Annotated in this window: 51 protein-coding genes and 2 riboswitches (2 of these 53 cut by a window edge); of the genes, 25 read left to right on the top strand and 26 right to left on the bottom strand. The window is 60.2% G+C overall.

What is annotated here, in order from left to right:
- The 6 genes from cdaA to DLM86_RS29155 form a co-directional block, all read left to right on the top strand.
- Window positions 1-657: the 3' portion of a diadenylate cyclase CdaA gene (gene cdaA / locus DLM86_RS29180; RefSeq protein ID WP_110843589.1), read on the top strand. It extends 165 nt beyond the left edge of the window; 657 of the gene's 822 nt are visible here — the last part of the coding sequence; its start codon lies off the left edge, out of view; its stop codon occupies window positions 655-657.
- Complete coding sequence (locus tag DLM86_RS29175; RefSeq protein WP_110843588.1) at window positions 650-1984, top strand: CdaR family protein; 1335 nt, start codon at window positions 650-652, stop codon at window positions 1982-1984. The genes cdaA and DLM86_RS29175 overlap by 8 nt, the downstream gene beginning before the upstream one ends.
- A 57-nt stretch (window positions 1985-2041) precedes the next feature.
- Complete coding sequence (glmM, locus tag DLM86_RS29170) at window positions 2042-3382, top strand: phosphoglucosamine mutase (RefSeq protein WP_110843587.1); 1341 nt, start codon at window positions 2042-2044, stop codon at window positions 3380-3382.
- A 648-nt stretch (window positions 3383-4030) separates the two neighbouring features.
- Window positions 4031-5860, top strand: coding sequence for a glutamine--fructose-6-phosphate transaminase (isomerizing) (gene glmS / locus DLM86_RS29165; RefSeq protein WP_110843586.1), 1830 nt, complete (start codon window positions 4031-4033; stop codon window positions 5858-5860).
- A 406-nt stretch (window positions 5861-6266) separates the two neighbouring features.
- On the top strand, window positions 6267-7223 hold the full coding sequence (locus DLM86_RS29160; protein WP_110843585.1) for an RNA polymerase sigma factor: 957 nt from the start codon (window positions 6267-6269) through the stop codon (window positions 7221-7223).
- 27 nt (window positions 7224-7250) lie between these two features.
- Window positions 7251-7601, top strand: a complete 351-nt coding sequence (locus DLM86_RS29155; RefSeq protein ID WP_110843584.1) for a VOC family protein — start codon at window positions 7251-7253, stop codon at window positions 7599-7601.
- 259 nt (window positions 7602-7860) lie between these two features.
- Here DLM86_RS29155 and DLM86_RS29150 read toward each other — a convergent pair whose 3' ends face one another.
- A complete protein-coding gene (locus DLM86_RS29150) occupies window positions 7861-8265 on the bottom strand; it encodes a VOC family protein (RefSeq protein WP_110843583.1) in 405 nt (134 codons plus the stop codon).
- A gap of 333 nt (window positions 8266-8598) precedes the next feature.
- Between DLM86_RS29150 and DLM86_RS29145 the strand changes: the two genes are divergently transcribed.
- Window positions 8599-9471: an aminoglycoside 6-adenylyltransferase gene (locus DLM86_RS29145; protein ID WP_110843582.1), complete on the top strand. Its 873-nt coding sequence runs from the start codon at window positions 8599-8601 to the stop codon at window positions 9469-9471.
- Window positions 9472-9544: 73 nt separating this feature from the next.
- Here the strand turns inward: DLM86_RS29145 and DLM86_RS29140 are convergent, their stop codons facing one another.
- The 10 genes from DLM86_RS29140 to DLM86_RS31855 form a co-directional block, all read right to left on the bottom strand.
- On the bottom strand, window positions 9545-10261 hold the full coding sequence (locus DLM86_RS29140) for a class D sortase (protein WP_110843581.1): 717 nt from the start codon (window positions 10259-10261) through the stop codon (window positions 9545-9547).
- An 85-nt stretch (window positions 10262-10346) separates the two neighbouring features.
- Window positions 10347-13838 carry a collagen binding domain-containing protein gene (locus DLM86_RS29135; RefSeq protein WP_110843580.1) on the bottom strand — a complete coding sequence of 1164 codons (3492 nt, stop codon included), beginning with the start codon at window positions 13836-13838 and terminating at the stop codon, window positions 10347-10349.
- Between the two features lie 337 nt (window positions 13839-14175).
- Window positions 14176-14979: a transglutaminase domain-containing protein gene (locus DLM86_RS29130; RefSeq protein WP_110843579.1), complete on the bottom strand. Its 804-nt coding sequence runs from the start codon at window positions 14977-14979 to the stop codon at window positions 14176-14178.
- A gap of 14 nt (window positions 14980-14993) precedes the next feature.
- A riboswitch (cyclic di-GMP riboswitch) is annotated at window positions 14994-15081 on the bottom strand.
- 81 nt (window positions 15082-15162) lie between these two features.
- Window positions 15163-15247, bottom strand: a riboswitch (cyclic di-GMP riboswitch).
- Window positions 15248-15412: 165 nt separating this feature from the next.
- On the bottom strand, window positions 15413-16453 hold the full coding sequence (locus tag DLM86_RS29125) for a copper amine oxidase N-terminal domain-containing protein (RefSeq protein WP_110843578.1): 1041 nt from the start codon (window positions 16451-16453) through the stop codon (window positions 15413-15415).
- A 185-nt stretch (window positions 16454-16638) separates the two neighbouring features.
- A complete protein-coding gene (locus DLM86_RS29120; protein ID WP_110843577.1) occupies window positions 16639-17841 on the bottom strand; it encodes an MFS transporter in 1203 nt (400 codons plus the stop codon).
- Between the two features lie 79 nt (window positions 17842-17920).
- Window positions 17921-18205 carry an ArsR/SmtB family transcription factor gene (locus tag DLM86_RS29115; RefSeq protein WP_110843576.1) on the bottom strand — a complete coding sequence of 95 codons (285 nt, stop codon included), beginning with the start codon at window positions 18203-18205 and terminating at the stop codon, window positions 17921-17923.
- Window positions 18206-18409: 204 nt separating this feature from the next.
- Complete coding sequence (locus DLM86_RS29110) at window positions 18410-19318, bottom strand: helix-turn-helix domain-containing protein (RefSeq protein ID WP_110843575.1); 909 nt, start codon at window positions 19316-19318, stop codon at window positions 18410-18412.
- A complete protein-coding gene (locus tag DLM86_RS29105; protein WP_110843574.1) occupies window positions 19315-20163 on the bottom strand; it encodes a Gfo/Idh/MocA family oxidoreductase in 849 nt (282 codons plus the stop codon). Before DLM86_RS29105 ends, DLM86_RS29110 begins: the two co-directional genes overlap by 4 nt.
- A gap of 29 nt (window positions 20164-20192) precedes the next feature.
- Entirely contained in the window at window positions 20193-21254 is a 1062-nt protein-coding gene (locus DLM86_RS29100) for a Gfo/Idh/MocA family protein (RefSeq protein ID WP_110843573.1), read from the bottom strand.
- Window positions 21255-21440: 186 nt separating this feature from the next.
- Window positions 21441-21665 (bottom strand): hypothetical protein, encoded by a 225-nt coding sequence (locus DLM86_RS31855; protein ID WP_146250326.1) that lies wholly within the window; start codon window positions 21663-21665, stop codon window positions 21441-21443.
- A gap of 250 nt (window positions 21666-21915) precedes the next feature.
- Here DLM86_RS31855 and DLM86_RS29090 point away from each other — a divergent pair, with 250 nt between their 5' ends.
- Entirely contained in the window at window positions 21916-23169 is a 1254-nt protein-coding gene (locus DLM86_RS29090) for a Gfo/Idh/MocA family protein (RefSeq protein ID WP_110843571.1), read from the top strand.
- A 58-nt stretch (window positions 23170-23227) separates the two neighbouring features.
- Here DLM86_RS29090 and DLM86_RS29085 read toward each other — a convergent pair whose 3' ends face one another.
- Both DLM86_RS29085 and DLM86_RS29080 read right to left on the bottom strand, forming a co-directional pair.
- Window positions 23228-23920 (bottom strand): metal-dependent hydrolase, encoded by a 693-nt coding sequence (locus tag DLM86_RS29085; protein ID WP_110843570.1) that lies wholly within the window; start codon window positions 23918-23920, stop codon window positions 23228-23230.
- Window positions 23921-24105: 185 nt separating this feature from the next.
- Window positions 24106-24603, bottom strand: coding sequence for a GNAT family N-acetyltransferase (locus tag DLM86_RS29080; RefSeq protein WP_110843604.1), 498 nt, complete (start codon window positions 24601-24603; stop codon window positions 24106-24108).
- A 279-nt stretch (window positions 24604-24882) separates the two neighbouring features.
- Here DLM86_RS29080 and DLM86_RS29075 point away from each other — a divergent pair, with 279 nt between their 5' ends.
- From DLM86_RS29075 to DLM86_RS29065, 3 genes are all read left to right on the top strand, one after another.
- A complete protein-coding gene (locus DLM86_RS29075; protein WP_110843569.1) occupies window positions 24883-25815 on the top strand; it encodes a DMT family transporter in 933 nt (310 codons plus the stop codon).
- A gap of 117 nt (window positions 25816-25932) precedes the next feature.
- Window positions 25933-26604 carry a hypothetical protein gene (locus DLM86_RS29070; RefSeq protein ID WP_110843568.1) on the top strand — a complete coding sequence of 224 codons (672 nt, stop codon included), beginning with the start codon at window positions 25933-25935 and terminating at the stop codon, window positions 26602-26604.
- Window positions 26605-26756: 152 nt separating this feature from the next.
- Entirely contained in the window at window positions 26757-27554 is a 798-nt protein-coding gene (locus tag DLM86_RS29065; protein ID WP_170143738.1) for a peptidylprolyl isomerase, read from the top strand.
- A 91-nt stretch (window positions 27555-27645) separates the two neighbouring features.
- Here DLM86_RS29065 and DLM86_RS29060 read toward each other — a convergent pair whose 3' ends face one another.
- The gene (locus DLM86_RS29060) at window positions 27646-28545 is read right to left on the bottom strand and encodes a helix-turn-helix domain-containing protein (protein ID WP_110843567.1); all 900 of its coding nucleotides are present in this window, start codon (window positions 28543-28545) and stop codon (window positions 27646-27648) included.
- A 325-nt stretch (window positions 28546-28870) separates the two neighbouring features.
- On the opposite strand from DLM86_RS29060, the gene DLM86_RS29055 reads away from it, so the two are divergent.
- The 8 genes from DLM86_RS29055 to DLM86_RS29015 all read left to right on the top strand — a co-directional run bounded on the left by DLM86_RS29055 (window position 28871) and on the right by DLM86_RS29015 (window position 37484).
- A complete protein-coding gene (locus tag DLM86_RS29055; protein WP_158289715.1) occupies window positions 28871-30199 on the top strand; it encodes an ABC transporter substrate-binding protein in 1329 nt (442 codons plus the stop codon).
- Between the two features lie 12 nt (window positions 30200-30211).
- Window positions 30212-32536, top strand: a complete 2325-nt coding sequence (locus DLM86_RS29050; RefSeq protein WP_110843565.1) for a glycosyl hydrolase family 28-related protein — start codon at window positions 30212-30214, stop codon at window positions 32534-32536.
- 146 nt (window positions 32537-32682) lie between these two features.
- On the top strand, window positions 32683-33252 hold the full coding sequence (locus tag DLM86_RS29045) for a sigma-70 family RNA polymerase sigma factor (protein WP_110843564.1): 570 nt from the start codon (window positions 32683-32685) through the stop codon (window positions 33250-33252).
- Window positions 33209-34375, top strand: coding sequence for a hypothetical protein (locus DLM86_RS29040; RefSeq protein WP_110843563.1), 1167 nt, complete (start codon window positions 33209-33211; stop codon window positions 34373-34375). Before DLM86_RS29045 ends, DLM86_RS29040 begins: the two co-directional genes overlap by 44 nt.
- Window positions 34372-35343: an ABC transporter ATP-binding protein gene (locus DLM86_RS29035; protein WP_110843562.1), complete on the top strand. Its 972-nt coding sequence runs from the start codon at window positions 34372-34374 to the stop codon at window positions 35341-35343. The genes DLM86_RS29040 and DLM86_RS29035 overlap by 4 nt, the downstream gene beginning before the upstream one ends.
- Window positions 35340-36185, top strand: a complete 846-nt coding sequence (locus DLM86_RS29030; RefSeq protein WP_110843561.1) for an ABC transporter permease subunit — start codon at window positions 35340-35342, stop codon at window positions 36183-36185. The genes DLM86_RS29035 and DLM86_RS29030 overlap by 4 nt, the downstream gene beginning before the upstream one ends.
- A gap of 102 nt (window positions 36186-36287) precedes the next feature.
- Window positions 36288-36608, top strand: coding sequence for a cupin domain-containing protein (locus DLM86_RS29025; RefSeq protein WP_110843560.1), 321 nt, complete (start codon window positions 36288-36290; stop codon window positions 36606-36608).
- Window positions 36609-37064: 456 nt separating this feature from the next.
- Window positions 37065-37484 (top strand): DUF4395 domain-containing protein, encoded by a 420-nt coding sequence (locus DLM86_RS29015; protein WP_110843558.1) that lies wholly within the window; start codon window positions 37065-37067, stop codon window positions 37482-37484.
- Window positions 37485-37575: 91 nt separating this feature from the next.
- Here the strand turns inward: DLM86_RS29015 and DLM86_RS29010 are convergent, their stop codons facing one another.
- From DLM86_RS29010 to DLM86_RS28995, 4 genes are all read right to left on the bottom strand, one after another.
- Window positions 37576-37914: a YrdB family protein gene (locus DLM86_RS29010; protein ID WP_110843557.1), complete on the bottom strand. Its 339-nt coding sequence runs from the start codon at window positions 37912-37914 to the stop codon at window positions 37576-37578.
- Window positions 37911-38513, bottom strand: coding sequence for a TetR/AcrR family transcriptional regulator (locus DLM86_RS29005; protein ID WP_110843556.1), 603 nt, complete (start codon window positions 38511-38513; stop codon window positions 37911-37913). The genes DLM86_RS29010 and DLM86_RS29005 overlap by 4 nt, the downstream gene beginning before the upstream one ends.
- Window position 38514: 1 nt before the next feature.
- Entirely contained in the window at window positions 38515-39249 is a 735-nt protein-coding gene (locus tag DLM86_RS29000) for an MBL fold metallo-hydrolase (protein WP_110843555.1), read from the bottom strand.
- Between the two features lie 149 nt (window positions 39250-39398).
- Window positions 39399-39968 (bottom strand): biotin transporter BioY, encoded by a 570-nt coding sequence (locus tag DLM86_RS28995; protein WP_110843554.1) that lies wholly within the window; start codon window positions 39966-39968, stop codon window positions 39399-39401.
- A gap of 110 nt (window positions 39969-40078) precedes the next feature.
- On the opposite strand from DLM86_RS28995, the gene DLM86_RS28990 reads away from it, so the two are divergent.
- Window positions 40079-40924 carry an ATP-binding cassette domain-containing protein gene (locus DLM86_RS28990; protein WP_158289714.1) on the top strand — a complete coding sequence of 282 codons (846 nt, stop codon included), beginning with the start codon at window positions 40079-40081 and terminating at the stop codon, window positions 40922-40924.
- Window positions 40915-42669 carry an ATP-binding cassette domain-containing protein gene (locus DLM86_RS28985; protein WP_158289713.1) on the top strand — a complete coding sequence of 585 codons (1755 nt, stop codon included), beginning with the start codon at window positions 40915-40917 and terminating at the stop codon, window positions 42667-42669. Before DLM86_RS28990 ends, DLM86_RS28985 begins: the two co-directional genes overlap by 10 nt.
- A 16-nt stretch (window positions 42670-42685) precedes the next feature.
- Here DLM86_RS28985 and DLM86_RS28980 read toward each other — a convergent pair whose 3' ends face one another.
- The 6 genes from DLM86_RS28980 to DLM86_RS28955 form a co-directional block, all read right to left on the bottom strand.
- Window positions 42686-44116, bottom strand: a complete 1431-nt coding sequence (locus DLM86_RS28980) for a hypothetical protein (RefSeq protein ID WP_110843551.1) — start codon at window positions 44114-44116, stop codon at window positions 42686-42688.
- Window positions 44113-44688 carry a sigma-70 family RNA polymerase sigma factor gene (locus DLM86_RS28975; protein WP_158289712.1) on the bottom strand — a complete coding sequence of 192 codons (576 nt, stop codon included), beginning with the start codon at window positions 44686-44688 and terminating at the stop codon, window positions 44113-44115. Before DLM86_RS28975 ends, DLM86_RS28980 begins: the two co-directional genes overlap by 4 nt.
- Window positions 44689-44868: 180 nt before the next feature.
- Window positions 44869-46152, bottom strand: a complete 1284-nt coding sequence (locus DLM86_RS28970) for an MFS transporter (RefSeq protein WP_110843549.1) — start codon at window positions 46150-46152, stop codon at window positions 44869-44871.
- A gap of 129 nt (window positions 46153-46281) precedes the next feature.
- Window positions 46282-46701 (bottom strand): RrF2 family transcriptional regulator, encoded by a 420-nt coding sequence (locus DLM86_RS28965; RefSeq protein ID WP_110843602.1) that lies wholly within the window; start codon window positions 46699-46701, stop codon window positions 46282-46284.
- A gap of 129 nt (window positions 46702-46830) precedes the next feature.
- Complete coding sequence (locus DLM86_RS28960) at window positions 46831-47763, bottom strand: CapA family protein (protein WP_281272210.1); 933 nt, start codon at window positions 47761-47763, stop codon at window positions 46831-46833.
- A 145-nt stretch (window positions 47764-47908) separates the two neighbouring features.
- Entirely contained in the window at window positions 47909-49645 is a 1737-nt protein-coding gene (locus tag DLM86_RS28955; protein WP_110843547.1) for an ABC transporter ATP-binding protein, read from the bottom strand.
- Between the two features lie 157 nt (window positions 49646-49802).
- Between DLM86_RS28955 and DLM86_RS28950 the strand changes: the two genes are divergently transcribed.
- The 4 genes from DLM86_RS28950 (at window position 49803) to DLM86_RS28935 (ending at window position 55306) form a co-directional block, all read left to right on the top strand.
- Window positions 49803-51245, top strand: a complete 1443-nt coding sequence (locus tag DLM86_RS28950) for an ABC transporter permease subunit (protein WP_245954991.1) — start codon at window positions 49803-49805, stop codon at window positions 51243-51245.
- Window positions 51246-51257: 12 nt separating this feature from the next.
- The gene (locus DLM86_RS28945; RefSeq protein ID WP_110843545.1) at window positions 51258-52766 is read left to right on the top strand and encodes an ABC transporter permease; all 1509 of its coding nucleotides are present in this window, start codon (window positions 51258-51260) and stop codon (window positions 52764-52766) included.
- A gap of 130 nt (window positions 52767-52896) precedes the next feature.
- On the top strand, window positions 52897-54723 hold the full coding sequence (locus DLM86_RS28940) for an ABC transporter substrate-binding protein (protein WP_245954989.1): 1827 nt from the start codon (window positions 52897-52899) through the stop codon (window positions 54721-54723).
- Window positions 54724-54850: 127 nt separating this feature from the next.
- Complete coding sequence (locus tag DLM86_RS28935) at window positions 54851-55306, top strand: hypothetical protein (RefSeq protein WP_110843543.1); 456 nt, start codon at window positions 54851-54853, stop codon at window positions 55304-55306.
- Window positions 55307-55368: 62 nt separating this feature from the next.
- On the opposite strand, the gene DLM86_RS28930 is transcribed toward DLM86_RS28935, so the two are convergent.
- Both DLM86_RS28930 and DLM86_RS28925 read right to left on the bottom strand, forming a co-directional pair.
- Window positions 55369-56397, bottom strand: a complete 1029-nt coding sequence (locus DLM86_RS28930) for a methyltransferase domain-containing protein (protein WP_158289711.1) — start codon at window positions 56395-56397, stop codon at window positions 55369-55371.
- Window positions 56398-56774: 377 nt separating this feature from the next.
- Window positions 56775-57671 carry the 3' portion of an NAD(P)/FAD-dependent oxidoreductase gene (locus DLM86_RS28925; protein ID WP_110843541.1) on the bottom strand. It continues 9 nt past the right edge of the window, so only the last 897 of its 906 coding nucleotides appear in the window; its start codon lies off the right edge, out of view — the gene reads right to left on this strand; the stop codon is at window positions 56775-56777.

Raw genomic sequence — 57671 nt, 5'->3', positions numbered from 1 at the left:
CTCAACACGCTGCAATGGATGATGAACCAAATGTTCACGTTCGGCGTGTTGGCGGTCATCATCATCTTTCAGCCGGAGCTGCGGCGCGCCCTCGAGCAGCTCGGACGGGGTAAGCTGTTCAGCCGGTCGTCGAACGACGAGGAGCAGGACGTGACGCACCGCATTTCGCATATATTGAAGGCGGTCAATCATTTGTCCAAGCGGAAGATCGGCGCACTCATCGTATTCGAACGGGAAACGGGGCTGAACGATTATCTCGAGTCGGGCATTCCGCTCCAATCGCAAATCACATCGGAGCTGCTGATCAACATCTTCATTCCGAACACGCCGCTGCACGACGGGGCCGTCATTATCCGCGGCAACCAGATCATGGCCGCCGGCTGTTATTTGCCGCTGTCGGAAAACCCGTTCATCAGCAAGGAGCTAGGCACGCGCCACCGGGCGGCGATCGGCATGAGCGAGGTGTGCGACGCGATCTGCGTCGTCGTATCGGAAGAAACCGGACAAGTCTCGCTGGCGCTGAACGGCCAAATCGTCCGCGACATCAAGGACGAATCGCTCGTCTCGAAGCTGTTCGAGGAACTGCGCCCGAAGGCGAAGGCCAAGGAGAAGACTCCTTTCTGGAAGCGGAAAGGAAGGGAGAAGCAGCATGGATAAATGGCTTCGCAATACGAATGTCGTCAAAGTGATCGCGCTCCTTCTCGGGATTTTGCTGTGGGCGGTCGTCCGGCTGGACGAAAACGCCACGACCGGCAACGGCTTCTCGACGACGCAGGAACGTACGATTTATAATGTAAAGGTAACGCCCCTATACGACGATACGAAATTCCATATCCAGTCGATGGACCCGACGGAGGTCATGATCCGGCTGGAGGGCAAGGAGTCGGCGCTGAAGAAGCTGAGCACCGACCAGTATCAAATCGTGGTCGATTTGACCGACGCCAAGGTCGGGGAGAATACGCTGTCGCTTATCGCGAAAAACTCGCCGTCCGGGGTCAAAGTATCGATCTTCCCGCCGTACGCGAAGGTCGTGCTGGAGGAGAAGCAGACGAAGGAAGTGCCCGTCACCGTCAATCTGATCGGCAACCCGGCGAACGGGTTCAAAGCCGGGCAGCCGGTGGCGAAGCCGAACCGCGTCCTGCTCACGGTACCGAGCGGCTTGATGGACGAAGCGATTACGGTTCGGGCCGACGTCAACATCGAGAACGCGCAGTCGGCCGTGACGAAGCAGGCGAAGCTGGTCGCTTTGGACAAGAACGGCAAGGAGCTGGCCGTGACGATCAGCCCTCCCGTCGTCGACGTCGAGGTGCCGATTACGCAGCCGTTCAAAAAAATGCCGCTGCAGCTTAAAGTGATCGGCGAACCCGCCTCCGGCTTCGGCGTGGCGGCGTTCCAGCCGTCCTTCGACCAAATTACCGTCTACGGGCCGCAGGAGCTGCTCAACACGCTCGACTTCTACGAAGGGCCGCAGATCGATTTGACCGGAGTTAAGGCGGATCAGACGTTTACGCTCGATATTCCGTTGAAAAACCGGATTACGCTCGTCGATCCGGCCAAGGTCGAGGTCAAGGTGCAGATCGTGCCGTCCGAGCGCAAGACGCTCGAGCAGGTGCCGATCACCATTATCGGACAAAACAACGAATACGATACGAAAATCAAAACGCCGGCAGGCGGTACGGTGAACGTAACCGTCGAGGGGGCGCCGGCGACGCTCGCGAAGCTGAGGCCGCAGGACGTGCAGGCGATCGTCGACGTCAGCAATCAGCCGCCGGGCGAGCATGCGATCCAAGTGAACTTGAATTTGCCCCAATTCGTCAAAAAAGTCGATGCGAATCCGCAGGCGGTCGTCGACATTACGGCGAAGGCCGGCCAGCAGGCCGCCGGCGCCGGACAAGTGCAGACGCCGGTTCAGTCGACGACGCAAACGCCGGTTCAACCGCAGACCCCGGCACAAACGCAAACGCAAACGGAAAAGCAGCCGTAACAGCCGCGTCCCATGGGACGCGAAACGAGGAGCTGTCATAAGGAGAGGAACGAACGAATGGGAAAATATTTCGGAACGGACGGGGTACGCGGTGTCGCCAACTCGGAACTGACCCCGGAGCTCGCTTATAAAATCGGCCGCTGCGGCGGCTATGTCTTGACCCAGCACGCAGAGAAGCCGGTCGTCCTGATCGGACGCGATACGCGCGTATCCGGCCCGATGCTCGAGGCGGCGCTTGTCGCCGGCCTGCTGTCGATCGGAGCGGACGTCGTCCGGCTCGGCGTCATCTCGACGCCGGGAGTCGCTTACTTGACCCGGACGATGGGGGCGGATGCGGGCGTTATGATCTCGGCGTCGCACAATCCGGTCGAGGATAACGGCATCAAGTTTTTCGGCAGCGACGGCTTCAAGCTGTTCGACGAGACCGAGCTCGAAATCGAGCGGCTGCTCGATGCGGCGGCCGACGAGCTGCCGCGCCCGGTGGGCGGCGATTTGGGGACGGCGCATGACGATCCGGAAGCGAAGTACCGGTATACGGATTATTTGAAGACGACGGTACGGCGCCGGTTCGACGGTTTGAAAATCGTGCTGGACTGCGCGCACGGGGCCGCTTACGAGCTCGCTCCGAAAGTTTTCCGTGAGCTGGGCGCGGACGTGCATACGATCGGGGCCGAACCGAACGGGCGCAATATTAACGACCATTGCGGCTCGACGCATCCGGAGAAGCTGAAGGAGGAAGTCGTCCGGCTCGGCGCCCATCTCGGCCTGTCGTTCGACGGCGACGCGGACCGGCTGATCGCGATCGACGAGCTGGGCGAGGAAGTCGACGGGGACTACATCTTGAGCATTTGCGGCGACGCGATGAAGCGCGCCGGGACGCTCAAGCACGATACGATCGTGACGACGGTGATGGCGAACCTCGGCTTTTTCAAAGGGGCGGAGAAGCTCGGCATCCGCGCGGTGCAGACGGCGGTCGGCGACCGGTACGTCATGGAGGAGATGCGCAAGGGCGGCTACAATCTCGGCGGCGAGCAGTCCGGACACATGATCTTCCTCGACTACAACACGACCGGCGACGGCATTCTGAGCGGCTTGCAGCTCGTACAGACGGTGGTGGAGTCGGGCAAGAAGCTGAGCGAGCTGAAAGGCCTTATGCAGAAATATCCGCAGGTGCTCGTCAACGTACGCGTCGCGGATAAGAGCAAGCTGAAGGGCAACGCCGCCATCGAGGAAGCGATCCAAAGCGTAGAGAAGCGGTTTGCAGGCAACGGCCGCGTCCTGGTGCGTCCGTCCGGTACGGAGTCGCTCGTGCGGGTTATGGCAGAAGGGCCGGACAAAGCGTCCGTCGAAGCATATGTGGCGGAAATCGCCGATGTCGTGACGAGGGAATTGGTCTAATTCATTTTTAATATTCGGTACGAATTGTTACGAAATATTAACATTTGATACGTATTGTATCTGAAAACAATCCTCCGGATGAGTATCCGGGGGATTTTTGACGATTGGCGCCCAATTTTCACGAATTTTGCAGGTTGCACCGGTTTGCGAAATTGAATATGATGGTATCATCACTTTGGAATGGAAAGGTGGGCAGGAGTTGTACGGTTTGACAAGCGCCTGCGCTTGCTGCGGCCGCCGGATCGGATAACGGGCGGGCCGGATTTGCATAAGCGAGCGGACGAGGTAGAGGTGTTCGGAACATTCGGCGGGGACCTCTCGGCATGTCGCATCGGGCCGAAAGCGGGAAGGCAAAACGTTCGGGCAACCGGGCGGACAAGATTTCCGCGTGATGCGAAGCAATGGAATGAACGATCGGATCGCGCGCCTTCCGCGTACGGAGACGGGAAGGTTCGGTTAAATGCGGTCCCTGATCGGCTTACGGAACTTATAGATGATTTTGGATTCGCGATTGACCTGCTGCGCTCTTTGAAAACAGGATCGTTGTGTAAAAAATCGTACAGATGTACGTTTCTTTGTCATGCGCAGCCGCTGAAGTTTCGTAAAGAGCGCACAGGTCCACACTACTCATTCGGAGGTATGGAGCCTATGTGCGGCATTGTAGGATATGTAGGAAAGCGGAATTCGCAGCGGATTTTGATCGAAGGGCTGAAAAAGCTGGAGTACCGGGGGTATGATTCGGCGGGCTTGGCGGTATATACGGGCAGCGGACTGGCGGTCAAGAAGTCGCAGGGACGGCTCGCCATCCTGGAGTCGAAGCTCGAGCAGGAGCCGCTCGAAGGGACGATCGGCATCGGGCATACCCGGTGGGCGACGCACGGGAAGCCGTCGGACGTCAACTCCCATCCGCATACGGACAATTCGATGAAGTTTTCGGTCGTGCATAACGGCATTATCGAGAACTACATGACGTTGAAGGAAGAACTGACGGCCAAGGGTCATCATTTCGTCTCGGAGACGGATACGGAAGTGATCTCCCATCTGATCGCCGATCTGTACGAGGGCGATATCGTCACGGCGGTGCAGAAGGCGGTCAAAAAAATGACGGGAGCGTTCGCGCTCGGCGTCCTGACCGAGTACGAGCCGGAGAAGCTCGTCGCCGTACGGCTGGCCAGCCCGCTCATCATCGGGGTGGGCGACGGCGAGAACTTTATCGGCTCGGACATCCCGGCCATCTTGGAATATACGCGGAACGTGTACATTTTGAACGACGGGGAAATGGCCGTTTTGACCCGCGACGGTGTCGATTTGCGGACGATCGAGGGCAACTTTATTTCCCGGGAAACGTTTTATGTCGATTGGGATCTGATGACGGCGGAAAAAGCCGGATTCGATCATTTTATGTTGAAGGAAATTCACGAGCAGCCGAAGGCGTACCGCGATACGATGGGCAGCCGGATCGACGCGTCCGGCGAGCGGGTCGTACTGAACGAAGTGAAGCTGACGCCGGAGCAGATTTGGGACATTCATAACATCCATATCGTCGCTTGCGGTACGGCTTATCATGCGGGACTCGTCGGCAAGTCGGTCATCGAGCAGCTGGCGCGCATTCCGGTCGAAGCCGACGTCGCTTCGGAGTACCGGTACCGCTCTCCGATCATTACGAAGCATACGCTCGTCATCGTCGTGAGCCAATCCGGCGAAACGGCCGATACGCTGGCCGCGCTCCGCGAGGCAAAGCGGTGCGGCGCCCGCGTCATCGCCATCACCAACGTCGTCGGCAGCTCCGTCGCCCGCGAGGCGGACGACGTCATCGTCACGTGGGCGGGCCCGGAAATCGCCGTCGCCTCGACGAAGGCGTATACGTCGCAGCTGATCGCGTTCTACCTGCTCGGTCTCCATCTGGCGCAGACGCTCGGCACCCAGGACGCGGCGGTCATCCGTGAGACGATCGAGGGGCTGAAGAAGCTGCCGGAGCAGGTCGAGGAGATTTTGAACCACGCGGACGATATCAAGCAGTACGCGGAACAGATCGCTTCGCACAAAGACTTGTTCTTCATCGGACGCGGGCTCGATTACGCGGTCGCGCTCGAAGGGTCGCTCAAGCTGAAGGAGATTTCGTACATCCACTCCGAGGCGTACGCGGCCGGCGAGCTGAAGCACGGAACGCTCGCGCTGATCGAGGACGGCATTCCGGTCATCGCGCTCGCGACGCAGGAGCAGCTGCTGGAGAAGACGGTGAGCAACATCAAGGAAGTGAAGGCGCGCGGCGCCCACGTGCTCGGCATCGCTCTCGAAGGCAACCATGAGCTCGGCAAAGCCGTCGACCTCGTCTTCGAAATTCCGCGCACCGTCCCGCTGCTGACGCCGGCGCTGTCCGTCGTCCCGCTGCAGCTGCTGGCGTATTACGCCTCGCTCGCCCTCGGCCACGACGTCGACAAGCCGCGCAACTTGGCGAAGTCGGTTACGGTGGAGTGAGGGGAGGCCGATTAAGGCTGTTGTTCCATTGGTAATTAAAAGTCATATCGGAGTCGAGCAGATTCAGGGTGATATCCTGACATTTGCTCGACTTTTCTTTTAACGATACGTTTAACTTCGCTAAAGCGCTAAAGCGAATGCGACTTTCCGTCCCAAGAATAAGCTGCCGCTAAAACACGAATGTACTTCATCGAAAGGCTTCGATCAGAAGCTTTTCTTATTGCTGGGTTAAGAATTTTTCCGTCCGGTCCGGGACAACTTGTAGTAGGCTGGGGACAAGAACGTATCGCAGATTGCAGTCCAAGAAGGATATATCATGGCGAAAACGAAAAAAATTAATGAACCCATATGGAAAGGCGTCGGATTTTCGTATTTATAATAGATGGGTGTTGAGAGGAGATGAAGCTTGGACAAAACCGACTTGCAACTTCTCGGCGAGAGTACGGTTGACCCATGGGGACGATTCATCGAAATTGTTCGTCCGTTTCGATCCGAACTATGGCATTATTGCAAAAAGTTGACGGGATCGCCGTGGGATGCGGAAGATTTGCTGCAGGATACGTTGCTGAAATCTTTTGCGTCGTTGTCTGCTCTTTCCCACAGGGAGCAGCCGCTTCAAGCCAAAAGTTTTTTGTTCCGCGTGGCAACGAATCATTGGATCGACCAATGCCGCCGCATGAAAGCGAAATTCGTAGAATTGGAAGAGGGGAAGCTGCCTGAGAACGATGCTCCCGATTATTTGGCGGTTGATGAAGCGTTGGAAATGCTGGTCCGGCACCTGACGCCGAAGCAAGCGGCCGTGTTTATCCTGATGGAGTCCTTTTCGTTTACCGCAAAGGAAACTGCGGAGCTGATTTCCGCGACGGAAACTTCGGTACATGCAATGCTGCACCGTGCCAGAGCCAACCTGCGCAAGATGAACGATAGTGGACACGGCAATTCGCTTCATCGGAGCCAACCGCCCCGACCGGCTGTGCGCCCTGAAATCATGCGGCGATTTCTCGATGCGTTCAACCGGAAAGATTTCGTGGAGCTTGCGAACTTCCTTATTAACGAGGCGACGTTTAGCTTCGTTTCGATGAGCAGCTCAGAGTACGGCAAAGATACAATTACGAAAAAATCGCTAAACCCGTACACCGGCACCAAACTTCAGAAAGATCTATTCGTTTACCAGAAATATTTGTGGGGTAGACCTGCCCTAATCATCCTGATCCGGACGGAGAGCGGCATGATGTTGAATAACATCAACACACTGGAGTGGGAAAAGTACAAAATCGCTCGCTGGAACGACTACTCCTTCTGTAGAGATTTTATGAAAGCAGCCGCATCCGAGCTAGGATTGCCGCTTTCGGATATTATTTAAACAACTATATCAATCGAGGTGCCGACCATGAATCGAGTCGTTTTGTTCGAATTGAGCAGCCCGAATCCGGAACTACAAGCTCGATTTTTCTCAACCGTATTCGGTTGGGAAGTGTCCGAGCCGCAGTGGGGCTACCGGTCAGCCAAGACCGGGGCTTCCGATGAACCAGGTATCAACGGCGGCATCGCGCAAGGGCCGGACCATTTTCCGCGGGGCACTCGCTTGCAAATCCAGGTCGATTCCATAGACGATTTATTGGCCAAAGCGGTGGAAAATGGTGCCTCCGTGACGCAGCCGAAAATGGATTTTGGCGATTTTTACATTGCCTATATTGTCGATCCGACCGGTGTTCATTTGGGTCTGATCCAATATAAGTAACTTCTGATAATTCCCCATCTCGAATCAAGCATCAGCAGTCTAAGACAACCTTGTGTTCTCGTCCGAGGCTGCTGCTGTTTTGATTTGGAGCCAGTTTTCTTTTTAGAAGACCGAAGCAGTCTGGCAGCAAAAATGAGGCACCGGCAGACTAGGCTCGGAATAAAGCCGTAGACCGCCGGTGCCTTTGGTTAAACAGCCTTTGGCGCCGAAGAAGTTGTTGTATTCTCCGGAACTTATGCAATGACGATCTAGGTCAAGCTTACTCCGCCTTCGGCTCCGCGGTAATCATCCAGATGACGCCGAATTTGTCCGTGAGCTCGCCGTAGTAGATGCCGAAAGGCTGCATCTCGATCGGATGCTTCACGGTGCCGCCAACGGCAAGCTTGGCGAACGCTTCGGCGGCCTCCGCTTCGGTGGGGTACGCGATCGTCAGGGCGAGGTCGGTTCCATGGGTAACCGGCTCGATGGCATCGGCCATGAAGAGGAAGTTTTCTCCGGCGATAGCGAGACACATATGCATGACTTTATCTTTGAGCTCGTTCGGCGCGCCCGGTAATTCACCATGCGTGCTGACGGACATGATCTCGCCGCCGAGCGCCTGCAAGTAAAATTCGGATTGGGCTCTCGCATCCTCCGAGATGATGTACGGCTTCAATGTTCCCATTGTCCAACATCCTTTCCGCTTGAGTGGTTTCGTACAAGACTACTTTACAGCAGCGGGACCGGCTGCGCTTCTTATGGATTGCTATCTTGATTGTGCCGATTGACGTCGGTGGAAGTGCCGTCCTTTTATTGATAAAATAGTGTACAACTGCCAATGGTTTTCGACTCATTTTAGGATTACGGCCAGTTTTGGGAGGAGGATCCTTACGATGAAAAAGCGGCTGAACAAGCTGTAACCCCCTCGCCGTCACCGATCCGCGCGCATCCGAATACGCGGACCGCCTCCGCTTCTTGCGAGTCGATCTAAAAATAAAAGCTGGAGGTTGGTGCGGGGATGAGAACCGAGCAAGAGATGATGGATCTGTTTTTGAATTACGCCAAGGGTAACGAGCGGATTCGCGCCGTGACGCTGGAAGGATCGAGGACGAATCCGTACGCGCCGAAGGACTGGTTGCAGGACTTCGACATCAGCTACCATGTGACGGACATGGATGCCTTCATCGGCAACCCGTCCTGGATCGACGCGTTCGGCGAGCGAATCCTGCTGCAGACGCCCGAGGATATGGCGATGTTCCCGGCCGAGCTGGGGCGGAGGTTTTCTTATCTGATGCTGTTTGCGGACGGCCGCAAAGCGGATCTGACGCTGATTCCGTTGGACGAAGCGGAGGAATACGTCAAGGAAGACAAGCTGATGACGGTCTTGCTGGATAAGGACGGCGTCTTCCCGGAAGTGCCGCCTCCTACGGATGAGGATTACCGGGTCAAGCGTCCGTCGGCCGAGTTTTTCGCCGATTGCTGCAACGAGTTTTGGATGGTCTCTACGTATGTGGCCAAAGGGTTGTGGAGACGAGAGATTTTGTATGCGATCGACCATCTAAATCAAATTTTCAGGCCGATGCTGCTGAAGATGATCGAATGGAAGGTTGGGCTCGATACGGATTGTTCCGTCAGTATCGGCAAAAACGGCAAGTATTTGGAACGGTTTATGACCGGACCGGACTGGAGAAAGCTTCTGTCCACGTATCGCAACGAAACGTACGAGGACGTATGGAACGCCATGTTTACCGCGATCGAGCTGTTCCGTGCCACCGCCCGGGAGGTGGCGGAACGGATGGGCTTCGACTATCCGGAGGAAGACGACCGCCGGGTTTCGGCCTATCTGATGCGCGTGCGGGATCTGGCTCCGGATGCAACGGAGCTGATTTGAGGATCGGTCGGTCAACCCGGTTGACTTCCGGCTAATAACGGAAATAGGCACCAAACAAACAACCGGCGGAACGTTATGTTCCGCCGGTTGTTTGTTCACTTTTCGGTTGCCCGATTTTGGCCTGCACGATGAGCCGATGCGTCGCATTGACGACCGGATCGCATGTGATCAAGGTCAAGATCCGCTCGTCGCCGTCCCGTTCGAGTACCGACAAGTCCGTCGGCTCGACGATCGCGGTTCGGTATACGGTGTAAACGTACGTTTCGCCCGCCGTGCGGATGACGACGTCGTCCCCGACCTTCACTTCGTCGAGCCGGTTGAATTGCCGTCCCTTCGTCCGCGCGCGGTGGGCGGCGATCGCCGCGTTGCCGACGGCCCCGATCGGGTCCGTCTCGGTCATATGCGCGGCCGCCACCTTCATGTTGGCTTGCGTCGCTCCTTCCAGCACCGGGAGCTTCAAATCGATGGAGGCGATCTCGATCAAGGCGAGCGGCTGTTTCCCGTCGACGACCGGCACGTTCTCCGTAGATCCGGCGTCCGAACGGGCGGAATCGGCGGTGGGCGGCGTTGCCGCAAACGTCGCGGCGGCCGGCTCGACCTCGTGAGGCTCTTCCTCCAGCAGCCGGCTTAGCCGCGCATACCCCGTGATCACGTCGTCTTCCAGCTGAAAGCCTTGTTCGGCTTCCTGCAGGAGACGCTGCTGCTCCCGATCCGCCTGCCGCTCGATCAGCCACGGAGAAGCGAGTACGGCAATGCCGAGTACGATCAGGATATAGGATAGCTGGCGCATGACGTCTCGTTCCTCCCTTCCGGAACGGCGACTCTCCTTGCCCCGCCATGGAAGCGGGACAAGGAGAGTGCGTTCGTGCGTGACATTATCGGCTGCGGTTCGCGGTCTTGCGTCGAAGCGCCGCACCCATCAGGATCAGTGCGAATCCGGCCATGTAGATCGGCCATGGGCTCGCTTCACCGGTTTGCGGAAGCGTACGTTCCGCTCCGTCCTTCGGCGTCTGTTCCTTCACCGGAGAAGCCGGCTTCGGCTCGAGACGCGCAGGCGATTCGGGAGCCGGTACCGGGCCGCCTTTCGGCGTCGGTTCCTCATCGACGTCCACCGTCGGTGGCGTGACTTCGGGCTGTTCCGGTTTAGGCGTTACGCCGCCCTTCGGCGTCTCCTCGTCCGGAATGTCCACGTCTCCCGGCTTAGTCGGCGTTACCGGAGGCTTGCCGGGATCGACCGGGGTGGTCGGGTTTGTCGGATTCGTTGGATCTGTGGGATCTGTCGGATCCGTTGGGTCTGTCGGGTCAGTCGGATCCGTCGGATTTCCCGGATCGACAGGGCCCGGCGGATCGGACGGCTTTTTGCCGTTCGTCACGACAAGCTTCTTCGTCCCGCCGTCCTTGACGACGCTGGAGTCGATCGTGACGTTCTGCTTCGCTTGGCCGATTACATAGCCTTCCGGCGCGGCCAGCTCCTCAAGGACGTAGTCGTCGTACAGCAAGCCGCTGAACAACGCCTGGCCGCTCGCGTCGGTCGTCCGGACGATCGGCGCCCGTTTCCCCGCCTTATCGTACAGAGCGAACTTGGCGCCCGCGAGCTTCTTCGCCGGGTCGTCCTTGTCGACCTTCGTCACTTCGAGGCTGCCGGTTACGCCGCCTCCGGAACCGGAGCCGGAAGACGTGCGCACGACGATCTCGTCGGTCGTTTCCCGCACCTCGGTCTTAAATCCGTCGCCTTCGAGACGAACTTCGTTTTTCACTTTGTCTTTGTCCGGCGCGTTAATAAACGATTGATACTCCAAAATGAACGGTCTGGATACGGGCTGTGCGAACTTCAGCTCGAACGTTTCGCGAACGCCGTCCACGGATGTGATGGCGAGACTGTAGTCCGTTCCTTTCTTCAGCTCGCCGGCTTTGACGATCGTGCCGTTCGGCTGAACCGTCGTCGCGTACAGGCGGAACGAATCTTCGATCAAAATTTGATTCGGACTCGGGTCGTCGATAATTTTGGCGTTGGCGATATGCGACTGCCCTTCGTTGATCCGAATCGTCCAGTCGATTTTATTGCCGTTTTGCGTACCCTTCTTGCCAACGTATACGCCGCCATTCGGAATCGTTACGTCGCCTTTCCAAGTCGCTACGGCGGTGTTGCCGCTTTGCAGGACGGCTTCATTGATGATTTTGGATTCGATCATCGCGCCCTCGAGCGTCGTCTTGAACGTAAGCCAATACGCGGAATCGATCGGCGCTTTCCATGCGACCGTCAGTGTATTGCCGTTATCCGCGGCCGGCAGGATGACGTCATACTGGTCGGCCGGAACCGGATCGCCTTTGGATACGCCGTCCGCGGCGCCGCTCAAGTTCATGCGGAATACTTCGACGCTGCCCGGTACGAGCTTCTGGCCTTGCTTCAACACGTCGACGACACGCGCGTTGGCGATCGGATCGAGGTTGTAGTTGACTTTGACGTTCCAGGTGATCTGTTTGTTCGCCGCGTCGTAGGTGCCGTCTTTGCCGCCGTTGTTGGCCGTGAACGCATCCGCGCCGAAGTCGGCCGTTCTTTCGATCGGCCCTTTGTCCGTGACGCCTTCCTTCCAAGTCAGGACGGCCTTGTTGATATACTTTTTGCTAGCGTCGGTTTTCCAGCCCGGATGGAAAAGCGTTTCGTACGTAATGACGAACGTTTCGTCAAGCGCCCGGGTAAACCGGATTTCGAAACCGGCTTTCGTATCCGTATGGATCACCGTGTAGTCCGCGGGGGACTGGAGCTTCACGGAGCCGCTCACGTTTTGGACCTTCAGCGTACCCGGCAAAAATTCCAAGCCCGCGTTCGGGAATGAATCCTTGATGACGACGTCGTTCATGACGTACTTGCCGCCATCCGGCTTCTTGTCGTTGTTGACGGTCAGCTTCCAGGTCGTCTTTTTGTCTTTGTAGTTCGCGCCCGTGTTCTGCTTCACGAACAAGGTGCTTTCCTGCGTCGTTTTGACTTCCTTCTTCGTGCCGTCCGGGAGCGAAACGGTGTTCGTGATCGGCTCGTTTTTCTCTACGCGTCCGGTCGGCTTCGTCTCGTAACGAATCGTATAAGCCGAATCGATCGACGAGTTGAACTTCAATGTAAACCCGTTTGCCGTTGTCGTAGCGGTATAGGCCGAGTTCGGAAGCAGCTCGCTCGTCGTCCCTTTGTACACCTTCAGCGAATCCGGCACGAGCGTTTGGCTCGCCGAGAATTGGTCCGTCAGCACGGCTTGATCCGCCAGGATGACTTTCTCGCCGAAGTTGTACTTGATCGCCCAGGAGATGATTCCGGTCGATTTGTCATGCTTCTCGATCGCTTTATCCAGCAGGGCGCCGCGCTGTACCGTTACGGTAGCGGATGCTACGGCGTCGGGCACTCCGTCGCCGGACAAGACGGCTTTGTTCGTGAACTTGCTTTGATCGCCCACGATACGGGTGGAGTATCGGATTTCATAAGCCTTTCGAATGCTCTCGTCCAGGAACGAAAGCTTGAAGCCGGTACCGGCGGACGTATCCACCGTATAGATGGCATCCGCTACGGGAGCGCCGGGAACGACCGTGCCGTCACCGTTGACTTGCAGATGATGGACGCGGATCGAATCCGGAATCAGCTCCATGCCCTCCGGCGTCAAATCCGTAACGACCGCGTGTGTGACCTTGTCGAGCTTTTTGTTGACATGAAGCGTCCAATCGACGCGGTCTTTGCCGACGAGCGTCGCTTTCTTGTCTACGGTCGAATCGACCTGAGGCCGCAAATTCACGACGGCGGTTTGCACCCCGCTCCGGATCGGGAACGGGATCGTGACCTCGGCGTTTCCTTTGACGGTCTCCACGCTGAACTCCGTTCGGACCTCCAGCGTGCCGCTGATGTTGGAGTGATTCTCGATGTAATCGTTGAACGTCATGACTACTTTGCCGTTCCGGTCCACCGTGAACTGACCGACGTCGCCGCCGGCGGTGGAGAGCGCAGCGGTGAAATCCGAGTAGATTGCGAACTGGGTCGGCAGGTTGAAGACGAACGTGTCTCCCGCCTTATAGCCGTGGCCGTTGGGCAGCTCCCAATCGTAGCTCAGATGAATCGCCGCGCCGATGTCGAGACGGCTGTCCGGATTGTAGACGGCATCGATGACCGTCCCTTTCTCGTCTTTCAACGTCACTTTAGTCAGAAGGCTTTCACCGCCCGGCACGAAGGCCGATAAGGCGGGGAAGGCGGGCGCTCCGTAGACCGCTCCGTAGACCGATTGCTGGACCGATTCGGAATCGGAGGCCAGCGCATGTGCCGGGAAGCTTCCGTACAGCGTTTGCCACAGCAGTACGAAAGCGACCAGCATACCGCTAATTCGCTTTTTCATAATTCGTATCGTTCTCCCAATCCTATACTTTTCTTCCTGAAACTGATTGTATGACGGACGGACCGACTATAGACTTGCGGCCATCACCTCCGTTTGTTGGCTATATGCCGAAATTCCGGGCGCACGCTCTCTTCGCATCTCAGGCTCGGAGACGGATGCGGCCGTTGAGACGGCTTTCGAAGGAACGAACTGTTGCCAGTTTATACCGGGGATCTATACATTTTCTAAACAATGGGAAATAGCGCGCCCCTACGGTGTTTCGCTCTAGAAAGAAGCGATGAACCGTATGGCCGCGCTGCTCGGATAAGGAGTGCGGGAGATTAGCGGTGCTTTCGAATCAATAATATTTGGCGGCTTTGTAACGGGCCGCGTCTTTGCTCATCTGGAAGGCGTCTCCGCCGCCAAGCAATCCGGCGTCGACGGTCGTATCGACGATCATCCATTGCCCGTCCGCGTACACTTCATTCCACGCGTGATAAGCGGTGACGTAGTCCGAATCGCCCATGACGAGCTTGGCCGGAACGTCGACGCTTCGCAGCATGGCGGCGAACAACGAGGCGTAGCCGTAGCAAATGTCTTTGCCCGAAGCCAGGGTGCGGTCGATGTCGGGAATATAGTCGGCCGGCACATCGGCCGCCAGTGCATCGTCGTAACGGATGTTGCGGATGATGTAGTCGTAAAGGACCTGAACTTTCTCGAGATCCGTCGTTGCGTTTTTGGTCAATTCCTTCGCCAGTTTGACGGCTTCGTCGGCTTCATTCCAATTCACGTTCTGTACGGAGCCCAGATAGACGCTGGCGTCGTTCGCCAGCTCAACCGTGAGCACGGCTTCGGATACGACGCGGTACTGCGTCCCCGACTTCTGCTCCAGAACGGTTACCGTGTAGTCGCCGCCCCCCATTTGCAAAGGGAACGATTGCCCGGACACGCCGGGGGTTAATGTATACGTATACTTGTCCGACCCGTGGGCGACCATCAGCTTCGTTTTGACTTCGGGCTTTACGTCGTATCGGATCGTGATCGTGCCGCGATTCGCGTTGGCCGTATCCAGCCAATCGGCGGATTCCGAGGCGTTCGCGTTCGCGACGGCGAACAACGGGATAAGAAAAAACGCAACTGCCGCCAGCAGCCATTTGCGCATGGCGTCGTACTCCCTTCGGTGGCCAGGCTGCCCTATGACATTCGTCAAGTAGGCCCTATAGCTTTGCGTCCCTGCCTTTCGACAGGTTTGCCTTTATCGTATTAGAGTGCTGCGGTTCGCGAATCGGTACAAGCCCGGCGCCGAACGAAAAGGGCTTTGAAAAAAACAAAAAAAGCATGTTCGTTCGGTAGCTGGCTGCCATCTGACGGATCAGGAAGGCCCTGTAGCTTTGCGTCGCTGCCTTTCGACAGGTTTGCCGTTATCGGGAATCGCTTTCTTTCCTCATTATATATTAGTTCCTTCGCACAATCAATTCCCGAATTCGGGAAAATGACCGGGAAATCGACAATCGAAAAGCCGCCGGCTGAACGAGCCGGCGGCTGCTGGGGTGGGCGGTCGGTCCGAAACCGGTCCCTATTGTTTCGTTCGACACTTACTCGGCGGTGTCCACGACGATTTTCCATGCGCTCCCGATCGGGGGCAAGCTTTTCGTCAGCAGGGGGCCGTAAAATCCGATGACCTTCGTCCCTTTGGCCAGCTTCCGATCCGCTGCGGGTACCCCGTTCTTGTCGACGATCGCGGTGTCGTCGGGAATGCGCAGGACGACTTCGCTCGGCGATACGTCGCTCAAGCCTTCGCCTTTAATCACGACGCTCCGGTTGCCCTTATCGTCCGTCCGCACATCCTCGATGGAGCCGGCCGTACCGAGCTTATCCTTCTCCAGCTTGGCGTCCTTGACCGTCATGCGGAAGACAGTCGTTTGCGGGGGCAAGCTCAGCGTCGCCGCGAGCGAATGCTCGGCTTCGACGGTCAGCCCGAGATGCAGATCGGAGAGGGCGATCGGGGTTCCGTCCGCCATCTCGACGACCGTATCCGGTCCCGCCTTCAGCACGATTCCGTCCGTGCCGGCGCCCTGGATATGGATCGACGCACGACCACCGTCCGACGTCCGGATTCCGGTAATGACGCCTTGCGCTTGAACGGTCTTTTGCCGCTCCTCGAGCGAAACCGCGATCGAAGCGCCGTTCTCCGCAACCGAGCCGTGCAGCACTTTGCCGACGAAAGACGCGGGCACGTAAAGCTTGTTATCCACCAAGGCGGTCGCCGTTCCGAGGGACGCGTGCGTGTTGTCGATCGTATAGCGGTCTTCGCCCGTCGTCACGGTCGTAAAAAGGCTGCCTTTCGACAGGTCGACGGAGAGCGTCTCCGGGTTCCACGTCAACGTAAAGCCGAGGCTCTCGGTGACCGCCCGAAGGGGCAGCATCGTAACGGTACCGTTTGCCGTCCGGTAGCCGGTCTCCGCGATCGCTTGTCTGTTCACCTCGATCGAGACGGGCGAAGAGGCGGATGGAGCGGAGATCGGCACGATTTCATTCGCCTGCGTCGCCGCGGGCGTGGAGGCGTAGGCGGTTCCTGTCGCCATCAGGGCGGCGACGGCTGCGATGGCGAAGCTTTTTTTCATGGTGTGGTTCATGTCGATTCTTCCTTTCTGCGTCGTATGTAGGCGGCTTACGAGTTCCTGACGGCGGGAGGAGGGGATATGTTGCAGGATGTGCCATTTCGGTCTGTGACAAACGGGTGAACGGGGGTACACAAACAAAAAAAGAAGCGGTGAAATCACCGCTTCCCATCCCGATTCGGCCGCCCGCCGGCGGGTCCTTACGCACCCGCCTTTTGCAAAGCCCGTTCCTTCGACTTCCGGAGCGAACGGAGGCGGGAACGGTTCATGCCGAGGGAGGCGGCGGCCATACCCGCGGCGACGGCGACTCCCGCCGCTCCGATCCAGCTGATCGACGTCAGCGACACCTGCTCGACGACGACACCGCCGATTCCGGCGCCGGCGGCCATGGCGAGCTGAAGCACGGACGTGTTCAGGCTCAGCATGATGCCGGACGCTTCCGGCGCAAGCGAGATCAAGTAATACTGCTGCGTCGGGCCGGACGACCAGGCCGAGAACGACCACAGCATGAGAAGCGCGAACACGGCGACCGACGAATGAGCCGCGAGCGACAGCAGGATGAGCGACGCCGCGTGAAGCAGCATGCCCCCGATCAACGTGCGGGGCACGCCCCACCGGTCCGTGCTGAAGCCTCCGAGCTTGGAGCCGATCAGGCTGGCGATGCCGAAGGCGAACAAGCCCGCGCTCACGCCTTGCTCGCTCATGCCGGTAACGGTAAGCAGATAGGGCGAAATATACGTATAGGCGATCGCATACCCGGCGATCCAGAAAAACGTGATCGACAGCGCGACGGCGATGCGCGGCTGCTTGAGGAGCGCCAGCTGCTTGCCGAGCGGGACGGGCTCTTCGCCGCCCGACTTCGGAATCGAAAACGCGATCAGGGCCATTGCGACGATGCCCAGCAAGCCGATTCCGCCGAAAATCGTCTTCCAATCGTAGTAGGCGGCGACGACCCGGCCGAGCGGGACGCCGACGATGAGAGCGGTGCTGAAGCCCATGACGAGCGTCGCGATGGCGCTCCCTTGCCGGTCAGGCGGGGCGAGCCGGGAGGCGACGGTCAGGGCGGTTACGACGAACACCCCCGTGCTCAGCGCCAGGACGATCCGCGATCCGATCAGAAACTCGAACCCGGGGACGGCGACGGCGATGCCGTTCCCGACGACGAACACGCCGAGCGCGTACAGCAGCAGCTTGCGCCGGTCCATCCGGGCGGTCAGCGCCATCAGGATGGGGGTGCCGAAGGCGTAAGCGAGCGAGAACACGGTAATGAGCTGGCCGGCGGCGGACACGGTCACCCCGATATCGTCCGCGACTTTATCCAAGATCCCCGCAATAATAAATTCCGACGTGCCGACGAGAAAACTGACGATGGCCAGCATATAAATTTTCCAAGCGTTCGACATTACGTGTGATGCTCCTTTCTCCACTCCATATTATTTTGATATTTCTAAAAATATAGAAATAAAGGCCGAAAAAATGCCGCTAAGATTCCAACAAATAAGGGGCGTACCGCTGGGCCACCTCACGGTTCACGCTGTAGTAAATATACGTCCCCTCCTTACGCAGATCAAGCAGGCCGCAATCGGTCAATTGCTTCAGGTGGTGGGACAACGTCGAGCCGGCGATCGATTCCAGCTTGTTCGCGATGTCGGTGCAGCACAAGCATTGCTCGTCGGTCAAACAAAGAGCGATTTTGAGCCGGGTCGGCTCTCCGAGCGCTTTGTATACTTTGACGGCTTGCTGAATTTCCGATTTCCGATCGATCATGGACCCTCACCCTTGCTTTTGACTTATTTCTATATGTATCGAAATAGAGAATACCATACGTTTTCGTTCTTGTAAACAGCGTTTTTTCATGTGGGGCGGCTGCGTCGGTTTCGTACCGTTCGCGTCGCGATCCCTAACGCGCTCAGGCCGCCCGAAGCGGGGCGGCCTGAATCGACTGCAGGGCAGGGGAGGGGCTGGCGGATATCAATCCGCCGCTTTCGCTTCTTCCCGCTGCATGGCGACGTATTGGGAGGGCGGGTAGCCCATAATGCGCGAGAACGCCTTGCTGAACGACGGAAGCGTCTCGTAATGAAGCCGCGCCGCGACCTGCTTGACGGACAGGTTGCCGTACTTCAGCAGCTCGAGCGCCTTCTCCACTTTTTTATGGTTGATGTACCGCTGCAGCGTCATGCCCGTCTTGTCCTTGAACGTATGCGACAAGTACGTGTAGCTGTAGCCCAAATCTTCCGCGATCGTGCCGATGCTCTTCAGCTCGAAAATATGGTTTTCGACATACCGGATGACGGAGTAGACCGTATTGCCGACCGAATGCGGCGACTTTTGCGGCGTGTAGCGTGCGAATTTGGCGCTTTTCTCGGTGAAGGAGCGGTACGACAGGACGACGACTTCTTCGAGATAATTTTTGATCATCGTGTGCGAATACGGCTTCTGCGTGTAAAACTCGTCGATGTTGCGCAGAAACGGGATGACCGCGTTGTACGTATCCTTCGCATGCTGATAAGGGACGGAGCGGAAAAACGAATGAATGTCCGCAAATTCCGCGTCGGCCTGCTCGTTGAACAAAAAGCCCATATAGACGTACCGCAGCATGTCGGACGGCCCCGCCTGGATCGCATGCCGATGGCCGACGGCGTTGAACATGATATCGCCTTCGTCCACCTTCACGCAAGCGTCGTCGATGTAGAAATACCCGCTGCCGGACACGATGTAGCTCAGCTCGAAGCAATATTGCAGGTGCGGCTTGATTTCGTAGCCGCATTGGCAGCAAATTTCACCGATCTGGTACAGATCGATGGCACCGAACGTCCGCTGCCCCGGAGGCGGCACATGGTCGAAGTGAAACAGACACCCCGCATGCCGCTTCTCCTTCATTGCCGCGCGCCGGAAGGAAGCTCGATCCACTGGTACGGCGTGGCGGCCGCCTTCAAGCCGTATTCGATGATCGTAATGACCGCGATCGTCTCGGCCGGATCGACCGTCGGGACGCCCGTTTCGAAAAACCGGGTCAAATCCCGGATGAAGGCGGCGAAAAAGTCGGACTCCGCTTTCAGCACCGCCGATTTGCCCGAGGCGTAATTCAGCGCCAGGGTGAACGGACTGCCGGCGAAATGGTGAATCGCCGCTTGCCGGCCTCCCGAGAAGCCGATCAAGAGCGAAGGCGTGTTGGCCGTGCCCGTAAACATGACGCGTTCCGCCTCGCTTCCCATCAGCGAGACGATCGGCTCGATCTGGTGGATCGAGTAATTGTCATAGCGGCCGGGGCCGATGCTGCTGATGTACTCGATCCCTTCCCGGTCCGCCCCTGCGTATTCCGCGGCGTAACGCAGCGCGGAGGACGAATAGAGCGGCGTGCCGTGCTTGGCGGCCGTATCGATCAGCAGCTGCGCCGTCGCCCGGTCGGGCGCGAACGTCTTATCCACGTACGTCGGCTTGCCCGACTGCAGCGGCAGCATCGCAAGCTCCTCGTGGAATTCCGGGTAGTCGGGAGACAGCACGATCAAGTAATCGCTCTTCTCCACGACTTCCTCGATCGAGCCGAGCAGCTCGACGCCTTTGTTGCGGCACCAGGTCGCATTGTCGAGCCCGTTGTCGGCGTCCTTCTTGGCGTAGGCGTAGGCGACCTTCATCGCCCCGCCCGTCGCGTTCTCGATCCATTCCGGATATTTGTTCGCATGCCATTCGTCGAGGAAATAGTCGATAAATCCGATTTTCTTCATGTTCAACCTCGTTTCGGGATGGCGGTCCGTCAGTCGACGGCGATTTCCGAGCGTTTGTCGGACGAATCGTAGATCGCCTGAATAATTTTGGACGACAGGATGACCGTGTCGATGTGGGCGGGCGATTTCTCTCCCGTCCGGACGCATTTCAGGAACGAATCGATTTCGTTCTGGAACATGTCGCGTGCGTTGAACTGCGGCGTCGTCTCCAGCAGGGCGCCGTTCTGCGCGCTGTACAGCTTGAAGTCTTTGCCGTATTGCAGCCGGATACCGGCCTTGTCGCCGAGAAAGTCGATGTACATTTCGCTCACGCCGATGTTTTGCGCCCAAGCGCCGTTCACCGTGACGGTCGGCCCTTCGGTACGGATCATGGCCGTGACGAAATCGTCGACGTCGTATGTACCTTCATAGTTGGGAGGTCCGGCCCACATGGTCAAGTACGAATAGTTCTCCATATCGCGACCGAGCTTGCTGAACGCCTGGCCGGTAACGGTAAGCGGCTTCGGATCACCCGAGCAATACATGACGATGTCGAGGAAATGGACGCCCCAGTCGATGAGAACGCCGCCGCCGGCGATCGACTTGGTCGTGAACGCGCCGCCGAGGCCCGGGATGGAACGGTGCGAGCGGAAGCTGACATAGACGTGGTACAGCTCGCCGAGGTCGCCGTTTTGGATCATGTTGCGGATAATGTTGACGCCCGTGTTGAACCGGTTGACGACGCCGATGTTGAGCACCTTGCCGGTTTCGTGCTGCACCTTCTGCATTTCCAGCGCTTCGGCGTACGTCCGGGCCGCCGGCTTCTCGCACAGCACGTGCTTGCCCGCGCGCAGGCAGTCGATGGCGATCTTGGCGTGCATATGGTTCGGCGTACAAATGGAGACCGCTTCGACTTCGGGGTCGTTCAGGATGACGTTGTAATCCTCGACCGCTTCGCCGCAGCTGTAATCTTGAACGGCTTTCTCGGCCCGCTCCTTGATAATGTCGCAAAAGTATTTGATTTCCGCATCCGGATTGCCCAAGTACGCCTTGATGTGCGCGCTGTTCGCGATCGTGCCGCAGCCGATAATGGCAACTTTGATTTTGCTCATCGAATGGTTCCTCCCCGAGTAGGTTTTAACACCCTAATTGTAGCTTTCCGGGGCAAATATACAATAGCTTTCTTCAACGTTGCACTTATCCCGATTTGTCTTTTTTGTTCGTCAAAAGAGGACGGGGGGGAAACGAAGAAGCCCCGCCGGTGACGGTCGGGACTTCTTCGTCGGGAAGCCGATAGGTTATCTGCATTTGCCGCAGCCGCATTTGCACGTTTTTCTCGGCGAGCTTTTGACCGACGCGCCGCGTATTCCGCCGACGGCGATCCGCCCGCACCTCAGGCAATCCGCGATGCACTGCTGCCGGCCGAATAGGAACAGCCGGTTGCAGACGTTCGTGCAAAATCTTCTGCAGTCGGGAGTCGCATTCGTACCGGAACGATACTGGGATCGGGAGCTTTTGGCCATGAGGACACCCCCTTCTTGTACAAGATCAAACCATTCTATTCCGGGAGATTGCCGTTCTCCTGTGTTGGTTACCTTGCGAATGAAAGAAGGGCGCGTCTTGGTCATGCGCAAAACGGCTGTAATCGGTTTGTTTTTGATCGTTGATGGATCGAATCGTTTCGGTTATGATTGAATGTGTGTATAATATCGTTTTCCATAACGATTTCGGTGAATCATGCAACCGCTCCAAACGCGGGAAAGGATGATAGGAATGAGTCAGAATGGGACGTCTTCTTCTGTCGTGAAGCTGGGAGTCATCGGATTGGGCGGACGGGGAAGAGGTTTGCTGGAAACGCTGCTCGCCATGGACGATATCGAGGTGCCGGCGGTGTGCGACCTGTACGAGGACCGGCTGCAGCTCGGACTCGGGCTCGTGGAATCGGCCGGGCGCCCGAAAGCGGACGGCTATGCGGACTACCGGCAGCTGCTGGCGCGCGACGATTTGCAGGGCGTCGTCATCGCGACGACATGGATCACGCACGCGGAGATCGCCGTCGCCGCCATGAAGGCGGGCAAGTACGCCGGCATCGAGGTCGGCGGAGCCGCCTCGCTCGAGGAATGCTGGGAGCTTGTGCGCACGTTCGAGCAGACCGGCGTCCCGTGCATGCTGCTCGAAAATTGCTGCTACGGCCGGGAAGAGCTGACCGTCCTGAACATGGTCAAGCAAGGGCTGCTGGGCGAGCTGATTCATTGCCAGTGCGGCTACGAGCACGACCTGCGCGAGGAAGTGGCGATGGGCGAGCAGACCCGGCATAACCGGTACCGCAACTACTTGCACCGCAACGGCGACGTCTACCCGATTCACGGGCTCGGACCGATTTCGAAAATATTGAACGTCAACCGGGGGAACCGGCTGCTGACGCTGACGTCGATGTCGTCGAAGGCGCGCGGCATTCGCCACTGGGCGACCGAAAAGTTCGGGGAGAACGATCCGCTCGCGAAGACGGAATTCGCCCAAGGCGATATCGTCACGACGATGATCAAATGCGCCGGCGGCGAAACGATCCAGCTGATCCACGACACGACGCTGCCTCGTCCGTATTCGAGAGCGGGACGCGTGCAGGGGACGAAGGGGATCTGGATGGAGGACAACAACTCGATCCATATCGAGGGCCGCAGCCCGGCTCACGAATGGGAATCGTTCGAGGCGTACCGGGAGCAGTACGAGCATCCGATCTGGAAAGAGTTCCTGAGCAAAGGCGTCACCGGCGGCCACGGCGGGATGGACTACTTGGTGCTCCGGGCTTTCGCGGAAAGCATCAGGGCGAAGACGGACACGCCGATCGACGTATACGATACGGCCGTCTGGATGTCGATCACGGCGTTGTCCGAGCAATCGGTAGCGCTTGGCAGCGCCCCTGTCGCGATTCCCGACTTCACGAAGGGCAAATGGATCAAGCGGGACCCCGCGCCGGCGGGGCGCTACGCGCTCGATCGCGTGGACGAAACGCTTTTCGCGGAATAATAAAAAGAGCTATCCCCGTGCCGGACGGAGGATAGCTTTTTTATAGGGCCGTCGGATGTCAGTCCAACATCATCCGTTCGCCGGGCGCCAGCACGCGGCCCCGCAAACCCCGTTCCTCGAGCTTCCGCACGAACGCTTCCGCGTCTTGGCGGATGGGCGGGAACGAGTTGTAATGGACGGGGACGACAAGCTTCGCGCGGAACCATTCCGCCGCCTGCACGGCGTCGTCCGGCCCCATCGTATAATGATCGCCGATCGGGAGGAACGCGAGATCGATCTCGTGCCGGTCGCCGATCATTTTCATATCGCCGAACAGCGCCGTGTCGCCGGCATGCAGAATCGTTTTCCCGCCGGCGCGGATCAGGAAGCCGGCCGGCATGCCGGCGTATACGATCTTCTGCTCGTCGTCGAGCACGACGCCGGAGCTGTGGAACGCCTGGATCATTTTCGCCTGCGCGAAGCCGAGGTCCACCGTTCCGCCGAGGTTCATGCCGATCGTCGGCAGTCCTTTCCAAGACATGTAAGCGGCCAGCTCGTGAATCGCCACGATGGTCGCGCCGTTGCTCCGGGCGACCGGCTCGGCGTCGAGAATATGGTCGGTATGCGCGTGGGTGAGAAGGACGTATTCGACCTCAATGTCCTCCGGCTTCGTTACGGCGAGCTCGTTGCCCCGCAAAAACGGATCGATGACGAGCGAGCGTCCCTCGACCGTCAGCTGGACGCAGGAATGGCCATGATAGCGGATCTCCATATGTAAAATCCCTCCTTTTTTCTCCATTTTATCATAACCCGGCCGTGTGCGCGTTAGACCCGCTTATCGCCCCAGCGTCATACCGGGACGTTCCATGCGCTTGCGAGGTGCTTGGGAATGATGATCGTGGCCTATTTTTTCCATCAGATGTATAAGAACCGGGTGTAACATAACCTATTTCATCATCAGAGGGAGCCCTCGTACGTACTCGAAACGATACCTTTCTTAAAAAGAACCCTATTCCCGCCGCGGCCATCGTAGTCAAGACATACGGGCACGCCGTCCAGCTCCTGCTCCTGGGGTTCCACGATAAATCCCATTCGGGTATGAAACTCGATTGAATTTTTATTGGCAGGAGCAGTGACACAACGGACTATACTTCTTCCCGCTGCACCGACGCGTTTGAAAAACTCCTTGTAAAGCGCTTGTCCAACGCCTTTCCCGCGCCGGGAAGGGGCGACCATTACGATTCGGATATAAGCCTCATTTGGTTTGGATTGCGACAAGAACCCCATGACAAAGCCTATGATCTTCCCGTCTTCTTCCGCTAAGAGGCATGTATCCTGAAAATGTTCGATATACCACTTGGAAAACATATCGCTTGAATAAGGGCGCCCCCACCAATCGGAAGCTGCTTCTATAATTGCCTTGCAGTCTTCCGGATGAATCTGTCTTATATTCAAAAAACAACCCCCTAGGTTCAAGACAATAACAACCTATTCCATTTTGTTCCTTCACTTTCCTGCCAGTTGCTTCAATGGAAAACGGCCGCCGGCCGCCGCACGACAGCACGGAACCGCCAATATTGACAATTCGCAGGGTTGCTTTTATACTACATAGGAATTTGCATACTAAAACCTGCTGCATTCAGGACGTGGACTTTTGTAGAGGAAACTCTATTTTCGCCACACGATTGTTTTTCGACAATCGTGTGGCTTTTTACGTTACAGAGGAGGAAGACGATGAAAACTTGGCATTACGCGTGTATTGTCTTTATGGGCGGGTGCTGTTACGGCGTGTTATCGACCTTTGTGAAACTGGCTTACTCCGCGGGCTTTTCCGTTTCGGCGGTGTCGGGCGGCCAGTATTTATTCGGGGCTTTGCTTTCCTGGTTATTGGTGATGTTCACCCCAAAACAAAAGCTGCCGCTCAAGCGGATCCTGCAGCTGCTCGGGTCCGGGATTCCGTTCGGCCTGACCGGCGTATTTTATTACCAGTCGCTGCAAACGTTGAACGCTTCGCTCGCCATCATTTTTTTATTTCAGTTCGTTTGGATCGGGACCTTCTTGGAGTGGATTCTGTATAAGAAAAAACCGACCGCGGGGAAGACGATCTCGATCGCCGTCCTGCTGATCGGCTCCGTGCTGGCCGCCAATCTGGCGGCCAAAGGCGGAATCGCGCTGTCCTGGACGGGAATGGCTTGGGCGCTGCTCTCGGCCTTGACCTTTACATCGTTCATTTATCTTAGCGGCTCCGTCGGAAAAGATATTTCTCCCGTTCGAAAAAGCGCCCTGCTCTCCACCGGCGGCCTCCTCGTTGTATTTGTGCTGCTTCCGCCGACGTTCCTTCTGGATATGTCCGTGTTCATGGGGGTTGCGCCATACGGGTTGCTGCTCGGTTTTTTTGGAGTCGTTCTCCCGCCGTTGTTATTTTCGATCGGCATGCCCAATATCGGACCGGGGCTCGGCACGATCTTGGCGGCGTCCGAGCTTCCGGTAGCCGTATCGATGTCTTCCTTCCTTTTAGCCGAGCCGGTAAGCTATTCGCAATGGATCGGGGTTGTTCTCATTTTGGGCGGCATCGCGGCCGGAAACGTATCGTTCTCCAAGCAAGCGGCCGCCCGCCGGACGGGTCGGGACGAACCGGCCACTGACCGGTCACGGCCGCGAAAATGACCGCGTCACGGCCGCAATAAGTCGACGGAACCTTTTGCCGGTTCTCGAAAATGTGGATGATGGATGAGGGAATCGGATGCATGCGATCATCCGTATACACAAAGGAGATGGAACCGAATGAAGAAGAAATCGACATGGATAGCATCGGCCGCGATGGCCGCCCTGCTCGCCTTTCCGAGCGTCGTCGGCGCTGCCGAGGAGGAAGCGGCGCCGCAGCCGGAGCCGCCCAAGCCGAGCCAAATCCGGCTCGAAACGGAAGGTCCTTTCACGTCCTTGCAGGTCGGCAAATGGGTGTACGTATTCAACGACCAGGAGCCGATCTTCCATACGAAGGGCGGCGATCAATACGGCTCGCTGAAAGATTTGTTCGTGCTGCCGTTCGGCCCCGAGCAAGTACCGTTCATCGTCGTCCGCCATCCGAAGTCCGGGCTTATGGTATTCACCGATCAATGGCCGAAGCTGAACGCGGAGGAAGCGGAGAAGCCGGACCCGCAGTCCGAGGCGTACGACAGCGGACGCATCTTCGATACGGCCCAGACGAAGATCGTCAGCAAGACGTCGCACCATTACGCCGAGCAGGAAGGAGACGAAGTCGTCGTCTACACCGCGAACGACTTCGACGATCTGCAGAAAGGCTACCATGAGTCGATCCGAACCAAGGGCAAGCTCAGAGGGCTGATCCTGTACGATTGCTGCCCGTTTGTCGTCGTGGAAACGGCCGACGACGAGCTGGCGGTATTCCACGCCGGCGAGCAAGGCGCCCTCAAGGCGGGCGTCATCGACTTGTAAGCCGCTGCAACCGAAACGACCGGACCCGTAGGGCTCCGGTTTTTTCGTGTCCGCGCCAAAAGAGGGATTCGCGAAACCGACGCCGAATACGAGTGGAAGGTCCGCCGAACGTTCGGGGTTCGGACGATTACGCGTTGGGAAAGGTGGTTGCCATGAAGAGCAAGCTGCAAGGCATGGCCATGGGGTTGATCATCGGGGTTCTGCTGTCCGTCTCGTTCGTACAGGCGTCGGGGACGGGGACGTCGATCGAGGTGTATTTCAAGGAGCTGCGTTATTTGTTCGACGGGGTGGAGAAGAAGCCGGAGCAGGACGGGTTTATCTACAACGGCACGACGTACGTACCGCTTCGCTTCGTCGGCGAGGCGCTCGGCAAACGGGTGCAGTACGACGACGATACCGGAACGATCAAGGTCGGCCATCAATACGCGGCCGATCCCGCGATGACGATCGATCAGGCGAAGACGTACCGGGCGAACGTGACGACGACGAAGGGCAGCTTCGTCATCGAGCTGTTCGCGAAGGACGCGCCGAAGGCGGTCAACAATTTCGTCTTCCTGGCGGGCGACGGCTACTACGAGGACGTTCCGTTCCATCGGATCATCGAATCGTTCATGATCCAGACGGGCGACCCGACGGGCACGGGAGCCGGAGATCCGGGCTATTCGTTCGCCGACGAGCTGAACAACGGCCACAAGTACGAGCCGGGCGTCGTCGCGATGGCGAACGCCGGACCGAATACGAACGGCAGTCAATTTTTCATCTGCACGGGGGCGGAGAGCGAGCTGTTGAACAACAACCCGGATTATACGATTTTCGGCAAGGTCGTCGAAGGGATGGACGTCGTCAAGGCGATCGCCGCGACGCCGGTCGCGCCGAACGCCTACGGCGAAACGAGCCAGCCGAAAGAAGAAGTGAAAATCGAGCGGATCGACATCACGGTTCAGCCGTAGCCCCGGGCGGCGACGGACAAGCCGGACCGGCGACAATCCTCTCTTGCCGAAGGCGTATAGCAGCGCCGGCGGCAGGAGGGGGTTGTCTTTTTTACAGGCGCTTGTGCAGGCGGGCCTTCAAGATGTTGGCGTACTCGGAGGGCGACGAGCCGGTCATTTTCTTGAACTGCTTGGAGAAGTAATGGACGCTGCTGTAGCCCAGAAGCCCGGCGATTTCCGTGAAATTGTAGTTGTCCTCGCGGATATGCTCCTTCGCCTTCTCGATCTTGAGCCGGTTCGCGTATTCCATGACGCCGCAGCCCGTCGTTTTTTTGATCAGCAGGCTGAGCCGCGTCTTCCCGATCGAAAACGCGCTGCAAATGCGCTCCACCGAAAGCTCGTCGCTCAAGTGAGATTCCATATAGTCGATGATGCGTTCGGTCAGGCCGGCCTCCTGCTTCTCCGCCGAAGCGAAAGGAAGCGGCGGCCGGTTTTCGGGGGAGGCCGCGCTCCGGATCAGGACGATGAGAAGCGTCTCGAGAAACGTGACGAACAGCTGCTCGCTGCCGTAAGGGGCGTTCGGCTTCCGCGCGAGCAAGGGGCCCGGGTGGCGGACGGTGTTCGGTACGAAGGCACGGTCGCCTTCCTCCATCAACGAAGCGAGCAGCCCCCGCTCGTCGTCGCTCAGCCGGAACCGGCGGTTGCGCCGGAAATGGTTCATGCCGGGCGAGCGGCATTCGAACGAGACGATGAAGACGTTCGCCGCGACCGAGCCGTTGCAGGCGGCGGCGTGGAATTGGCCGGGCTCGAACGCAAGCAGATCGCCCTGCCGAAGCTCGAAGTCGCCGCGGTCGGTTTGGACCCGCAGCTCTCCTTTGTCCACGTACAGAAGCTCCCAAAAATCGTGGTGCTCCCCGCCGAACGCGTAATTTTTCGCCAATTCGTAATAGGAGCACGTCACGAGCTTGCGGATGACGATCTCCCGCCGGGTCGGGTATCGCGGAAATTCCATTCCTCCTCCACTCCTTCCATCGCGGCGGTTACGGCCGTGCAGATGTTACTTACTTCCACGCGCGACACCCAAATCCTTTCGAACAATTCGACCAACCCCGCGAACAAATGGATAAACGAAAAGACAAAAAAAATGAAAAATTGAACAAAGATTTCGGGCGGCTTTCCCGTTATCATTTTTGATGAAAGCGATTTCCAAGAGGCTGGTTCGGAACGGACGGGAGGTGGATGGCGACGCGGTTTCTATTCCTGGGGGCTCCACCGGATCGGCACGATGTCGGTTGTATACGAAAAATGAACAATTCCATCAACGGGGAGATGCACGGATGAAAAAGACGATAGCGGTTTGGTTGATCGTAGTATGGGCGTTGATGACGGTTTTGGCGGGCTGCGGCAAGAAGGACGACGGCGGGGGGCAAGGAACGGAAGCGGGCGGCACGACCGGTACATCGGACGAGCCGGTCGAAATCGTGTTCTATTCCTCGAACGGGGACCCGGCGGAAAGCTTCGACTACCGGTTCGGCAATTCGATCCGCAAAAAGTTCCCGAACTATACGATCAAATATATCCAGAGCACGAAGGGCAATTCGCTGCCCGAGCTGATTGCCGCCGGCACGAAGTTCGACATCTTCTTCATTTCGACCGGCAACTACGAGTCCATGATGTTCGACAACGGACTCGAAATCGACATGGACCCGCTCGTCAAAAAGCATAACGTCGATCTGAGCAAGCTGGAGCCGACGGTCATCGACGGCATCCGGCAGTCGTCCGGCGGCAAATTGACCGGCATTCCGGTGCATACGAACAACATGGTGCTGTATTACAACAAGACGCTGTTCGATAAATTCGGCGTCTCCTACCCGAAGGACGGCATGACGTGGGACGAGGTGCTCGAGCTGTCGAAGAAGCTGACCCGCAACGAAGGCGGAACGCAGTATTACGGCTTCACGACGTCGGCCAACCATCTGCTCCGGATGAACGCCTACTCGATCCCGAACGTCGATCTGGAGAAGCAGGCGCCGACGATCAATGCGAACGGGAAGTGGAAGCCGTTTTTCCAGACCGTCTTCCTCGACCCGTTCACGGACGCCGGCTATAAAGAGCAGCTGGACAAGACGAACAAGGTGCCCGACCTGAATGCGTTTCTGAAAGACCAGAACGTCGCCATGTACGCCTATTTGTCCAGCCTCGTGTACGTGCTGCCCGACGACCTGCAGAAGCTGAATTGGGATATGGTGTCGCTGCCCGTCTTCAAGGATAACCCGGGCGTAGGGTCGCAGTCGTATCCGTTCTATTTCGGCATCACGAAGCTGAGCCGGCATCCGGACGAAGCGATGAACGTGCTGAACTACATGATCTCCGATGAATTCCAGATGGAGCTGGCGAAGAAGGGGATCATGCCCGTCGCGAAAAACGAGACGGTGCAAAAGGCGCTCGGCCAGGAATCGCCGTTCAAGGACAAAAACTTCAAAGCCGTCTTCCATAACCGATTCGCGCCGATTCCGGCGAAGGCGCCCTACGACGCTTCGATCGTGGCGATTTACGCGAAATATGCCGACCAAGTGATCAAGCAGAAGATGGATATCAACTCCGCGTTCCGCAAGGCGGAGGAAGAAGCGGCGAAAACGATCGCCGAATACAAGGCGAAAAAATAAGGAGGGATTCGAATGGACGAACGAACGACCCCGCCGGGACATCGCGAGGAGGAAACGCCGGCTCCGCCCGAAGGCAAGCTCAGCCGAAGAAAGCTGCTCGCCTCGATCGGCATGGCCGGCGCCGCGGTGCTCGTCGGCTCCACGATCGGAGCGGCCGACGGCGGCGGAGCGGCTTCCGTCATCGAAGCGGTATACGGAACCGGGAAGAAGCCGAAGCCGAAGGATTGGATGGAGCTCGATTTCTGCATCGCCTCGACCGTCGCCGGGCTCCGGGCGGAGACGGACCCGAACGCGGACTACCTCTATTACGTCGCCGATCCGGGCCAGGAAGGGTTTTTCCGGTACGATCCGGCCGACGCGTCTACGCCGGACAATACCGGGACCGTGCTCGTCTCGGCCGCCGGCGCCCGGTTCAAGCGGATCGTCGATTCTGGCCATTTCAGCGTCAAATGGTTCGGAGCGAAGGGAGACGGCACGACCGACGACATGCAGGCGATCCAACAGGCGATCAACGCCGCATCGGCGGCGGGTGGGGGGACCGTCTTCTTCCCGAGCGGGACGTATATCGTCTCCCCGTATCTGAATAAATGGATTACGCTTCGCAGCAACGTCAACCTGCTCGGGGAAGGCGTCAGCTCGGTCATCAAGGTGAAGGACAACGCCGGCGATTACTTCACGATCTTCTACGGCAGCAGCTCCGCGCCGCTCAAAAACGTGCGCATCAGCAAGCTGCGGTTCGACCAAAATCCGCAAAACAATACGACGTGCTACATCGACCTCGCCCGGAAAGATACGGTGTATTTCTACCAATTCTGCATCATCTCGTACCGGTACGAGAACGTCTGCATCGACAATGTGCAGTTCGATCCGACGTGCGGGGTCAATACGGTGTCGCTGAACAGCGATACCGGGAAGCTCGCGCAAATTACGGACTGCTGCTTCAACTTCGTGATGGCCCGCGGCAACGGGACGTACGACAACTCGGCGGTTTATTTGAACGGACGGAACCATATCGTGACGAATTGCACGTTTTATGCCGGACCGGGGCAGAAGGCGCGGGGAGCGATCGAGACGCATATGGGCCAAAGCGTCGTCTCGAACAACGTCATGGACGGCTATTACACCGGCGTCAATTTGCAAGCCGGCAACGCCGCCGACGACCGCTGCGACATGACGGTTACCGGCAATACGATCAGCAACGCCAACCAAGGGATCCAGATCGGGCCGTGGGGCGCTCATCCGGTGAAAAACGTGACGGTCACCGGCAATACGATCAGTCTGACGAATACGGCGCACAGGCGCAATTTGACGGTCGGCATCTCCAGCGCCTCGTGGACGACCGAGAAGACGTTCTTCGAGAACATGACGATCAGCAACAATACGATCGTCTTCCAGGAGGAGCTCAGCCTGCGGACGTCCGATCCGCTCAGCTTCGCTTGCGGCATCAACTTCACCCACGATTCGAGCTTGTCCAACGTCGTCATCAGCAACAACGTCATCAAGAACGCGCCGATGACCGGCATCTTCGTCGGCAGCCTGAAAAATCTCGGAACGGTGACCGATGTGCAGATTACGGGCAACGTCATCGTCAACGCGGGCCACTACCCGACGCCGGTCGAGTCGTACCGCGGAGCGATCATTCTCCGTTCGGCGGTGACCGGGGCGCTCATCTCCGGCAACCTGATCTCGGATACGTACGATTCGGCCAAGGGCGTCCATTCCATTCGCGTTAGCGATTCGGACGGCACGTTCGCCGACGTTGCGGTCCGCGACAATTTGATCCGCGCGAAGCAGGGCGGACTGTGGCTGCTGCTCAGCCCGACGGTCGAGACGGATCCTGTCCGGAATTACGTGAAATTTTCCCCGGTCTATCCGCCCGTGTCGGGAACGTACAATCAAGGCGATGTCGTCTGGGTGACGGGCGAGGGCGCGGCGGACGGGAAGACGCCGGCCGGCTACCGGGTGACCGCGTCCGGTACGGCCGGGACGCTGACGGGCGTCCAGGCGAAGGCGACCGGCGCCGTCGGCAAAACGGTATTGACCGTGAACGACGCGTCGGCGCTTCGGGTCGGCCAGTGGATCCGGATCGCCGCCGGCAATCAAGTGCGCCGAATCGTCCGGATCTCCGGCAACGAGGTGCGGATCAACGCGGCGCTGACCGCCGACGTTTCCACGCCGAGCGCGGTCGGGTTCGCGAGTCCCGAATGGAAGCCGTTCGGCCGCCTGGGCGATCTCGGCGCCGTGCAGGACACGACCGGCGCCACGCTGACCGCGCTGGAAGAGGAAGTGAACCGGCTGAAGCAGGCGCTGCGGGACTTTGGGGTGTTTTCGGCATAATCGAGGGAAGACGAGGGAGAGGAAAGGACGCTTTCGGCCGTTGCCGGAGCGGCCTTTTTTTCGTTTCGCCGCTTTACGGCGATAACAACGTGCTATAAAATCGATCCGACATCCGTCTTATAAGCGAAAGGGGGGACGGCGGCGGGATGGAGGAAGGCGCGCAAGTACCCGAGCTGTTCCAGCGCTTGTTCCGGGAGCATTACCCCGAGGTGGCGCGGAAGCTCTATGCGTTGATCGGCGATTATGCGGCGGCGGAGGATTTGGCCCAGGAAGTATTCCTGCGGCTTTACCGAAGCCCTCCTGACCGATTGGAGGCTGTCGGCGCTTGGCTGCACCGGGTGTTGATCCGGGTAGGCTACGATTATTTGAGGCAGCGGTCGTCGGGCAAGGCTTTGCTGGAAAAGGAAACCGCCCGCGTGGCGGCTTGGTCGGAAGGCGCCGCCCCTTCGGGAGAGACGGAGGTCATACGAGAATGGGAAAAAGACGTGGTCCGCCGGGTGCTGCAGAAGCTTTCGGACCGGGATCGGACCGCACTTTTGCTTCGGGAGGAAGGGTACAGCTACGAGGAAATCGCCCTCCGGCTGGACGTCAATCCGAAGATTGTCGGCACGCTGCTGGCCCGGGCGGAGGAGCGGCTGAAGAAGAAATACGGGCAGGAGGAGGAGCGGCGCGATGACGGACGAAGCGAAGCGGACCGGCGGGGAGCCGGTTTTTGATACGGACCGGGCGTGGGAACGGTTCGAGAGGACGGCGGCCGGGGAGCCGGCTCCGGCGTTTTGGAGACAAGCGGAGGAAAGGCCGCGTTCGAGGGAAGCGCGGATCGAGACGCGGTCGGAAGAGATTCAAGATCACGACGAGAAGGATGGTGCGGTTGAGATGAAGCGGACGGGATTGCGGGAGGTGCAAGGCGCCCCGGTTGTCGGTGCGACGGGGGAACGAGCGGCGGGAGCGATCGGGGCGGACGGCGGCTGGCGAACGGAGAGGCCGGCCAAGCGCAGGCTGCGGAGACTGGCCGCCGGAGTCGCCGCCGCCGTCTTGGCCATCGGCCTGTTCGCCACCCCCTTGGGGGACCGGGCGCTGGCCGCCATGATGCAAACGTTCCGCATCCAGCACATCGTCGGAGTCGGGATAACGGCGGACGATATGGCGACCATCTCCGGTCTTCTGGACCGCGGCTCGCCGGAGGGAGACCGGAGCTTCAGCCTGGCCCAATACGGCACCTTGACCCAGTCCGGCGGCGGGGAGACCCGTACCGTTACATGGGACGAGGCGGAGAAACGGATGGGCGCTCCCCTGCTCCGGCTGGAGAATGCCGCCACCCCCGCCTATCAGCCGGCTACTACGCTGACCTTCAACCTGAACGTGAAGGCGGTCAACCGGCTGCTCACCCGTTTGGGCAGCGTCACCACTTTGCCCGCCGAAGCGGACGGCAAAGTCATCCGGCTGCACATCCCGGACGGCGTCGCCACGGAGGGCGCCTTATCGGGCAAGCCGGTGCGGCTGCTCCAATTCGGCAAGCCGGAGCTAACGATGGAGGACGGCATCGATGCGGCAACCGTCCGGGAGGCGGTACTGGGGCTGCCCGTGCTGCCGGACAGCCTGCGGACCAAATTGGCCGCCATCGGCGATTGGCGGAGCACGCTGCCGGTTCCGGCCCGTGACGGCGTCACCGCCAGCCTCCGGCTGGGCGGGCATGATGCGGTCATGACCGTGAACGGCAAACATCGCTATCTGCTCTGGCTCGACGGGAACCGGATGGGATTGCTGAGCGGCGAGACGAAGGATTTCCCTGCGGAATCCGCCTTCCGGCGGGCGGCGGAGGAGCTTGTCCGGCCATGACGATGATTGAGACGGAGCAGTTGACCAAAACGTACAACGGCCGCGGCGGCTGCCGCGGCGTCACCCTGCAGGTGCCGGAGGGCCGCATCTTCGGCCTGCTCGGGCCCAACGGCGCCGGCAAAAGCACCTTCGTCAAAATGCTGGCCGGCCTTCACCGCCCCGACTCCGGGCGGGCCACCGTACTGGGGCAGCCGCTCGGGCGGGCGGAGGCGCGGCGCAAGCTCGGGTATTTGCCCGAGCTGTTCCGCTTTCAGGATTGGCTGACCCCGACGGAGGTGCTCTGTTTCCACGGCCGGCTGGGGGGGCTGCGTCCGCGGGAAACGCGGTCGCCCGCCTTCCGCGGCCGGATCAGGGACACGCTGGAGCTGGTCGGCCTGTCCGAAGCGGCGGACCGCCGGGTCGGCGGCTTCTCCAAAGGGATGCAGCAGCGGCTCGGCCTGGCGGTCGCCCTGCTCCTCGATCCGGAGCTGGTCATTCTGGACGAGCCCGCCTCGGCGCTGGACCCCGTCGGCCGATACGAAATCCGCAGCCTGCTCAAGCGGCTTAGGGGCAAAGGCGTGACCGTTTTCCTCAATACGCATCTATTGGAGGACGTGGAGGAGCTGTGCGATGAAGCCGCCTTCCTGGATGGCGGCGAGCTGCTGGCGTCGGGTCCGCTGCAGGAGCTGCTCGGCGGCGGCGGCGCTAATTGGCGCTTCCGTCTCGGCGGCTGGCTCCCGGCGACGTGGGCGGAGCTGAACGACGCCGTCGGCGGCTCCCTCTCCTCCATGCTGCGTCTGGTCGAGGCCGACGATCAAGGGAACGCTCTCCTGACCGCCCGCGTCACGGACCGGGAGCAAGCCGGCTACTTGTGCTCCCTGTTCATCCGGAGCGGCCTGACGCTCTACGAATCCGGCCCCGAGCCGAACAGCCTGGAGGCTTGGTTCCTCCGGATGGCCGGGTCCCGTCAAGGAGGTGTCCCGCAATGACCATGTACATCTCCGCCGTCTTCAAGGAGCTGACCCGCAAGCGGGTGTTTCTGGTCACGATCATTCTGACCTTCGTCTTTCTGATCCTGTTCGCCTTCGGAGTCCGGGAGCTGGCGGGCATGGAAGGGCAGAACCAGGATTCCCCCGCCGAACGGATGATGAACGGTATGGTGCTGACGGTGCTGGGGCTTTTTTTCGCGCAATTTCTGGCGGCCTTCTTCGTGCTCTTCTCCGCCATGGGAATCGTTACGGGCGAACAGGAGAACGGCCTGCTGCTGGCCGTCGCCGCCCGCCCCATCCCGCGCTGGCGGCTGTATCTGGCCAAATGGACGGGGCAAGCCGTCTGGATCGCCGTATACAGCGCCGTCCTGTTCGTTTCGGTCGTCTGGACCGTCCACAGCTTGGCCGGACTTCCCTTGCTGGCGGAGGACCTGCTTCGAGGTCTTGCGCTGTTTGTCTGGATGCCGCTTCTGCTTCTCTCGCTCACCATGCTCGGTTCGGTTTATTTGCCGATGCTGGGGAACGGGATCTGCGCCGCCCTGCTGTACGGGTTCGCCCTCTTTTGCGGGCTGGTCGAAGGGGTGTCGGTCTATGAAGGGACACACCCCGCTTTGGAAAAATTCGTCCTCTTGGTCGGGCTGCTCCTGCCCACGGATTCCGTCTACCGGAGAAGCCTCTACGAGGCGCTGGGGGGAGCGGATTGGGCCGGGCTGGCGGTCGCCGACATGGGGCCTTTCTCCATGCCGAGCGTTCCTTCGAATGTGTTCCTGCTGTATACGATGGGGTATGCGGCGGTTTTGCTCCTGCTGGGCTGCCGGGCGTTCGGCCGGAAGGATTTGTAACGCCGAGCCGGAAGGACGAAGGACGGTCGAGCGAGGGACGATTTTGTGATACGATGGGAGGGAAAGGCTAAATCTTGCAGGCAGAGCGAGGAGGCGTTTCGGATGTGTCCGATCGGAGAGTGGGAGCCGGCCGAGCCCGGGGTCAAGCGCAAAATTTTCGAGCCGGGTCAGTCGATCATGATGATGGAAGTGCATTTCGAGGAAGGGGCGGAAGGATACGTCCACAGCCATCCGCACGAGCAAATGTCGTATTGCTTGAAGGGCGCGCTCGAATTTACGGTCGACGGGAAGACGACGGTGCTTCGGGCGGGCGATACGATCGTCATCCCCGGGGGAGCGAAGCACGGGACGAAAGCGCTCGAGCCGAGCGTGCTGCTCGACGCCTTCACGCCGCTGCGCGAAGATTTGCTCAAGCGGGGTTGAGCGGAAGGGTGACGGCCGCATGAGAAGCGATCCGGCGAACCGGAACGCCGAAATCGGCCGGACGCGGCTTTCGCCCGGTATTGGGGGACGAGGACGAATACCGAATGCAAATTTTTGCTGCCCGGCCATTGTTTCGGGAAGCTCGGCACGATCCGCGTCCAGTTGTCCGTCAGCGGCCGCACGTCCGGCCGCAGCGGGCGGTCGAGCGGATCGGCGCCGTCAAGGAGGCGCGTTCGACCGTCACCGGATCAAGCCGGACGGCTCCGTGCACGACAACGTGTTCTACAGCATCCTGGACACGGAATGGCCGGACGTGAAGCGGTGTCTTCGGTATTTGCCGGAAGAGAAGTACAGGTGAAGCGGGGAAGTAGGCGGCTCATTCGGGAGCCGGAGTCTGTCCAACGCGCCGCGGTTGTTGTATAATGGGTGAAATCCCATTGGAAAAGAGGGAATAATGTGGCCGATTGGAATGCATCCATACCGAGACCGCTCGTCAGGGCGAACCAATGGGTGATCGTGCTCGCCGTCGTATGGACCTGGACGACCGGTGTCTATTGGATTTTGGCGGTACCGCTGCTGGCGGGAGCGATGGGGTTCTTCTTCGACTTCAATCCCGTCATGAGGCTGGCGAAGCTGTTCCTGCGCAAGCCGCCGTCCGGCTACGTGCCGGAGGACAAGGCGAGCCAGCGGTTCAATCAGCTGCTCGCGGTCGGCTTCCTGCTGCTGGCGCTTCTCGGCTATGCGTTCGAGTGGCGGACGATGGCGTACGTCTTCTCGGCGATGGTTGCGCTCGCGGCGCTCGTCGCCATCATGGGGTTTTGCGTCGGCTGCTTCATCCGCTACCAGTGGATGCAGTACCGGCGGAAGCATTCCTGAAACCCGCCTTTCGCCCGGAATCCATAAAACCCGTCAAACCTTGGACGAGGGCTGACGGGTTATTTCGTGTGCGCCCCGCCTCGTCGTCCTCTCACAGCTTCAGCGCGACGTTCAACGCCGAGTCGACGACGGCGGCCGCCAAAAACGCGACGGCGAGCCGCGGATGTCCCGACGCGTACAGCGCCGCGGCCGCCGCGCCGAACACGGCCAGCTCGAGCGGCAGGCGCACGGCGAGAGGGACGGGGAGCGCGGCTTTGGGGGCAATGAACGTCCCCCACAGCACCGCGGCGGCGAGCGGGGTGCCGAGACCGAGCGCGATTCGCGCGAGCAGCGGCTTGTCCAGATGGAAGCCCCAGTAACCCAGGGCGGCTAAAGCGGCCAGCTCGAGCAGGAACCGGACGGCGAGTACGACGACGGATACGGCGGTCATGGCTCGGCACGCTCCCCGCTCAAGCCTGGGGACCGGTCGCGGATCGTGGACAAGCCCGCAATAAAGGCGTCCAGCAGCAGCCGAAAGGTGACGTCGAGATCAAGCGGCAGTCCGAACCCGCCTTTCTGCTCGAGCGACGCAAAGCCGTGAAGGATGCTGCGAAGCCCGCGCACCGCATGCAGCGCCGCGTCGTCGGAAAGTTCGTAGTGGGCCAATATGCGCACGATCAAGTCGATGATCCTGCCGCCGATTCGTCCCACTTCCTCGGCCTCGGGCCCGGGAGCCCGCAGCGTTAGCTCGTACAGGCCGGGCCGGGAGCGGGCGAACGCCAAGTACGCCTCTGCGAACGCCCGGACCGCCTCGTCGCCGGACCGGCCGACCGCGGCAAGCGTCAGCTTGTCGTACAGCTGCTCGAGCCCGTAGACGGTCAGCTTATGGCGAAGTCCCGGCAAGCCGTCGATATGGTTGTACAGCGACGGGGTACGGATGTTCAGCTTTTTGGCAAGCGAGGCGAGCGTCACCTCGTCGATGCCCTGCTCGTCGGCGAGCTCGGCCGCGGTTTGCAGCAGCGTGGTCAAGTCGAGTCCGATTCTCGGCATCTCACATCCCCCTTCCCGTGCCCGCCGGTACGCCCAGGCCGCGCTCGGCTTCGGCGATGGCGCGATCGATGGCCGCGAGCGGCTCGACGATCATGCGGCCGTGTCCGACGGCGAGCAGCGACGGGTTATGCCGCTTCAGCGCACGCACGCTTTCGAGCGCCGCCGCCTTGCTCCACGTCGCCATGGCGGGGAACGGGAAGAGCGGCTTCACTTGCCCGGATACCGCGATGCCGCCTCTCGTCTGCATGGCGTCGCCGGCGAGGAGAGCGCGATTCCGCGTATCGAGGAACGCCATCGAGCCCGGCGTATGACCCGGCGCCGCGATTGCGAGCAGCGAGCCGATCCGGTCGCCGTCGGCGAGCAGCACGTCCGGCCGCGTCTTTACCTTCTTCGGCACGCCGCCGCGAATCGGCGTATCCGGCTCGCCCGGATCGAGCGACAAATCGCCGTCCAAGAGACGGGCGTCGCGCCGGGACAGGTAGACCGGCACGCCGGGCAGCGCTTCCTTGAGCGCGTCGAGCGCACCGACGTGATCGTCGTGAGCGTGCGTCAGGACGATGCGCGAGATCGGCTTGCCGATCTCGCCGGCGGCGCGCAGAATCGCTTTCACGCTGTAGGGAAGGGCGGCGTCGATCAGCGTCAAGCCGTCCTCCTCTTCGACCAAATAGCAGTTGACCGGGAAAAGCCGGGGCATAAATGTCAATTGATAAACCGTTCCGTGTTTCGTCATATTCATAGTCGGGCACCTCTTTCATCGATTAACTAATATCGTTAGCTTTATAATAACTAATGTTATTAGTTTTTGCAAGCCCCTTTTTGGATTTCTTTTCCCGGGGGACGAAAAAAGCAGCCGGAACGGTTCCGGCCGCCGAGAAGAGGGCGCGCTTACTTCACGATCGTGCCGAACGCGCGGCGGACCTGCATGGCGATGAAGGTGACGAGCAGCGCCTTGATCGTGTCCCCTCCGATATAAGGGACGAACCCCATCAAAAGCGCTTTGCCGAACGAAACGTGCAGCTTGTGCTGCAGCCACGGGACGCCTCCCGCGTAAGCGAGAAGGACGCCGAATATTTCGATCGCGGCGAACATCGCGACGTAGGCGGGCCAACCTGTTCCCCGGATGCGGCGTGTCACCCAACCGACGAGCAGGGCGCAGATCGGGAACATCCAGAGGAAGCCGCCGGTCGGACCGAGGAGGCGCGCCAGGCCGACGCTCGTGCCGCTCAGGACGGGCAGTCCGAGCGCGAGCAGGAAGACGACGGTGAACGTGCTGAAAAATCCGTACAGCGGACCGAGCAGGACGCCGGCCAGCAGAACGGCCATATTTTCCAGCGTGATCGGGACCGGGGATATGCCGATATGGATTTTAATATAGCTGAATACCATCATAAGCGCGCCGAATAAGGCGCTAAGGACGATGCCTTGAACGGTCAGGCGGCTGTTCGCCGGTTTCATTGCGGATTCCTCACTTTCGTGCGCGGAAGGGACGAGTTATGATACCATTATCGAAGTTACAGGATGGGGACCAGCGTGTCAATAACGGGAAACGGAAAGGAGCGGTACGCGTGCGGACATGGATCGCGCTGGAACGAATAGCCGCGGCGCCTCCCGGCGGAGGGGAGGACGTGGTCCTCCAAGGGATCGATTTTCGCGTCGGCGCCGGCGAATTCGTCGCGGTCGTCGGCGTCAACGGCAGCGGTAAGAGCACGCTGCTGCGCGTGCTCGCCGGCCTGCTTCCCGTCGCGGAAGGGAAGGCGGCGACGCACCCGGAGGCGGACGGCGCCGTCCGGATCGTGTTCCAAAACCCCGACGCTCAATTGATAGGCGAGACGGTCTACGAAGAAATCGCCTTCGGGCTCGAGCAGTTGGGCGTCCCGACCGAGGAGATGCCGGAACGGGTCCGGCTGGCGCTGCGCTCCGTCGGACTGGACGTGCCGGCGTCGACGCCGGTGGAGCGGCTGTCCGGCGGGCAGAAGCAGCTGCTCGGCATAGCCGGGGCGCTGGCGGCGGAAGCGCGGGTGCTGCTGCTGGACGAGCCGACGTCGATGCTGGACCCGGTCTCGAAAGCGTCCGTCGTCGATACGGTCCGGGCTTTGCGCGACCGGGGGTTGGCGGTCGTCTGGTCGACCCAGGCGATGGACGAAGTCGGCCTCGCCGATCGGATCGTCGCGCTGCAGGACGGCCGCGTCGCGTTCGAGGGGACGCCGGAGACGTTTTTTTACGGGGAAGCGGGGAAGGGTGACGACGCGCACGGTGCGAACGACGGCGGCGTTCCATGCGTCGCGCTCGGCTTGCGGCTGCCGTATGCGGTCGAGACGGCGCATCGGCTGCGGGATCACGGCGTGCGGCTGACCGTTCGGCCGGTGACGGACGATCAGCTGCTGGAGGCGGTGGCCGGACTATGCCGATAATCGTGGAGGGGCTTCGCATCGCCGGAACGGACGGGAGGCCGGTGCTGGACGACGTCTCGTGCCGGATCGGAGAAGGAGAGCTGACGCTCGTAGTCGGCCGGAACGGCTCGGGAAAATCGACGTTTCTCGACGCGCTTGCGGGGCTTGCCGCTTACGAGGGGGCGATCGTCGCGGACGGTCGCCCCGTCCGCTCGGGGTGGGGATCGGTGCCGAATCTCGACGCGATCGGACGGATCGGGCAAGTGTTCCAATCGCCGGAGAAGCAGCTGTTCGCCGGGACGGTGCGGGGCGAATTCCGCTATTCGCTCCGCTACTTGAAGCTGCCGCGCTCCGAAGCGGAGCGGCGGACGGCGGAGGCGATGGACCGGGCGGGGCTGCCGCGGCCGCTGCTGGACGGCTCGCCGTTCCGTCTGAGCGGAGGCCAGAAGCGGCGGCTCGCCTTGGCGACGACGCTGTCGACGGAGCCGGAATGGCTGCTGCTGGACGAGCCGACGGCCGGCCTGGACCCGGCGGCGTCCGCCGAGCTGATCGAGGCGCTGCTCGCCCGCAAGCGGTCGGCGCGCGGAGGCGTCGTCGTCGCGACGCACGACCTCGACGCGCTGCTGCCGGCGGCCGACCGCATCCTCATGCTCGCCGGCGGCAAGCTGGTCGCGAGCGCGTCCGCGGACGAGCTGGCGGCCGCCCCCGGCCTATGGGAGCGGGCGGGCCTTAGCCGGCCGACGTCGGTGCGGCTCGCCGAGGCGATGCGCGGGGCGGGGCTGCCGGTCCCGGCGGCGTTTATGACCGCGGGGCAGGCAGCGGCGCTGCTCGCCCGCGGCATGCGCGCCGGAGCGTGCGGGCCCGCGCCCGGCGCGGCCGCGGAAGCGGCGGCGGACCCGGCGCAGGCGACGCGGGCCGGACCGGCCGGCACGTCCGAAGGCCGCGAGACGCCGGGGCCGGCGTCCGCCGCGGCCGACGCGGGCGCCGCCGCCAGCTCGGCGGCCGGCTGGGCCGAGGCGCTGGACCCGCGGGCCAAGTGGCTGTTTTACGTCTGCGTCTCGCTCGGCATCATCGCACAGCGCGACTGGACCGGCTTCTGGATCGGAGCCGCCGTGACGGCCGCCGTCCTGATGGCGGCCGGCGTCCGCTGGCGAAGCACGGTCCCGGTGCTGCGCCCGTATCTCGCCTTCGCCGCCGTTTCCACGCTCGTATCCGGCATCGGCTTCGGCGCCGGGGCAGGGGAGTATCGGCTCGGCCCGATCGGTTTCTCGCCGGGGCCCGCGTCCGTCACGCTGCTCGAGCTGCTGAAGGTGGCGTGCGTCATGGTCGGCGGCGTCGCGCTGTCGGCCGCGACGACGCCGTTCGCCATGAAGAGCGGCCTCGAGCGGGCGCTCTCGCCGCTTCGCCGCCTCCGCTTCCCGGTCGACGCCGTGTCGCTGACCGGCTCGCTGCTGCTCCGGTTCATCCCGGTGCTGCGCCGGGAAGCCGCCCGGTTCAACCGGATCGCCCGCTCGCGCGGCAAGCGGGTGCGGCGCTCCGGCGCGATCCGGCTGCGCGACTTGCCGGCGATGGCCGTGCCGCTGCTGCTCTCGCTGCTCGCGATCGCGTCCGACTTGGCGGCCGCCATCGAGGCGCGCGGCTACGGCCGGGCCGGCGGACGCCGGACGTCCGGCGTCGCGCTGCGGATGCGCCGCCGGGACTGGGCCGTCGCGGCGGGCGGGGTGCTGCTGCTGGCCGCGCTGCTCGCGTTCCGGGCGCGGGGGTGAGCCGGCCGGCCGGGAACTAGGGCGTCAGCCGGAATTCCCAAGGGCCGCGGACGACCGTATGCACCTCCGACACATAAAAGGTAACGGTCTTCGCCCCTGCGGGCGCTTCCAGCGTCATATGCCGGATCGCCCGGCTGGTGTCGTCCACTTTGGCGCTCGAGCCGCCGCCGCGTCCTTCGACGGAAAAATCGGGAAAAAACAGCCGCAGCGATTCCGGCGCCGTTTCATCATAGAGCGGATCGAGGTCGATCCGGACCGATTCCGGAGCATCGGCCAGCCGCTCCGCCCGCAGCACATCGACGGGAAACCCGAGCAGGTCGATGCGTTCGTTGACGGCAAGGGCGCCGGTCTGCGGGATAGGGACCGTTACTTTTATCGGCTTTTCCGCCCGCCGGACGACGGAAATTTCGGGTATGGCGAGTGTGTAGCCTATCGATTTGGGCGAAGGGGAGGGGGGGCTGAACCAAAACTCGTTGGCATTCGGAAACGTCTCATCCCTCTTGATCGGCACCTCTTTGCCCGTATCATCCGTCAAGCGCGGCGGCCGCAATCCGTCGTGAGCTCCGAAGCCGTACGCCTCGATTCTCGACGACGCCGGGAGCTGCGGCACGAGCGTTACATTCGTTTTCGCCCCTCTAGCAGTGGTTACGGCGGTCAAAACGACGCCGTTCTTCTCTCTCGTATCGCCAAGCTCCTCGATTCGTCCGGCCTCCGTCGTCGGTGTCAGTGTAACGGGAATACCCGTCGCAGCCCCGTCGAACGAGACGGACATCCGCTCGGTCACCTCGATCGGCCCGTACCGATAATAGCCCGCCGTCCATTGTTCCGAAGTAACGGTCGTGCTCGCTTGGAACGAATATCGCGTTCCGGCTTCGTTGACGAGCTCCAGGCTACGGACGGGAGCCCCTCCGGTGCCGGTCAAGGCGATCGACGAAAGCCGGTCGCCAATCGAAATGCCGCGAATCTCGACGCTTCGGCTTCCTTCGCCGTCGAAGACGGGGGAAGGGAGGACGAACAGCACGGTGTTCCGTTCGTCGGATTGCACGGTCCCGAAGCCAGGGACGAATTGCAGCAGCTTGCTCACCTGCGCCCTGCCTTCGGGTGAGGCCGCCAGCCAGCCGGACAGCAGGCAGACGACCAGCGCCGCCGCCGGCACGGCTCTCCTGCGGCCCGGTCTGCGCGGCCGGTCTGCCGCCGGCTGGATCGGCGCGCCCCGGCCCGGCGAACCGGGAGAAGCCGAATGGGTCGCCGCCGTATCCGGCAGTCCGAGCTTGGCAAACGTCCTCGCCCGGATGCGCGCGATTGTCTCCTCGTCCGGCGAAACGTCATCCTCCTTGGCCTCCGAAGGCGTGACCGTTCCGGCAAGCCGTGCCGCCTCCTGCACGTCAAGGCCGGCCGACTCGACGAGCCGGAACAGCCGGCGCTCTTCTTCGCTTGCGAATTTCATAAGCCGTTCTCCTCTCTCGAATCCGCCATCAACCGGCGGAACGTTTCGCGAATGCGCGCCAGCCGGTGCTCGACCGCTTTGGGGGTGAGTCCGGTGGCGCGGGCGATCCGATCGACCGGCTCGTAATACACGTATCGTTTGACGAACACGGTACGGTTCAGCGGCTCCAACGACTCGGCGATTCGTACGACCTCCGCCGCCGTCTCGCGAGCCAGTATGCGGCTTTCCGTACCGCCGCTCCCTTCCGCCGTCCGTTCGGCATCCAGCGGACCGTCCGTGATGCTGCGGGCCGCATCCAGCCTGCGGCGGCAATCAAGCGCCTTGTATTTGGCCAGCATATGAAGCCAAACCCGCAGCGTTCCTTTACCGGGATCGTACTGTTCGATACGGTTCCATGCCGCCATGAACACGTCGCTGACACATTCCTCGACGTCCTCCCGTGTCGCCTTCGGGGATGCGATTCGCTCGATCAGCCGATAGACGCCGCCGGCGTATGTCTCGATCAACAGGGCCAACGATTCGGAATCGCGTTGCTTCAGCCGCTCGGCCCATTCGCTGTCCGTAAGTTCCATAAGAGCTCCCATTCCGTTAAGTTTCGCTTTCTCCGGATAACCGGCCGAACCGTCCGCTTCGCATCATACGGAACGGCGGAACGGCTTCATACGATACTACGTCGGAAAAACGGAAAAACCCCCGCATCCGTCTCCTATTTTTTTCAATAGGGATGGAAACGGGGGCCGCAGTGCCCCGCCTTACGCGCTCGCTCCCCGCGCGGGCCGGACCTGCGTCGTGCGACGGATGCGGACGGACAGAAGGGCGGCCAGCATGCAGACGTATCCGGCCGTCATGAAGGCGACGTCGTAGCTGCCGAACCATTCGCGGAGCAGTCCGGCTTCGAAGGCGGCGACGGCGGCGCCGAGCTGGTGGAAGGCGACGATCCAGCCGAACACGATGCCCGCTTGCGCCGGACCGAATTTGTCGGCGGTCAGCTTGACGGTCGGCGGCACGGTGGCGATCCAGTCGAGCCCGTAGAAGACGGAGAACAGCGTCAGCTGGATGTAGCCCGAGTCGAGCGCCGTCGGCAGGAACAAGAGCGACAAGCCGCGCAGGCCGTAATACCAGAACAGCAGCCAGCGGCTGTCGAACCGGTCGGAGAGCCAGCCGGACAGCGTCGTGCCGATCAAGTCGAAGACGCCCATGAAGGCGAGCAGGCCGGCCGCCGTCACTTCCGCGATGCCGAAGTCGCCGCAGGCGGGAATCAGGTGCGTGCCGATCAGCCCGTTCGTCGAGAAGCCGCAGATGAAGAAGCTGCCGGCGAGCAGCCAGAACGTCCCGCTGCGCATCGCCGAACGGAGGACGGAGAGAGGCCGCAGGAACAAATTGCCGACGAACGGAGCGGGCTCGACCAAGTCGTCCGACCCGTACGGCGGTACGCCGATATCGGCGGGGTGGTTGCGCACCCATCGCGCGACGACCGGGATCATGAGGGCGATCCCCGCTACGGCCGTCCATACGGCGGCCCGCCAGCCCGCTTGCACGGAAAGGGCGGCGAGAAGCGGCAGGAACAGCAGCTGTCCGGTCGCCGCGCTGGCGGTCAGGATGCCGACGACGAGCCCTTTGCGCCGGACGAACCACCGGTTCGCCACCGTAACGCCGAGAACGTTCGCCATCACCGACGTGCCGAGCCCGACGACGACGCCCCACAGCACGTTCAGCTGCCACAAGGCGGTCGTCGCGGTCGACAGCGCGAGTCCGGCGCCGAGCAGCGAGAGTGCCGTCACCATCATCCGGCGGACGCCGAACCGTTCCATGCTGGCGGCCGCGAACGGCCCCATCAGCCCGTACAGCACGAGATTAATCGATACGGCGGCGGAGATGCCCGACCGGTCCCAGCCGAACTCCTCCTCGAGCGGCAGCATGAGCACGCCCGGCAGCGAGCGGATGCCGGCCGAGACGAGCAGGGCGGCGAACGTGACGCCGGCGACGATCCATCCGTAATGCAGCTTGCCGGCGGTGCCCGATTGGCGGTTAGTCATACAAGTTTCCTCCTTGCAAATGTAATATAAAACATTACAGTTATGCGCGCAAAAGGCGAGTAGAAGACGCTGACTGGTGAAAGGAGCGTGCCGTCAACCGTACGCTCCTTGGGCCCCCAAGCGAGTTCGTCAGCGGGAAGCCCGCTCATGCACGGTGTTCAGCACGTCGGCGATCGTATACCGTTCGAAGTACCGCTCCATCTGCCTCTCCGCATCGGTGAAAATACCGTCCATCGCGCTTTCGATATTCGCGCCGATGACGCATTGCGGGTTCGGGTTCGGCCATTTCGGCTTGACCGAACCTTCCGACGTCAGCCGGTACAATTCGTCCAGCGTCACTTCTCCCGGAGAGCGGCTCATCGTAAAACCGCCTCCGGCGCCCTCCTTCGAACGGATGTAGCCGTGCTTGCGCAGCAGACTCAGCACGTTGCGCACGCGGACGGGATGGACGGACACGCTCCTCGCAATCGTGTCGCTCGTCGCCAGCTTTCCCTCGAGGTGCGCCAAATACGTCAGGCTGTGGACGGCAATGACAAAATCGCTGTTCACGGTCATCCTCCCTTTCGTTCAACTTAATCTGTATTATGTTTCATTACAGATAAAATTGTCAATCCCCATTTTGCAATGGGGGGAGGTCGATTGCTTGTGAACGGCTGCCTGCCGCAATCCGTTCCGGTTCTATCGGTCCGGCACAACCCGAAACACGTTTTTCTTCCCCGCATTTTGCAAAATACGGGTCGGCACGCGCGACATCTTCAACACATCCGTTATCCCTTTTGCCTTTTTCGTTAAGGTTAACCTCAAGATGGCTCCCCGCAGTCTCGCGGTATGCCGGGGAAGTTCGACGGACACGAAATTTCCGAGGGAAGACGCCGCAATCCGATTTCTGACGCGTCCGTCGATATCCTTCATCCTAACCATTCTTATCGGATGAAGCACATGAGGATGCGCGCCCAGCACTACATTCACGCCATTATAAAACAACAGCCGCATGAGCCGGATTTGGCTGCGATCGGGATAAGTTTTAAATTCTTTGCCGAAATGCAGGCAAGCGATAATAAAATCCGTTCTTCTTTTCAAGCTGCGGACGTCCGCTATCATTTTTTTTCGGTTTAGCCGGTTGACGGACCACGGCTCCGGTACGGGAATCCCGTTCGTTCCTTTCGTATAAGCCAATATTCCGATTTTGACTCCCTTTACGTTAACAATCCGTCTCCGGCGGGCTTCCCGGGCGGAGCGATACGTGCCCGTATGTCGCAGTCCGTGTCGATCGAGGACGTTCAAGGTTCGCCTTAAACCGGATAGCCCGCCGTCCATACAATGGTTATTGGCCGTGCCTACCACATCGAAGCCTACGTTCCGGAGCACGGCGGCGAATTCGTCCGGGGAGCTGAACAACAGTTTTCCGGGCTTTTCGCGAAAACGTTTGCCGGAGAAGGTCGTCTCGAGATTGCCTATCGTTAAATCGGCTCTCCGCAAATACGGTTTGACCTTGGCGAAAATAGGAGCGAATCCGCCTTCCCGTGCGGCCGAGGCGACCATCTTCTTTTTCATCAGCAAATCCCCGACTGCGGCGATCGTGATTGTCGTCAATCCCTCCACTCCTTTCATGATGACACCTTATTCCCAAAAGAAGCGAAAGGTTTGTAAGCCGGGCGCCGTGGGACGGCCCAAACAAAAAGCCCAAGCCCGAATGGCTTGAGCACGCTTCTGTTCATTTCTTTCTGACACGGATCCCCGGTCAAGCCGCCCGTCGTCAGGCTTCGGCGACGGCGACCCAATGTCCCTTCTTCACTTCCACGAAGCGCGAGCGCTCCAGGCCGTACGGATCCGCCTTCAGCGACTCCTCGTCGGGGACGAACGACTTCTTCGATTCCACCTTCGGGTCGGGTACCGGGATTGCGGCCAGCAGCGACTTCGTATACGCATGCTGAGGGTTTTCGTACAGCTCCTCGCTTTCGGCCAGCTCCACGATTTTGCCCTTGTACATGACCGCCACGCGGTCGCTGATATGCTTCACCATCGACAGATCGTGGGCGATGAACAGATAGGTGAGACCGAGCCGCTGCTGGAGCTCCTCCAGAAGCTTGACGATTTGCGCCTGGATGGAGACGTCGAGCGCCGACAAAGGCTCGTCGCACACGATAAATTCCGGCTCGATCGCAAGCGTGCGGGCGATGCCGATCCGCTGGCGCTGGCCGCCCGAAAATTCGTGCGGGTACCGCATCGCGTGAGAGGCGCTGAGCCCGACCATCTCGAGCAGCTCCTCGACCCGCCTCAGCCGGGCCTGCTTCCCGCCCGCGATTCCGTGCACGTCCAGCGCCTCGCCGATAATATCGACGATACGCAGGCGCGGGTTCAGCGAGGCGTACGGGTCTTGGAAAATCATCTGCATATGGCGCCGCATCGTTTTCATTTCGCCGCGATTGAGCCGGTTCAGCGGGATTCCTTTGAACAGCACCTCGCCCCCGGTCGGCTCGTTCAGACGCAGAATCGCGCGGCCCGTCGTCGACTTGCCGCTGCCGGATTCGCCTACGACGCCGAGCGTTTCGCCGGCCCGGATATCGAAGCTGACATCGTTGACCGCCTTGACGATCTGTCCTTTGCCGAGGTTGAAATACTGCTTCAGCGACCGGACCTCGAGCAGCGGGCGATCGTCGGCCGGTCTCGCGACGAGCGGAGCCGGCTTCGGCTTCTTCTTCTCGTTCAACCGCGGAAGCGAGTTGAGGAGGCGGATCGTATACGGATGCTGCGGCGCGGAGAAAATGTCGTCCGTCGTGCCGGTCTCGACGATTTCGCCGTCCTTCATGACGACGACGCGGTCGCACATGCCGGCTACGACGCCCAGATCGTGGGTGATCAGAATGATCGAGGTGCCGAGCCGGCGCTGCAGCTCCTTCATTTGATGCAAAATTTGCGCTTGTATGGTGACGTCCAGCGAAGTCGTCGGTTCGTCGGCGATCAGGAGAGACGGACGGCAGGCGAGCGCGATGGCGATCATGACCCTCTGGCGCATGCCGCCGGAAAACTCGTGAGGGTACTGCCAGTAGCGCTCCTCGCCGTTCGAAATGCCGACCATCCGCAGCATCTCGATCGCTTCCCTGCGAGCTTCCGATTTCGACAGCTTCCGGTGCTTCACCAGGCTCTCCTCGATCTGCTCGCCGATTCGCATCGTCGGGTTGAGCGAGGACATCGGGTCTTGGAAAATCATGCCGATATCGCGCCCCCGAATCTGCTCCATCTCCGAATCGGTTTTATAAGCCAAATTTTCGCCCTGGAACAAAATCTCTCCGCTCTTCACCAAGGAAGGAGGCGAAGGCAGAAGACGCATGATCGTGCGCGCCGTAACGCTTTTGCCGCTGCCGGATTCCCCGACGATCCCAAGCGTCTCGCCCTTGCGCACCTCGAAGCTCACGCCCCGAACGGCCTCGACCTCTTTGTCCCGGGAAAAAAACGAAACGGAAAGCCGGTTCACCTGCAATAACGATTCCATAATATCGTCACCTGCGTCTAGTAGTAAATTTAGAAACATAGTATCATAGATTTCGAGGATAGTTGACATTTTTCTACCCCGATAATAAAATCTACTATATTCATCGGAATAGTGCAAATTAAACTGCGAATTCATGTTGGAAAGGGAGCGTACCAGCTTGACAGGGCAAACGATCGCGACACCATCCCGTCTCGCCGACCGAATCGGGAGCATCTATTCCAAAATGCTGTTACATCCGGTTTACCGTTTCCTGCTGCTTCTTGCGGGAGCCCCCGTGAACGCCATCGTCGGCATCGTCTATCTGTACCGGCGCAAGCGGAGCGACAACCGGGAGCTTCGCCGAAGCCTGGAGCGCGAGCTGCTGGAGTCCGGCCGCCGGGACCGGATCTTGTCGGAAGTGAAGGAGCAGCTGATCCGGAAGCATCAATTTTTCAACCAACAGGCGAGTCCGCAGCAGATCGAGCAAGAAGCCGAACGCATCGCCGCCGAGAAGTTCAAGGAAGAGCTGGAACGGCAGGTCGAGGCTCATCTGGAGCGGCACCGGCAAACCCGGGTCACGTTCGCGGAGACGTTCAGGAAGCTGAGCGGCAGTCCCGCTTTCCTGGCGCTGTCCTTCGTGCCGGGTGTCCTGATGTACGCGCTGATCGGGATATACGGCAACGCTTATGTGAAGTACGTCTTGGAGCGTCTCGCTCAGACCGTGTTCGTCATTTTCGGTGTCGCCGTTCTGGTGTTCACCATCCTGTATATATCGCCGCTGGACCCGGCCGCCAATATTCTCGGGGAAACCGCGACCAACGAGCAGATCGCCGCCTTCAATAAGCTGTACGGACTGGATCAGCCTTACCTGGTTCAGCTCTGGGATACGCTGAGAGGCATCCTGACGTTCGATCTCGGCAAGTCGTTTGCCGGCAACGAGGACGTGACGGCCGCCATCGCCAACAAATTTCCCGTGACGTTTACGCTCACGCTGATCTCCACCGTCGTCGCGGTGCTGATCGCCCTGCCGATCGGCATTATATCGGCGACGCGGCCGAATTCGTTTTTCGATTATACGTTCATGTTCATCGCCCTGCTCGGCTTATCGATACCGAATTTCTGGCAAGGCTTGATACTCATCCTGAACTTCTCGATCAAGCTGCACTGGCTTCCCGCGACGTATAATCCGCAAAACGCGCTTTCGATCCTGATGCCTGTCGTCGTGCTGGGCACGGGGCTGACGGCCGCGGTCGCCAGGATGACCCGATCCTCCACGCTCGAGGTGATCCACGAGGATTACATCACGACCGCCAAAGCCAAAGGGCTGTCCGGCAGGCGCGTCCTGTGGAAGCATGCGGTCGGCAACGCGCTGATCCCGATCATCACGGTGATCGGGCTGCAGTTCGGCTCGATGCTCGGAGGATCGGCCGTGACCGAGAAAGTATTCAATATTAACGGAATCGGGAATTACATCGTGGATAAGCAGTTCATCCCGGACATTCCCGCCATAATGGGCGGAGTCGTCTACACCGCGATCGCGATTTCCGTCGTCAATGTCTTGATCGACATTTGGTACGCCTTCATCGATCCGAGAATCCGTTCCAAGATGAAACAATACTAGCAGGTGACCGCCGTGAAAAAGACATCCCTTACCAAACAAGAAGCCCGTTTCCGGCTGAACGGTTGTCCGGAATACGGTCAAGCGAGCTTCTCCGGCATCGTTTCCCTCGGGATCGCGCTGGTGCTGCTGCTGTACAGCTACGACTGGTCCGGCTCGGCCCTGAGGCCGTCCGTTCTGGCCGCCTGTCTGGCCTACGCGGTTTTCGGCCTGCTGCAGCTGGCGGTCATGCTGCGGATCAGACGGGACCTGCTTCGCGGGGGCGAGCTGCGGCGCGCCACGCGCCGCTTGGGCTACGTTCTCCTGCTCAGCTTGCTGACGGCCAACATCTTCGTCGGGACGGCGGCGTTCCAGCTGATCCGGCGCAAGAAGAGCGCCGCCTACACGCTCGCCTTCTATACGCTGCTGACGACCTTGTTCGTCTTCGCGGTATCGGCCTTGAACGTGTTCAAGCCTTACGTCGCCAATACGTTTCTGCTGGGCATGGCGCTGCTTCTCGTCGCGGCCGTCCTCCAGCTGATCGCCTTGCTGCTGGTGGCGCGTCATGCGGATGACAAGTTTCCGCCGAAGTGGATGTGGATCGTAGCCGTCGTCCTGCTCGCGACGTCCGTTTCGGGCAATCTGTTCGCCTTATTCCTGGGCATTCTGCTGATCGCCAAGCTGCGCGACGACGGAGAAGGGGCGGGCTCGAAGCTGAACCATGCCGTCGAACGACTGTCCAGGAGCGGCACCTCGATGCTCGGCCTGTTCTTCATCGGTTTCCTGACGGCGATAGCCGTGTGCAGCTATTTGACCTTCGACTACGGCATGGCGATCGACAACAATTACGGAGCGATTTTGCAGGCGCCGAGCTTGACTTATCCGTTCGGCACCGACAATTTCGGCCGCGACCTGTTTTCCCGCATCGTGTTCGGCGCGAGGATCTCGCTGTTCGTCGGCATGTTGTCCACGCTCATCCCGCTCGTGATCGGGGGCTTGCTGGGCGCCGTCTCCGGCTACTACGGCCGGAATACCGACAACGTCCTCATGCGGGCGCTCGAAGTGTTGTCCGCCATCCCGGGCATCCTGCTTGCGATCGCGATCATCGCGGCGTTCGGCACCAGCACGGTCAACTTGATTTTGGCGCTGAGCGTCGGCGCGATTCCCACTTACGCGCGGACGATGCGCGCGAACGTCATGCTCGTCTCGACGCTGGAATACGTGCAGGCGGCGCGGGCGTTCGGCTCCGGCGATCTGACCATTTTGTTCAAGCATATCGTGCCGAACTCGCTGTCTCCGATGATCGTCAAATCGACGCTCACGATCGGCAGCGCGGTCATCTCGACGAGCAGCTTGAGCTACCTCGGGCTCGGCGTCGAGCCGCATATTCCGGAATGGGGCAACATTCTGAAGGTCGGCAGCGCCTACCTGGAAACCCATTCGTTCACGGCGATTTACCCGGGTCTCGCGATCATCGCGCTCGTCCTTTCCTTCAATTTCCTGGGAGACGGGCTTCGCGACGCGCTCGATCCGAAGCTGGAGTAGCCGCCCTATCGGGAAGCGGCACCAACGGTAACCTCATTCATACTCCATCCACCTTCTACGTTTTCAAACATGCGGGGCGATGAATGAATGTGCGTTTATAAATAGAAATCATTTCAGGGAGGGAATCGAATTGAACAGAAAGAGAAAATGGCTCGTCCCCGCCGTCCTCGGCGTATCGCTCGCGATCAGCGGGTGCAGCTTGACGACCAAGGACGATCAGACGAAACCACAAACGACGGATCAGCAGGCGGTCGACAGCAATCCGGTCGATATCGAGCTGCTGGCCATGAGCGCCAACGAGGCGGACGTCAACATCGTCCGCGACCAATTGACGAAGAACGGCTTCAACGTCAAGCTGAACCTTCAGCCGGACTACGGCACGTTCAAGGCGCAGCAGGACGCGGGCAATTTCGACGTCGCCCTGTCGAGCTGGACGACGGTTACCGGCAACCCGGACTACGCCGTGCGTTCGCTGTTCAAAACGGGCGGCGACTACAGCATTTTGGCCGATACGGAGATCGACGAACTGATCGAAAAAGCTTCGACGCAGACGCAAGCGCAGTATACGGATACGTACAAGCAGCTGGAGCAAAAGCTCGTATTCGACAAGGCGTATATCGCGCCGCTGTTCATTTCGGTGAAATCGCAGGCGTTCAATCAGGACGTCCTGAACAAGGACTCCGTCCGGCTGTCCAAATCCCGTTCCCTTCCGTGGGAAGAGCTTGATTTCAAGGACGCCTCGAAGCGCGCGAAAGATCCGATCGTCCTGCAATCGACCATGCCGACGTTGACGTCGCTCGACCCGATCAAGGGCAATGACGGCTCGATCAACATCATCAACACCAACATGTACGTCCGGCTGCTCAACTTGACGGACGACGACAAGCTGACGGCCGAAGGCTCCTTGTCGTACAACTTCGCCATCGCCGAAGGGAACACCGAATACTATTTCATTCTTCGGGACGACATCCGCTTCGCCCGCATCAAGGACAAGCAGGCCGTCGACAGCGGCGAGCGCGTAGGCGCGGACGACGTCATCTTCTCCCTGCTTCGCGCGAAGGACAAAAACTCGGTGCCGAACCACCGCACGTACACGCTGCATGAGCATATCAAAAACGCGGAGCTTGTGACCGACCCGGCCGTTCTGGATTCGATCAAGCTATCCGGCAGCTCCGAAACGGTGAAGACCGCTCTGGAAAAAGGCCTCGGCGCCAAAATTTCCGGTCTCGTCTCCGACAAAAATCAAGCGAACAACAAAGATGGCAAGTATCAAGTCGTGAAGCTGACGACGACGACTCCGTTCCCGCAGGTGCTGAACTACTTGGCTCACCAGTCGGCCGGCATCGTGTCCAAGAAGCAGGTCGAGAGCATCAACACGTATGACGTCGCCAAATTCGACGTGAACAAAGACATTCCGTACGGCGATCAAAACACGGTAACGGAAGGTCCGAAGTATAACAACACGTTGTTTACGAGCGGCCCTTACATTTTGTCCTACAAAACCGATTACGAGGCGGTTTTCCTCAAAAACCCGGCCTACATGCCGGGCACGAAGCACGAGCCGAAAGTGAACAACATCAAAATCCGCTTCATCAAAGACGCCGACAGCTCGCTTTCCGCCCTGCGCAGCGGGGAAATTCACCTGTACTACGGCTTGTCGGAGTCGAAGTTCGATATCGTCAAGGGCGACAGCAAGCTGGCGCTGCAGACGATTCCGAGCAACGCGGTTTCGTACCTGCTGTTCAATACGAAAAACCGCGAGGTGGCGAAAAGCGCCGACCTGAGAAAAGCGGTGCTCTATTCCATCAATCAAGACGAGTTCCTCGCCTACTACAAAAACAACAAATTCAAAGCCGTATCGACGGTCAGCCCGATCGTCAAAACCGGCCTGGAGCTCAAAGCCGATCCCGCCAAGGTCAAGGAGTTCCTGAACGCCTATAAAGCAAGCAAAAAATAAGGAGCTTCGGACCAATGCGTCCGTGCCTCTGCGCTGCATCCAAGAGACTGCCTCGACCGTCGCGAATACCGACGGGGCAGTCTCTTTCTTCCAAAAAACAAAAAAATGCCAAAAGGGACGATCATCCATGACTACATCCGATACGAATCGAGTCAAGCTGTCGCAGTGGGACGCGCTCATGCTGGAATCGCTGCGCGCGCACGGCTGGTCCGAGGAGGAGCTGCTCCGCCGCATTCATGCCGGAGAGCTGCCTCGGGACGAGAGCAAGTTCCAGTTCGATTACGCCCAGCTGACCGCATCGGCCAAGAACGAGCCGGCCGTCTTCGAGGCTGCCGTCTACAACGGCTACCAAATCAAGTTCAATACGTTGAGGGGGACGGCCAGTTGGATTTTGCTCGCCTTGGGCGAAGAAGCCGAGCTCTCGCTGGAGCCCGGTCAAGAATCGATCTCCGTCCGGCTTAGCCGGGAAGACCGCGACCGGCTCGCTTCGACGCTGTCGTACGGCTGGGTGATTCACGAGGAGGGGTCCGGAGCCGACGGCGGGAAGCCGGTTTACCGGATCGAACCGCTGAACCGGTCCTAACGAGACCGGGTCGAGGACGGACCATCGCCCGGCCGTTCAGCCGCCGGCTGCATAGTCCGCCTTTACCGCTTATGCAGCCGATAAACGGCGGGGTGGAGCCCTTTCAAGCTCAGGATCGACTCCCGCACGCATGCGAATCCGGCTCGTTCGGCGGCGTGAAGCAGCGGAGGTTCCGCGTCCGTCAAGACGACGGCCAGCCCGCCCGGCTTCAGGACGCGGGCCGTTTCCGCGAGCATTCCGCCGTACAGCTCGAGCAGGTTCGCGCCGGCCGCGATTTGCCGCCCGAAGGGGAGGTTGGCGGCGGCTTTGTCCGCGCAAGCCGCGTCCAGCGGAAGCTGCCGGGCGTCCCACCGGCGGATGTGCACCCGGTCCCGGCCGCCGATATTGGCGTTCGCCGCCTCCACCGCCTCCGCCGACGCGTCCCCGCCCCAGATGCGGCGGTACGGATAAGCGAGCCGCTCGGACACGATCGTGCCCGAGCCGCAGCAAGGGTCGACGAAGCGGTCCGCCGCCTCGGGCTTCGACAGCAGAACGAGCGCGTGAGCGACCGTCGGCCGCAGCGCGGCGCGGGCGAACACTCGCCGGTCCGTTCGGTAGCGGAACGAGGCGTCGGTCAGCTTCAAGGCGAACAGCGCGTCCTCGTGCACGAGGTCGAGCCGAAACTCGACGTCGTGCGCCCCGGCCGTTCCGCGCGCCCACCGGGCCATACGCCGCACCACGCCCCGCGCCGCCGCCTCCGCGGCTTCGAAGCGGGAATACGTATGCTTCCCCGTCCGGCCGGCATTGACGATAAAGGCAGCGGGGGAGAGGCGTTCGGTGCAAGCGCGGGCCAAGTCCAGCCCCGCGATTTCGCGCTCGATCCGGCTCAGATCGGCCTTGTGCGGGCCGACGCGGAACCGGTGGACGAGCCGATACAAGTTGTCCGCGGTCCGCAGCTTCGTCAGCGCCTCGACGGGCGAACGGGAGGCGAAATGCACCTTGCCCCGCTCGACCGATCCTACCTTGGCGTCGGCGATTTTCATTCGAATTTCCTGCTCCAGCACGTATTCGAGCCCCGGCAGCACCGTGGCGAAATAAAGCGTCGGCTTCATCTTCATTCTCCTTCGCAATCGATGTCGGAACGCAAAAAAGACGCAAGGGAACTGGCGTTCACTCGCGTCTCTTTTATGCGCAACAAGGGTACCCTATGGGGGGCCTCGGAAAAAGAGCGTGACGGCGATATCCGTTCTCTATGACAGTCGAACGCATGCGGAAGACCGCAGAAAAGCGAACCTCGCGTATAAGCCGCCAGGCGGGTCGCATGCCGTTCGCGTTATCCGGTTTGATTAGCGGATAACGGCTGTCAAGAATACGGTCATCATCATCATGGCTCGATCTCCCTCCGTCGATTACGAATATGCTCCCATTATACCGCTCCGGCGTCCGGTTCTCAATCGGCGTTCGCGATGCAATAGGACTTGACCTTGCCTCAATCCGCCCACCGTTCGTCGATCAAATCCGCATTGACGCCTGCCGCGGCCCGGAAGCCTCCCGCCGCCGCCAGGATGAGCTGCGAAGGTCCGGAGAACGACGAATCGCCGGCCGCATAGACGCCTGCGATATTCGTACGTCCCAACTCGTCGGCGATATATCCCCCGCGCGGGTTCGTCCGGCAGCCCAGCGACTCGCCGATCCGGGACGGTTGCACCAATTGCGGCGTGACGAACCCGCCCGTGCACGCCCGTTCGGTTCCGTCCTCGAACACGATTGTGGCCAATTGGCCGTTCTCGCCGGCAAGCGACGCGATTTTCCGCTCCTCGACGGCAATTCCCCGTGCCGCCAGCGCGTTCCTCTGCTCCTCCGTCAAGACGCGATGCCCGTTCGTGGCGACGAACAGGTCGTTCGTCCAGTTGGAGACGGTTTTCGCCATATGGAACGCATGCTCGTTCTCCGAGATCACGACCAGCCTGCGATCCCGCAGCTCCCAGCCGTCGCAGTAGGGGCAATTGAACAAGCTTTTGCCGTAAAAGGCGCGGATGCCTTCGACCGGCGGGAGAATTTCCTTCAGCCCGGTGGCGAGAATGATCGTACGGGCTTGAAACGTTTCGCCGCTCTCCGCCGTCAGCTCGAAATGGCGCCCGTTCCGGACCGCGTCGAGCACCTTGTCCCGGACGACCCGGACGGACGGGTAGCGGGCGATTTCCCCATGAGCGATATGACGGAACTCCGAGGGCTCGATCCCGTCCCGGGTGATGAACCCGTGGGACTCCCGGGTCACGGCGTTGCGCGGATTGTTGTCGTCGATCAGGGCGACGTTCCTCCGCGCCCGGCCCAGCACCAAAGCCGCGTTCAGTCCCGCCGGTCCGCCTCCTACGATCACACAGTC

Source organism: Paenibacillus flagellatus, assembly GCF_003217775.1.
GTDB lineage: Bacteria > Bacillota > Bacilli > Paenibacillales > NBRC-103111 > Paenibacillus_AB > Paenibacillus_AB flagellatus.
This window is presented reverse-complemented; position numbering and strand designations above follow the sequence as displayed.

Bases quoted from the DNA above. Each gene is read 5' to 3' on its own strand.
- DLM86_RS29175 (WP_110843588.1), top strand. From the start codon at position 650: ATGGATAAATGGCTTCGCAATACGAATGTCGTCAAAGTGATCGCGCTC.
- glmM (WP_110843587.1), top strand. From the start codon at position 2,042: ATGGGAAAATATTTCGGAACGGACGGGGTACGCGGTGTCGCCAACTCG.
- glmS (WP_110843586.1), top strand. From the start codon at position 4,031: ATGTGCGGCATTGTAGGATATGTAGGAAAGCGGAATTCGCAGCGGATT.
- DLM86_RS29155 (WP_110843584.1), top strand. From the start codon at position 7,251: ATGAATCGAGTCGTTTTGTTCGAATTGAGCAGCCCGAATCCGGAACTA.
- DLM86_RS29150 (WP_110843583.1), bottom strand. From the start codon at position 8,265: ATGGGAACATTGAAGCCGTACATCATCTCGGAGGATGCGAGAGCCCAA.
- DLM86_RS29145 (WP_110843582.1), top strand. From the start codon at position 8,599: ATGAGAACCGAGCAAGAGATGATGGATCTGTTTTTGAATTACGCCAAG.
- DLM86_RS29140 (WP_110843581.1), bottom strand. From the start codon at position 10,261: ATGCGCCAGCTATCCTATATCCTGATCGTACTCGGCATTGCCGTACTC.
- DLM86_RS29135 (WP_110843580.1), bottom strand. From the start codon at position 13,838: ATGAAAAAGCGAATTAGCGGTATGCTGGTCGCTTTCGTACTGCTGTGG.
- DLM86_RS29130 (WP_110843579.1), bottom strand. From the start codon at position 14,979: ATGCGCAAATGGCTGCTGGCGGCAGTTGCGTTTTTTCTTATCCCGTTG.
- DLM86_RS29125 (WP_110843578.1), bottom strand. From the start codon at position 16,453: ATGAACCACACCATGAAAAAAAGCTTCGCCATCGCAGCCGTCGCCGCC.
- DLM86_RS29120 (WP_110843577.1), bottom strand. From the start codon at position 17,841: ATGTCGAACGCTTGGAAAATTTATATGCTGGCCATCGTCAGTTTTCTC.
- DLM86_RS29115 (WP_110843576.1), bottom strand. From the start codon at position 18,205: ATGATCGATCGGAAATCGGAAATTCAGCAAGCCGTCAAAGTATACAAA.
- DLM86_RS29110 (WP_110843575.1), bottom strand. From the start codon at position 19,318: ATGAAGGAGAAGCGGCATGCGGGGTGTCTGTTTCACTTCGACCATGTG.
- DLM86_RS29105 (WP_110843574.1), bottom strand. From the start codon at position 20,163: ATGAAGAAAATCGGATTTATCGACTATTTCCTCGACGAATGGCATGCG.
- DLM86_RS29100 (WP_110843573.1), bottom strand. From the start codon at position 21,254: ATGAGCAAAATCAAAGTTGCCATTATCGGCTGCGGCACGATCGCGAAC.
- DLM86_RS31855 (WP_146250326.1), bottom strand. From the start codon at position 21,665: ATGGCCAAAAGCTCCCGATCCCAGTATCGTTCCGGTACGAATGCGACT.
- DLM86_RS29090 (WP_110843571.1), top strand. From the start codon at position 21,916: ATGAGTCAGAATGGGACGTCTTCTTCTGTCGTGAAGCTGGGAGTCATC.
- DLM86_RS29085 (WP_110843570.1), bottom strand. From the start codon at position 23,920: ATGGAGATCCGCTATCATGGCCATTCCTGCGTCCAGCTGACGGTCGAG.
- DLM86_RS29075 (WP_110843569.1), top strand. From the start codon at position 24,883: ATGAAAACTTGGCATTACGCGTGTATTGTCTTTATGGGCGGGTGCTGT.
- DLM86_RS29070 (WP_110843568.1), top strand. From the start codon at position 25,933: ATGAAGAAGAAATCGACATGGATAGCATCGGCCGCGATGGCCGCCCTG.
- DLM86_RS29065 (WP_170143738.1), top strand. From the start codon at position 26,757: ATGAAGAGCAAGCTGCAAGGCATGGCCATGGGGTTGATCATCGGGGTT.
- DLM86_RS29060 (WP_110843567.1), bottom strand. From the start codon at position 28,545: ATGGAATTTCCGCGATACCCGACCCGGCGGGAGATCGTCATCCGCAAG.
- DLM86_RS29055 (WP_158289715.1), top strand. From the start codon at position 28,871: ATGAAAAAGACGATAGCGGTTTGGTTGATCGTAGTATGGGCGTTGATG.
- DLM86_RS29050 (WP_110843565.1), top strand. From the start codon at position 30,212: ATGGACGAACGAACGACCCCGCCGGGACATCGCGAGGAGGAAACGCCG.
- DLM86_RS29045 (WP_110843564.1), top strand. From the start codon at position 32,683: ATGGAGGAAGGCGCGCAAGTACCCGAGCTGTTCCAGCGCTTGTTCCGG.
- DLM86_RS29040 (WP_110843563.1), top strand. From the start codon at position 33,209: ATGACGGACGAAGCGAAGCGGACCGGCGGGGAGCCGGTTTTTGATACG.
- DLM86_RS29035 (WP_110843562.1), top strand. From the start codon at position 34,372: ATGACGATGATTGAGACGGAGCAGTTGACCAAAACGTACAACGGCCGC.
- DLM86_RS29030 (WP_110843561.1), top strand. From the start codon at position 35,340: ATGACCATGTACATCTCCGCCGTCTTCAAGGAGCTGACCCGCAAGCGG.
- DLM86_RS29025 (WP_110843560.1), top strand. From the start codon at position 36,288: ATGTGTCCGATCGGAGAGTGGGAGCCGGCCGAGCCCGGGGTCAAGCGC.
- DLM86_RS29010 (WP_110843557.1), bottom strand. From the start codon at position 37,914: ATGACCGCCGTATCCGTCGTCGTACTCGCCGTCCGGTTCCTGCTCGAG.
- DLM86_RS29005 (WP_110843556.1), bottom strand. From the start codon at position 38,513: ATGCCGAGAATCGGACTCGACTTGACCACGCTGCTGCAAACCGCGGCC.
- DLM86_RS29000 (WP_110843555.1), bottom strand. From the start codon at position 39,249: ATGAATATGACGAAACACGGAACGGTTTATCAATTGACATTTATGCCC.
- DLM86_RS28995 (WP_110843554.1), bottom strand. From the start codon at position 39,968: ATGAAACCGGCGAACAGCCGCCTGACCGTTCAAGGCATCGTCCTTAGC.
- DLM86_RS28985 (WP_158289713.1), top strand. From the start codon at position 40,915: ATGCCGATAATCGTGGAGGGGCTTCGCATCGCCGGAACGGACGGGAGG.
- DLM86_RS28980 (WP_110843551.1), bottom strand. From the start codon at position 44,116: ATGAAATTCGCAAGCGAAGAAGAGCGCCGGCTGTTCCGGCTCGTCGAG.
- DLM86_RS28975 (WP_158289712.1), bottom strand. From the start codon at position 44,688: ATGGAACTTACGGACAGCGAATGGGCCGAGCGGCTGAAGCAACGCGAT.
- DLM86_RS28970 (WP_110843549.1), bottom strand. From the start codon at position 46,152: ATGACTAACCGCCAATCGGGCACCGCCGGCAAGCTGCATTACGGATGG.
- DLM86_RS28960 (WP_281272210.1), bottom strand. From the start codon at position 47,763: ATGAAAGGAGTGGAGGGATTGACGACAATCACGATCGCCGCAGTCGGG.
- DLM86_RS28955 (WP_110843547.1), bottom strand. From the start codon at position 49,645: ATGGAATCGTTATTGCAGGTGAACCGGCTTTCCGTTTCGTTTTTTTCC.
- DLM86_RS28935 (WP_110843543.1), top strand. From the start codon at position 54,851: ATGACTACATCCGATACGAATCGAGTCAAGCTGTCGCAGTGGGACGCG.
- DLM86_RS28930 (WP_158289711.1), bottom strand. From the start codon at position 56,397: ATGAAGCCGACGCTTTATTTCGCCACGGTGCTGCCGGGGCTCGAATAC.